Source organism: Peribacillus sp. NPDC096448 (assembly GCF_044762675.1).
In the GTDB taxonomy this organism is placed as follows: Bacteria; Bacillota; Bacilli; order Bacillales; family DSM-1321; genus Peribacillus; species Peribacillus frigoritolerans_B.
Genome location: NZ_JBIWEU010000007.1, coordinates 1 through 57,671, shown reverse-complemented (window position 1 = coordinate 57,671; position 57,671 = coordinate 1). Strand labels below are relative to the sequence as shown.

Annotated in this window: 51 protein-coding genes and 2 pseudogenes (1 of these 53 running past the window's edge); 21 read left to right on the top strand and 32 right to left on the bottom strand. The window is 38.2% G+C overall.

Annotation, left to right across the window (positions count from 1 at the left end; all coding sequences use genetic code 11):
* From ACIQ0C_RS13550 to ACIQ0C_RS13480, 15 genes are all read left to right on the top strand, one after another.
* Positions 1-988, top strand: partial view of an acetoacetate--CoA ligase gene (locus ACIQ0C_RS13550; protein WP_403060670.1) — the end only. It extends 989 nt beyond the left edge of the window; only the last 988 of its 1,977 coding nucleotides appear in the window; the start codon falls outside the window, past its left edge; the stop codon is at positions 986-988.
* A gap of 217 nt (positions 989-1,205) precedes the next feature.
* Positions 1,206-1,799 (top strand): TetR/AcrR family transcriptional regulator, encoded by a 594-nt coding sequence (locus ACIQ0C_RS13545; RefSeq protein WP_403060668.1) that lies wholly within the window; start codon positions 1,206-1,208, stop codon positions 1,797-1,799.
* 110 nt (positions 1,800-1,909) lie between these two features.
* A complete protein-coding gene (locus tag ACIQ0C_RS13540; protein ID WP_402841709.1) occupies positions 1,910-2,233 on the top strand; it encodes an antibiotic biosynthesis monooxygenase family protein in 324 nt (107 codons plus the stop codon).
* 69 nt (positions 2,234-2,302) lie between these two features.
* Positions 2,303-2,845 carry an NADPH-dependent FMN reductase gene (locus ACIQ0C_RS13535; protein ID WP_403060665.1) on the top strand — a complete coding sequence of 181 codons (543 nt, stop codon included), beginning with the start codon at positions 2,303-2,305 and terminating at the stop codon, positions 2,843-2,845.
* Positions 2,846-3,171: 326 nt separating this feature from the next.
* Complete coding sequence (locus tag ACIQ0C_RS13530) at positions 3,172-4,164, top strand: thiamine pyrophosphate-dependent dehydrogenase E1 component subunit alpha (protein ID WP_403060662.1); 993 nt, start codon at positions 3,172-3,174, stop codon at positions 4,162-4,164.
* Positions 4,165-4,185: 21 nt separating this feature from the next.
* On the top strand, positions 4,186-5,220 hold the full coding sequence (locus ACIQ0C_RS13525; protein WP_402841701.1) for an alpha-ketoacid dehydrogenase subunit beta: 1,035 nt from the start codon (positions 4,186-4,188) through the stop codon (positions 5,218-5,220).
* 106 nt (positions 5,221-5,326) lie between these two features.
* A complete protein-coding gene (locus ACIQ0C_RS13520) occupies positions 5,327-6,547 on the top strand; it encodes a dihydrolipoamide acetyltransferase family protein (protein WP_403061084.1) in 1,221 nt (406 codons plus the stop codon).
* Positions 6,548-6,564: 17 nt separating this feature from the next.
* Positions 6,565-7,947, top strand: coding sequence for a dihydrolipoyl dehydrogenase (gene lpdA, locus ACIQ0C_RS13515; RefSeq protein ID WP_403060659.1), 1,383 nt, complete (start codon positions 6,565-6,567; stop codon positions 7,945-7,947).
* Between the two features lie 19 nt (positions 7,948-7,966).
* Entirely contained in the window at positions 7,967-8,743 is a 777-nt protein-coding gene (locus ACIQ0C_RS13510) for an acetoin reductase (RefSeq protein ID WP_403060656.1), read from the top strand.
* Positions 8,744-8,957: 214 nt separating this feature from the next.
* Positions 8,958-10,847: a sigma-54-dependent Fis family transcriptional regulator gene (locus tag ACIQ0C_RS13505; protein WP_403060653.1), complete on the top strand. Its 1,890-nt coding sequence runs from the start codon at positions 8,958-8,960 to the stop codon at positions 10,845-10,847.
* A gap of 72 nt (positions 10,848-10,919) precedes the next feature.
* Complete coding sequence (locus ACIQ0C_RS13500) at positions 10,920-11,897, top strand: NAD(P)H-dependent flavin oxidoreductase (protein ID WP_403060650.1); 978 nt, start codon at positions 10,920-10,922, stop codon at positions 11,895-11,897.
* A gap of 1,187 nt (positions 11,898-13,084) precedes the next feature.
* A complete protein-coding gene (locus ACIQ0C_RS13495) occupies positions 13,085-13,780 on the top strand; it encodes a response regulator transcription factor (RefSeq protein WP_403060647.1) in 696 nt (231 codons plus the stop codon).
* 3 nt (positions 13,781-13,783) lie between these two features.
* Positions 13,784-14,719, top strand: a complete 936-nt coding sequence (locus ACIQ0C_RS13490; protein WP_402841687.1) for a sensor histidine kinase — start codon at positions 13,784-13,786, stop codon at positions 14,717-14,719.
* Positions 14,720-14,895: 176 nt separating this feature from the next.
* On the top strand, positions 14,896-15,819 hold the full coding sequence (locus ACIQ0C_RS13485) for an ABC transporter ATP-binding protein (RefSeq protein WP_403060644.1): 924 nt from the start codon (positions 14,896-14,898) through the stop codon (positions 15,817-15,819).
* The gene (locus ACIQ0C_RS13480; protein WP_403060641.1) at positions 15,812-16,495 is read left to right on the top strand and encodes an ABC transporter permease; all 684 of its coding nucleotides are present in this window, start codon (positions 15,812-15,814) and stop codon (positions 16,493-16,495) included. The genes ACIQ0C_RS13485 and ACIQ0C_RS13480 overlap by 8 nt, the downstream gene beginning before the upstream one ends.
* 721 nt (positions 16,496-17,216) lie before the next feature.
* Here the strand turns inward: ACIQ0C_RS13480 and ACIQ0C_RS13475 are convergent.
* The 4 genes and pseudogenes from ACIQ0C_RS13475 to ACIQ0C_RS13460 all read right to left on the bottom strand — a co-directional run.
* Complete coding sequence (locus ACIQ0C_RS13475; protein WP_403061081.1) at positions 17,217-18,038, bottom strand: NmrA family NAD(P)-binding protein; 822 nt, start codon at positions 18,036-18,038, stop codon at positions 17,217-17,219.
* Complete coding sequence (locus tag ACIQ0C_RS13470; RefSeq protein WP_403060638.1) at positions 18,035-18,352, bottom strand: MerR family transcriptional regulator; 318 nt, start codon at positions 18,350-18,352, stop codon at positions 18,035-18,037. The genes ACIQ0C_RS13475 and ACIQ0C_RS13470 overlap by 4 nt, the downstream gene beginning before the upstream one ends.
* Before the next feature lie 432 nt (positions 18,353-18,784).
* Positions 18,785-19,474, bottom strand: a complete 690-nt coding sequence (locus ACIQ0C_RS13465; protein WP_403060635.1) for an MBL fold metallo-hydrolase — start codon at positions 19,472-19,474, stop codon at positions 18,785-18,787.
* Positions 19,475-20,146: 672 nt separating this feature from the next.
* Positions 20,147-20,431: pseudogene (locus tag ACIQ0C_RS13460) on the bottom strand (recombinase family protein); the annotation flags it as partial.
* Between the two features lie 1,213 nt (positions 20,432-21,644).
* Here ACIQ0C_RS13460 and ACIQ0C_RS13455 point away from each other — a divergent pair.
* Positions 21,645-22,700 (top strand): acyltransferase family protein, encoded by a 1,056-nt coding sequence (locus tag ACIQ0C_RS13455; RefSeq protein WP_403060632.1) that lies wholly within the window; start codon positions 21,645-21,647, stop codon positions 22,698-22,700.
* A gap of 96 nt (positions 22,701-22,796) precedes the next feature.
* Here ACIQ0C_RS13455 and ACIQ0C_RS13450 read toward each other — a convergent pair whose 3' ends face one another.
* Together ACIQ0C_RS13450 and ACIQ0C_RS13445 are read right to left on the bottom strand one after the other, a co-directional pair.
* Positions 22,797-23,771, bottom strand: coding sequence for a bile acid:sodium symporter family protein (locus tag ACIQ0C_RS13450; protein ID WP_403060629.1), 975 nt, complete (start codon positions 23,769-23,771; stop codon positions 22,797-22,799).
* A gap of 4 nt (positions 23,772-23,775) precedes the next feature.
* Positions 23,776-25,164, bottom strand: a complete 1,389-nt coding sequence (locus tag ACIQ0C_RS13445) for an FAD-binding oxidoreductase (protein ID WP_403060626.1) — start codon at positions 25,162-25,164, stop codon at positions 23,776-23,778.
* 451 nt (positions 25,165-25,615) lie between these two features.
* Between ACIQ0C_RS13445 and ACIQ0C_RS13440 the strand changes: the two genes are divergently transcribed.
* Entirely contained in the window at positions 25,616-26,443 is an 828-nt protein-coding gene (locus ACIQ0C_RS13440) for a FadR/GntR family transcriptional regulator (RefSeq protein ID WP_403060623.1), read from the top strand.
* 190 nt (positions 26,444-26,633) lie between these two features.
* Here the strand turns inward: ACIQ0C_RS13440 and ACIQ0C_RS13435 are convergent, their stop codons facing one another.
* Positions 26,634-26,813 carry a hypothetical protein gene (locus tag ACIQ0C_RS13435; RefSeq protein WP_403060620.1) on the bottom strand — a complete coding sequence of 60 codons (180 nt, stop codon included), beginning with the start codon at positions 26,811-26,813 and terminating at the stop codon, positions 26,634-26,636.
* A 365-nt stretch (positions 26,814-27,178) separates the two neighbouring features.
* On the opposite strand from ACIQ0C_RS13435, the gene ACIQ0C_RS13430 reads away from it, so the two are divergent.
* Entirely contained in the window at positions 27,179-27,550 is a 372-nt protein-coding gene (locus ACIQ0C_RS13430; protein WP_402842014.1) for a cyclic-phosphate processing receiver domain-containing protein, read from the top strand.
* A gap of 383 nt (positions 27,551-27,933) precedes the next feature.
* Here the strand turns inward: ACIQ0C_RS13430 and ACIQ0C_RS13425 are convergent, their stop codons facing one another.
* From ACIQ0C_RS13425 to ACIQ0C_RS13405, 5 genes are all read right to left on the bottom strand, one after another.
* Positions 27,934-28,851, bottom strand: coding sequence for a DMT family transporter (locus ACIQ0C_RS13425; protein WP_403060617.1), 918 nt, complete (start codon positions 28,849-28,851; stop codon positions 27,934-27,936).
* On the bottom strand, positions 28,844-29,536 hold the full coding sequence (locus tag ACIQ0C_RS13420; RefSeq protein ID WP_403061078.1) for a GntR family transcriptional regulator: 693 nt from the start codon (positions 29,534-29,536) through the stop codon (positions 28,844-28,846). The genes ACIQ0C_RS13425 and ACIQ0C_RS13420 overlap by 8 nt, the downstream gene beginning before the upstream one ends.
* A 964-nt stretch (positions 29,537-30,500) precedes the next feature.
* Positions 30,501-31,313, bottom strand: a complete 813-nt coding sequence (locus tag ACIQ0C_RS13415) for a methyltransferase domain-containing protein (protein WP_402842019.1) — start codon at positions 31,311-31,313, stop codon at positions 30,501-30,503.
* A 173-nt stretch (positions 31,314-31,486) separates the two neighbouring features.
* Positions 31,487-31,942, bottom strand: a complete 456-nt coding sequence (locus tag ACIQ0C_RS13410; RefSeq protein ID WP_403060614.1) for a HEAT repeat domain-containing protein — start codon at positions 31,940-31,942, stop codon at positions 31,487-31,489.
* A gap of 215 nt (positions 31,943-32,157) precedes the next feature.
* A complete protein-coding gene (locus tag ACIQ0C_RS13405; RefSeq protein ID WP_403060611.1) occupies positions 32,158-32,985 on the bottom strand; it encodes a TrmB family transcriptional regulator in 828 nt (275 codons plus the stop codon).
* A 139-nt stretch (positions 32,986-33,124) separates the two neighbouring features.
* On the opposite strand from ACIQ0C_RS13405, the gene ACIQ0C_RS13400 reads away from it, so the two are divergent.
* Positions 33,125-33,754 carry a homoserine/threonine efflux transporter gene (locus tag ACIQ0C_RS13400; RefSeq protein ID WP_403060608.1) on the top strand — a complete coding sequence of 210 codons (630 nt, stop codon included), beginning with the start codon at positions 33,125-33,127 and terminating at the stop codon, positions 33,752-33,754.
* 239 nt (positions 33,755-33,993) lie between these two features.
* Here ACIQ0C_RS13400 and ACIQ0C_RS13395 read toward each other — a convergent pair whose 3' ends face one another.
* Together ACIQ0C_RS13395 and ACIQ0C_RS13390 are read right to left on the bottom strand one after the other, a co-directional pair.
* Complete coding sequence (locus ACIQ0C_RS13395) at positions 33,994-35,325, bottom strand: (Fe-S)-binding protein (RefSeq protein ID WP_403060605.1); 1,332 nt, start codon at positions 35,323-35,325, stop codon at positions 33,994-33,996.
* The gene (locus ACIQ0C_RS13390) at positions 35,322-36,728 is read right to left on the bottom strand and encodes an FAD-binding oxidoreductase (RefSeq protein ID WP_403060602.1); all 1,407 of its coding nucleotides are present in this window, start codon (positions 36,726-36,728) and stop codon (positions 35,322-35,324) included. Before ACIQ0C_RS13390 ends, ACIQ0C_RS13395 begins: the two co-directional genes overlap by 4 nt.
* Before the next feature lie 113 nt (positions 36,729-36,841).
* Between ACIQ0C_RS13390 and ACIQ0C_RS13385 the strand changes: the two genes are divergently transcribed.
* On the top strand, positions 36,842-37,483 hold the full coding sequence (locus ACIQ0C_RS13385) for a hypothetical protein (protein WP_403060599.1): 642 nt from the start codon (positions 36,842-36,844) through the stop codon (positions 37,481-37,483).
* A gap of 60 nt (positions 37,484-37,543) precedes the next feature.
* Here ACIQ0C_RS13385 and ACIQ0C_RS13380 read toward each other — a convergent pair whose 3' ends face one another.
* The 12 genes from ACIQ0C_RS13380 to ACIQ0C_RS13325 form a co-directional block, all read right to left on the bottom strand.
* Positions 37,544-38,350, bottom strand: coding sequence for an ABC transporter permease (locus tag ACIQ0C_RS13380; protein ID WP_142244692.1), 807 nt, complete (start codon positions 38,348-38,350; stop codon positions 37,544-37,546).
* Positions 38,350-39,294: an ABC transporter permease gene (locus tag ACIQ0C_RS13375; protein WP_403060596.1), complete on the bottom strand. Its 945-nt coding sequence runs from the start codon at positions 39,292-39,294 to the stop codon at positions 38,350-38,352. The genes ACIQ0C_RS13380 and ACIQ0C_RS13375 overlap by 1 nt, the downstream gene beginning before the upstream one ends.
* Positions 39,258-40,418, bottom strand: a complete 1,161-nt coding sequence (locus ACIQ0C_RS13370; protein WP_403060593.1) for an ABC transporter ATP-binding protein — start codon at positions 40,416-40,418, stop codon at positions 39,258-39,260. Before ACIQ0C_RS13370 ends, ACIQ0C_RS13375 begins: the two co-directional genes overlap by 37 nt.
* Before the next feature lie 18 nt (positions 40,419-40,436).
* Positions 40,437-41,537 carry an ABC transporter substrate-binding protein gene (locus ACIQ0C_RS13365; protein WP_403060590.1) on the bottom strand — a complete coding sequence of 367 codons (1,101 nt, stop codon included), beginning with the start codon at positions 41,535-41,537 and terminating at the stop codon, positions 40,437-40,439.
* Between the two features lie 22 nt (positions 41,538-41,559).
* Positions 41,560-42,564, bottom strand: a complete 1,005-nt coding sequence (locus ACIQ0C_RS13360; protein WP_403060587.1) for a TAXI family TRAP transporter solute-binding subunit — start codon at positions 42,562-42,564, stop codon at positions 41,560-41,562.
* Between the two features lie 154 nt (positions 42,565-42,718).
* Positions 42,719-44,095 (bottom strand): sigma-54-dependent transcriptional regulator, encoded by a 1,377-nt coding sequence (locus tag ACIQ0C_RS13355; RefSeq protein WP_403060584.1) that lies wholly within the window; start codon positions 44,093-44,095, stop codon positions 42,719-42,721.
* A gap of 24 nt (positions 44,096-44,119) precedes the next feature.
* Positions 44,120-46,177 carry a transporter substrate-binding domain-containing protein gene (locus ACIQ0C_RS13350; protein WP_403060581.1) on the bottom strand — a complete coding sequence of 686 codons (2,058 nt, stop codon included), beginning with the start codon at positions 46,175-46,177 and terminating at the stop codon, positions 44,120-44,122.
* A 308-nt stretch (positions 46,178-46,485) separates the two neighbouring features.
* The gene (gene vanZ-F, locus ACIQ0C_RS13345) at positions 46,486-47,106 is read right to left on the bottom strand and encodes a glycopeptide resistance protein VanZ-F (protein ID WP_403060578.1); all 621 of its coding nucleotides are present in this window, start codon (positions 47,104-47,106) and stop codon (positions 46,486-46,488) included.
* Between the two features lie 60 nt (positions 47,107-47,166).
* A complete protein-coding gene (gene vanY, locus ACIQ0C_RS13340) occupies positions 47,167-48,030 on the bottom strand; it encodes a VanY-A/VanY-F/VanY-M family D-Ala-D-Ala carboxypeptidase (RefSeq protein WP_403060575.1) in 864 nt (287 codons plus the stop codon).
* Positions 48,031-48,147: 117 nt separating this feature from the next.
* Complete coding sequence (locus tag ACIQ0C_RS13335; RefSeq protein WP_403060572.1) at positions 48,148-49,245, bottom strand: sensor histidine kinase; 1,098 nt, start codon at positions 49,243-49,245, stop codon at positions 48,148-48,150.
* Positions 49,238-49,933, bottom strand: coding sequence for a vancomycin resistance response regulator transcription factor, VanR-F/VanR-M family (vanR, locus tag ACIQ0C_RS13330; protein ID WP_403060569.1), 696 nt, complete (start codon positions 49,931-49,933; stop codon positions 49,238-49,240). The genes ACIQ0C_RS13335 and vanR overlap by 8 nt, the downstream gene beginning before the upstream one ends.
* Positions 49,934-50,142: 209 nt before the next feature.
* Positions 50,143-50,718 carry a recombinase family protein gene (locus ACIQ0C_RS13325; RefSeq protein WP_403060566.1) on the bottom strand — a complete coding sequence of 192 codons (576 nt, stop codon included), beginning with the start codon at positions 50,716-50,718 and terminating at the stop codon, positions 50,143-50,145.
* An 84-nt stretch (positions 50,719-50,802) separates the two neighbouring features.
* Here ACIQ0C_RS13325 and ACIQ0C_RS13320 point away from each other — a divergent pair.
* Positions 50,803-51,627 (top strand): annotated as a pseudogene (locus ACIQ0C_RS13320) (Tn3 family transposase); the annotation flags it as partial.
* A 459-nt stretch (positions 51,628-52,086) separates the two neighbouring features.
* Here the strand turns inward: ACIQ0C_RS13320 and ACIQ0C_RS13315 are convergent.
* From ACIQ0C_RS13315 to ACIQ0C_RS13290, 6 genes are all read right to left on the bottom strand, one after another.
* On the bottom strand, positions 52,087-52,680 hold the full coding sequence (locus ACIQ0C_RS13315) for a YdeI/OmpD-associated family protein (RefSeq protein ID WP_403060563.1): 594 nt from the start codon (positions 52,678-52,680) through the stop codon (positions 52,087-52,089).
* Positions 52,681-52,748: 68 nt separating this feature from the next.
* A complete protein-coding gene (locus ACIQ0C_RS13310) occupies positions 52,749-53,153 on the bottom strand; it encodes an SRPBCC family protein (RefSeq protein WP_403060560.1) in 405 nt (134 codons plus the stop codon).
* Between the two features lie 2 nt (positions 53,154-53,155).
* Positions 53,156-53,479, bottom strand: a complete 324-nt coding sequence (locus ACIQ0C_RS13305; protein WP_402842074.1) for an ArsR/SmtB family transcription factor — start codon at positions 53,477-53,479, stop codon at positions 53,156-53,158.
* 546 nt (positions 53,480-54,025) lie between these two features.
* Positions 54,026-55,321 carry an IS110 family RNA-guided transposase gene (locus ACIQ0C_RS13300; protein WP_403060557.1) on the bottom strand — a complete coding sequence of 432 codons (1,296 nt, stop codon included), beginning with the start codon at positions 55,319-55,321 and terminating at the stop codon, positions 54,026-54,028.
* Positions 55,322-56,219: 898 nt separating this feature from the next.
* The gene (locus tag ACIQ0C_RS13295) at positions 56,220-56,681 is read right to left on the bottom strand and encodes a hypothetical protein (protein WP_402842077.1); all 462 of its coding nucleotides are present in this window, start codon (positions 56,679-56,681) and stop codon (positions 56,220-56,222) included.
* 281 nt (positions 56,682-56,962) lie between these two features.
* Positions 56,963-57,283 (bottom strand): hypothetical protein, encoded by a 321-nt coding sequence (locus ACIQ0C_RS13290; protein ID WP_403060554.1) that lies wholly within the window; start codon positions 57,281-57,283, stop codon positions 56,963-56,965.
* Between the last annotated feature and the right edge of the window lie 388 nt (positions 57,284-57,671).

Here is a 57,671-nt window from a genome sequence, read left to right as displayed (position 1 = left end):
CATCGTCCTCTATGACGGCAGTCCTTCTTTTCCGAATATGGATGTTCTTTGGGAATTGGCGGAAGATACAGGCATGACTTTCTTTGGAACAAGCGCACCATTTCTTACGAATTCCATGAAGTTAGGAAACAAACCTCTGGGAAAATATGATTTATCTAAATTGAAGGCTCTTTTTTCCACTGGAGCTCCATTGTCTGGCGACGGTTATAAATGGGTGTATGAAAATGTCAAGAAGGATATCTGGCTCAGTTCATCCAGTGGCGGAACCGATGTATGTGCCGGGTTTGTAGGCGGTGTTCCAACACTGCCCGTGAGAATCGGAGAGATACAAGGAAGGGCATTGGGTGTTTGTGCGGAAGCCTTTGATGAGCATGGTCAAACATTGATTAATGAAGTCGGTGAATTGGTCATTACCAAACCGATGCCGTCCATGCCGCTGTACTTCTGGAATGATCAAGACGGGACAAGATACTACGAGAGTTATTTCGATACGTATCCTGGCATATGGAAACATGGTGATTGGATAAAGCTCGACGATAAGGGCAGCTGTATCATTTATGGACGTTCCGACTCGACCATCAACCGTTCGGGTGTACGGATGGGAACAAGTGATATCTACCGGGTAGTCGAAGCGATAGACGAGGTGATGGAAAGCCTTGTCATTGATAGGGAAGTGCTTGGCCGCCGTTCCTCACTGCTGCTTTTCGTAGTCCTTAAGCCCGGGGAAAGACTGGATGAATCATTGACGGCAAAAATCAAGGAACAAATCAGAGGGCATGTATCCCCTCGCTTTATCCCTGACCAAATCCATGTCGTTGAACAAATTCCTAAAACGTTGAACGGAAAGAAGATGGAAGTCCCGATACGTAAAGTGTTATTAGGTTTCGAGTTTGATAAGGTAGTGAATGCAGACTCCATGGGAAATCCAGAATCGCTACAGTTTTTTAAAGAACTAGCTCTAGAGTTGAATGAGAAAAAAATATTCTAGAATTCAGGCGGAGCAAAAAAGCTCCGTCTTTTTTTATAATTCTCTTGAATGATCTTGGTGATGAATCGCCAATAAGGTTCAATCTTCTGGAATGGCCTACCATCTTAAAAAGAATATATAAATGATGGAAAAATTTCCTTGACAATTTTAAAACAGATGAATAGAATGAAGTGAGAAGTCAGTGAGTACTGACGGTCTGTTTTTAGGGAGTGAGAACATGAGTAGCAGTAAGAAGCTAAGTACCGATGATAAGCTGCTGTTGGCGGCAATCGATCTAATAGCAGAGAAAGGGTACAATGGTGTTTCTACTCAGGAAATTGCCGGTGCCGCAGGTTTGAGTGAAAAAACACTATTTCGTCGGTTTGGAACCAAGCAAAATCTTCTAGAAACGGCATTTGACCGATATCATTATGCCGAAGAGATGACAAAACTTTTTAAAGAAAAACAAATCGTATGGGATTTGCATTCAGACTTACAACTGATCAGTCGAACATATCATGAAATCATGAATCGCAACCGGAAAATGATTATGATAAGTATCAAGGAGGAAGGTAATTTACCTGGGTTTCGAGAAAAAACACAAGAGCACCCCCGACAGTTACTGGGAATTTTGACAAACTATTTTAACACGATGCATGAAAAAGGAAAGCTTATTCACATAGACCCAGAGCTTCAGGCGTTGTCGTTCATGATGATGAATTTTGGTGCCTTTATGAACAACCTGGATGCCGATGAAAACTATCCAACCGTGTCCCTTGAGGCATTTATAATGGAGAGTGTGCAAACATTTACTAGGGCTTTAACTCCCTAGTTTTTCATGAAGAATAATGACAGTCAGTACTAACACACTTTGATGGTGAAAGGAAATGCCAATTTTTAATGAACTGAAAAAAATAGATTAAATGACAGGAGATTATGAATATGAAATCAAGCAATGCAATAGTATGGATTAATGTATTTACAGCTAAACCAGGCAAACTAGATGAATTGGTTGCTATCCAAACTGAAGAACTACTCAATTTTAAGAAGGGATCTCAAGGTGTTCCAGGTTGGATCAGCAGCCGTTGGCATCGTTCTGTTGATAATAACAAGGCGATTATGGTAACTACCTTTGAGAGTATTGATTTTCATGAAAATTGGTTAGAAAAAAGTGAATTCCGAGAACACCTTAACAAAATAAACCATCTCATTGAAGATACAGAAGGTGGGTACTACACGTTAGTGGAAGAGATTGAAAATTTGTGAATCCATTAAATTATAAGGTTTTTATTTTAAACAAATTATTTGTTTGTTATTAACAAGGAGGAGAAAACATTGGAAAAATTAAAGATTGGAATTATCTTAGGAAGCACACGCAAAGGACGCGTTAGCCCACAAGTGGGAAAGTGGGTAAAAGAAATAGCTGATAAACGAGAAGATGCGAATTACGAAATCGTCGATATTGCAGCCTTTAACTTGCCATTTGTTGGAGAAGGTTCTGGTAAAGAACCAGGAATATTAGCTTGGTCAGAAAAACTCTCTAGCTTGGATGGTTTTGTGTTTATCGTACAAGAATACAATCATAGCATTACAGGGGCATTAAAAAACGCACTTGATTCCGCACGTGATGAATGGAACAACAAAGCTGCAGGCATCGTGAGCTATGGTTCAACTGGCGGAGCTCGTGCAGCCGAACATTTGCGTGGCATCTTAGGGGAATTACTAGTTGCGGATGTTCGGGTAAATCCAACATTATCACTATTTACAGATTTTGAAAACTTCAAGACGTTTAAACCAGCTGATTTACACCTTGATAATATCCATGCAATGTTAGATCAAACGATTGCCTGGAGCGGTGCCTTAAAAAGATTACGATAAGCTTGATAGTTTACTAGCTTTGTCCTTCCCTCTAATTTATTAACAATATTCTTGATAGTTAATACTAACACTCATATTAATGGTGCATAAAGAGCTTTTTCCTTAAGAAAGCTGCTTCCATATTCAAACCATCTTTGAACTTCAGTGATAAGTGAATTGGGATAGTATATTTTAAACAAAACGAGACAAAACGAGACAGCAATCTCATTTTGTCTCGTTTTTTTTCGACTGAAAATAGATAAAGTCCTAATTTTACCGCCTCCCATTTTGGCACGGTAATTGCACTATATAAGATTGACTCGCTATTACTGATTGGGGGCTGAAAAATGGAAACGGTTCAATCGAATGAAATAAAGTTATCACAGGACAAGGCTTATTGGATGTACAAAAAAATGCTGGAGATCAGAAAATTCGAAGACCAAGTTCATGAATCTTTTGCAAAGGGTATTTTACCAGGGTTTGTCCATTTGTATGCTGGGGAAGAAGCGGTGGCTGTAGGTGTATGTGCCCACCTATCCGAAAAGGACAGCATTACAAGCACTCACAGGGGTCATGGCCACTGTATTGCCAAAGAATGCGACCTAAACGGGATGATGGCTGAAATTTATGGGAAAGTGACAGGGCTTTGCAAGGGAAAAGGCGGTTCCATGCATATTGCCGATTTGGATAAAGGGATGTTAGGTGCGAACGGGATAGTCGGTGGAGGCTTTCCGCTGGCATGCGGTGCAGCATTAACTGCCAAATATAAAAAGACCGATCATGTTAGTGTTTGTTTTTTTGGTGATGGAGCCAACAATCATGGGACATTCCATGAAGGGATAAATCTGGCGGCAATCTGGAAGCTACCCGTAATATTCATCGCTGAAAATAATGGGTATGGGGAAGCCACCCCTTTCAACTATGCTTCTAGCTGTAAAACGATAGCCGACCGGGCGATAAGCTACAATATCCCGGGTGTCCGGGTGGATGGGAAAGATGTATTGGCTGTGTATAAGGCTGCTGAAGAAGCCGTTCAGAGGGCTCGCAGGGGAGAAGGCCCATCATTGATCGAATGTGTTACTTATCGTAATTATGGACACTTCGAGGGAGATGCACAGAAATATAAAAAGGAACAAGAAAAAAAGGAGCATAAACAAGAGAAAGATGCGATTGCCCTATTCAGGAGTAACTTACTGAATCAGAATCTGCTGGCGGAAAAAGAACTGATTTCTCTCGAGAATGCCGTTGAGGAATCTATTAAACAAGCAGTTAAGTTCAGTGAAGATAGCCCATATCCAGAAGCGTCCGATTTATTAAACGATGTTTATGTATCCTATTAAACCATAAAAGGAGGAATTGAGATGAGCAGAAAAATCAGTATGTCGCAGGCAATAAATGAAGCAATGGCCATGGCAATGAGAAAAGACGAAAATGTCATCCTTATGGGGGAGGATGTAGCCGGCGGTGCAGAAGTTGATCATTTGCAGGATGACGAAGCATGGGGTGGTGTTTTGGGTGTCACAAAAGGATTGGTTCAAGAGTTTGGCCGGGATAGAATCCTCGATACACCCATTGCGGAAGCAGGATATATGGGAGCGGCCATGGCAGCCGCTTCGACAGGATTACGACCGATTGCCGAGTTAATGTTCAACGATTTCATTGGCAGCTGTTTGGATGAAGTATTGAATCAAGGTGCGAAGTTCCGCTATATGTTCGGGGGAAAAGCACAGGTTCCCGTGACGATCCGTACGATGCATGGTGCAGGGTTCAGGGCTGCAGCTCAGCATTCACAAAGCCTTTATGCCTTGTTCACCAGCATTCCTGGATTGAAGGTGGTCGTTCCCTCATCCCCCTATGACGCAAAAGGGCTTTTACTTTCAGCCATTGAAGATAATGATCCTGTCATCTTTTTTGAAGATAAAACGCTATACAACATGGTGGGAGAGGTTCCGGAAGGCTACTATACAATCCCAATCGGCAAAGCTGAAATGAAAAGGAAAGGCTCGGATTTGACTATCGTTGCCATCGGTAAACAAGTTCACACAGCTATGGAGGCTGCTGAAAAACTCACAGCTAAAGGCATTGAAGTTGAAATTGTCGACCCGCGGAGCTTGTCACCACTGGATGAAGAATCGATTCTCTCCTCTGTGGGAAAAACAAATCGTTTAATTGTGATCGATGAAGCGAACCCAAGATGCAGCATCGCAACGGATATTGCCGCACTGGTGGCGGATAAGGGATTTGACACGCTCGATGCGCCAATTAAGAGGATTACGGCACCGCATACACCTGTACCTTTTTCTCCACCGCTTGAAGATATTTACCTTCCAACATCAGAAAAAGTGATACAAGCCGTTTCAGAATTATTGGGGGAGCCTTCCATTCTTGGGGTGTAATTAAATCGATATGATGCATGCTCCAGCTTTTTCGCAAAGAACTGCAAAAGTTGGAGCAACAAATCCAATGATGGACAAACAAACCAATCTGAAGGGAGAAAAAAATATGGCGGTCGAAGTGGTAATGCCGAAATTGGGCATGGCAATGAAAGAAGGTACTGTATCGATGTGGAGTAAGGCTGTTGGGGATCCAGTCCAAAAAGGTGAAGCAATAGCCAGCATCAATTCAGAGAAAATAGAAATGGATATTGAATCTCCGGCGGAAGGTACGATTCTGAATATAGCTGTTCAAGAAGGACAAGGAGTACCTCCAGGAACCGTTATCTGTCATATCGGTAATCCGAATGAAAAAATAAAGACCGATGAACCTGTTGCTGAAGGAACTCAGTTGAAAATTGATGAACAAGAAAAGCTGAAAACAAAAGAGTCCCACACTTTGCCAATGGGAGACCGTTTAATGATCACCCCGGTTGCACGAAAAATGGCGCAGGCAGCGAATCTTGACATTGAGAAGATTCAAGGCACCGGGCCCGGAGGAAGAATCACTAAAGAAGATGTACAGAAAGTAATTGTGAAAAGGGATTCCATGCAGGTAAATTCAGGAGAAAGTATAGTTCCGCCACAACCTGCTTTAGAGAGTCGGCAGCAGATTCCTGTTACGGGCATGAGGAACATCATCGCTAACCGTATGAAGGAGAGCTTGCAAAGCAGTGCCCAATTAACTCTAACGATGAAAGTTGATGTCACTGATCTAGTCATTTTGCAAAAACAGGCTACAGAAACGCTACAAAAACATGAATCAACTAAATTGACTATAACGGACTTTGTTGCCAAGGCTGTCGTGCTTTCACTTAAAGAGCATCCTAAAATGAATAGTGCCTATATTGAAGATAAAATCATTTTGTATGAGCATATCCATCTTGGATTAGCGGTGGCCTTGGAGAATGGACTCGTTGTTCCCGTCATTAGAAATGCCGAAAATTGTACGCTAACACAGTTATCGAATAAGGGTAAGGAATTGGCCCGGTGTGCACGTGACGGTCAATTGCCTATTGAAGACATGCAAGGATCCACTTTTACAATCAGTAACCTCGGGGCATATGGCGTTGAGCACTTTACACCCATTCTCAATACACCGGAAACGGGGATACTTGGAATTGGCTCTGCTTACGATACCCCAATTTATATTGACGAAGAATTGGAGAGAAGAACGATCTTGCCACTCAGTTTAACTTTTGATCACCGTGTACTGGACGGGGCACCCGCTGCTGCCTTTTTACAAACACTAAAACGGTATTTAGAAGAGCCGATCACCATGATTTTATAGAAAAGGAGGGAAAGTTCTTGAATCGTATAGCTATTATAGGCGGAGGTCCTGCGGGGTATGTAGCGGCAATCACTGCTGCCCAGCAGGATAAGGAGGTCATACTGGTAGTCGATGGACCATTGGGGGGTACCTGTTTAAACGAAGGCTGCATGCCAACGAAGTCATTATTGAATAGTGCCGATACGTATGATTTGGTGAAACATGCCGGGGAAATGGGAATTCGTCTTCATTCCAATTCGATTGAAGTCGATTGGGATACCGTACAGGAACGAAAAAGAGAGGTCATATTTAAACTAGTGAACGGCATTCGATATTTAATGAGTAAGAATAAAATAAAAGTCATTCAGGGCAGAGCTTCCATCCTTTCAAACGATCGACTGCTGATCGAGAACGGAAATGAAAATGAAGTGATTGAAGCAAGTAAGATCATCATTTCAACGGGGTCAGAACCGATTCCATTACCTTTTGCGCCGTTTGATGGTGATTGGATTATCCACAGTGGCCATGCCATGTCACTGCCTTCCATTCCCGATTCGCTGCTAATTGTCGGAGGCGGCGTCATCGGATGTGAATTTGCCAGCATTTATAGCAGGATGGGCACCAAGGTTACCGTTATCGAAATGGGGGAAAAGCTGCTTCCAGGGGAAGATGATGATATCACGAGCATTCTGCATGGCGAATTGAAGAACCAAGGCGTTACAGTCCATATCTCCACAGCTGTCAAAAACATCAATGCAGCCAGTAAGACGGTATTTTTGGAGAATAGCGCTGGCGAATTGGAAGAAATGCATGCTGATTACGTACTCGTATCAATAGGAAGAAAACCAAGATTGAATGAAATGGGCCTTGAAGAAAACGATATTGACTTTTCCCGACTTGGCATCTCGGTGGATGATCGAATGCAAACAAGCAATCCATCGATTTATGCCTGTGGTGATGTGATAGGCGGTATACAACTTGCCCATGTTGCTTTTCATGAAGGACGGGTGGCGGCCCTGAATGCCTGCGGTCAATTTGCACAAGTTAATTACCGGGCAATCCCTCGCTGCATTTATACTTCCCCGGAGATTGCTAGTGTAGGCTTGACCGAAAAAGAAGCGCGTCAAAAATATGGCGAAATTAAAGTTGGTGAATTCGCTTTTTCGGCAAGCGGGAAAGCTGTCCTTTCCAATAAACCGGCAGGAAAGGTCAAAGTCCTAGTGAACCCACAATATAATGAAATTGTAGGTTTTTCCATTGTTGGTCAGCATGCAACAGAATTGATTGGTCAAGGAACGATCATGCTGCATGCAGAAATAACGGCAGATATGATGGAAGATTTAGTTGCGGCGCATCCAACCTTGTCGGAATCCATACATGAAGCTCTTTTAAATTCTGTAGGTCAAGCTGTGCATTGCTAAAATTGAAGGGGGAATTTGTATGGCTAGCGGTCAACGGACGGCGATAGTCACTGGTGCAGGTCGTGGTATCGGACGTGCCATTGCATTAAGATTAGCTCAAGATGGATTGAATGTGGTCATTAATGACGTCAATCTGGATACGGCTGAATCGGTCGTGAATGAGATAAGGGAACTTGGACGTGAAAGCTTTGCCGTTAAAGCGGATGTAAGTAATAGACGGGAAGTATTCGAAATGGTGAATCAAGTTGTGGAAAGTTTTGGACAATTGGATGTTATGGTTTCAAATGCAGGAATTGCTCAAATAAAGCCTATATTGGAAGTAACTCAAGAGGATCTTGAACAGATTTTCAATATAAATGTAAATGGTGTCCTCTTTTGCCTGCAAGCCGCGGCTGAACAAATGAAAAAGCAAGAAGGCGGGAAAATCATAAGTGCTGCCAGCATAGCCAGTTATAAAGGTTTCAGTTTACTAGGTACATACTCGGCCACAAAATTTGCCGTTAGAGGAATTACACAAGCGGCAGCACAGGAATTGGCCCAGTTTGGCATTACGGTGAATGCTTACTGTCCAGGAATTGTCGGGACGCAAATGTGGGATTTGATCGATGAAAAAATGGGCCAATATATGAATCTTGCTAAAGGGGAAACATTTAAAAAGTTCACGGATTCCATAACCTTAGGACGCTCAGAAACCCCAGAAGATGTTGCTAAATTCGTATCTTACCTTGCTTCACCGGATTCGGATTATATGACAGGGCAATCCATCATGATTGATGGAGGGGTTATTTTTTCATAAACTAACGCATTAAATTGTTCGATGGAGAAGCATCATGTGAATGATCACATGATGCTTTTTTTGTAAACTCAATCTATATATTGTAAGCGAATACATAATCTACTATAATTAAAAAGACCTCGATTAACATCCTATTTTTTTTACTCCAAGGTATTTTTCCTCTAGATTGACTGGTCAAATGAAGGTTTAAACCAAATGATTAGAGGAGGATTATATGCTATCCACCAGTTGTTATCTACGTACATGGGAACGCTTTGTCAGTGAAGGGGTTCTCGATTCAAATCGTCTGAACAAGCGAATAATGGAATCCTGGTATCGATGCAAAAAAGATCAAGTCAACCCATACCTTAATAAAGGCAAACACATTTTAACGAATGAATTATTGGACATTCAAAGAGAAAAAAACTCCTTCCTTTTAGAAGTGGCATCACCCCAATTATCCAGAATGAATCAATCGATTAAAGAATCTGGAATGATGGCTTTATTGGTCGATCCGGATGGATATGTCCTTTCACTTTCCGGAAACGAGAAAATCCTCGATGAGGCAGGCAAAATAAATTTTGTGGAGGGCGTATGCTGGACGGAGGGTGAGGTCGGAACGAACGCAATTGGAACAGCTTTGAAAACGGGTGAAGCCGTAATGATCCAAGGTACCGAACACTATTCAATTGCCTCACACAAATGGAGTTGCTCTGCAATGCCCATATTAAATGAAGACGGTAAGATATTGGGAGTTTTGGATATATCATGTCCAGTAGAATATTTCCATCCCTCCATGCTGGGTATGGTAGCCAATTTGGCGTATACGATCGAACAGGAAATGGGAATGCGTTCCTATAAAAAGGAGCTGGCACTGACCCAGCACGCGATAGAACTTGCAGAAACCTATCCAGATTTGCCTTTTATCGTCTGTAATCATAAAGAAATGATAATCTCCGCCAGTAAACAGGTTCGCAAAAAGATTCCTCAATCCATTGGTATGGCGTTGGCCGATCTGTTAAATAATGGATATCGAATCATAAAGGAAAATCCGCTTCTATCCAAAGAGGATAAAAGGGTTTACGGTAAGTGTTTATTCTTATCAGAGAATCGTGGTCATGAAACCAATAGGCTTTTTCCTGCTTCACTGCCTTCAGAAAGATTTGCATTCAAAGGGGAAAGAGGGATTAGTGAATCCTTTCATAACACATTACGTAAAGTAAAGCTTGTTGCACCGACAGAAGCAAATGTGTATATATCCGGTGAAACAGGTGTCGGGAAAGAGCTTATTGCGCATGCCATTCATGAAAATAGCATGCGCAAAAAAGGACCGTTCGTCACGATAAATTGCGGAGCCATACCTAAAGATTTAATGGAAAGTGAATTATTCGGGTATGTAGATGGCGCTTTTACAGGGGCTAAACGGCAAGGGCACAAAGGGAAGTTCGAGCAGGCAAATGGAGGGACCATATTTCTCGATGAAATCGGTGAAATCCCTTCAGCGATGCAAGTCGCCTTACTGCGTGTTCTTCAGGAAAGAAAAATCGTTCCGGTCGGCGGCACAAAAAGCATATCATTGGATATTCGCATTATCACTGCAACACACCGTAATCTTGAAGCGCTTGTCAAAGAGGGGTCCTTTCGTACTGATTTATACTATCGGTTAAACGTTTACCCCATTCATGTACCTCCCTTAAGGGAAAGGATTGAAGACATTCCTTATCTGGTCAACTATCTGTGTTCAAAGAATAATTGGAATATTCCGTTAACAGAAGAGTTATTGATTCGTTTAAAGGATTATAATTGGCCAGGCAATATTAGAGAACTGCAGAACGTACTTCAGCGATTGACCATCTTACTTGCAGAAGGACCTCTGGATTATGGTAAAGTCTTGAATTCCATGCATTCACAACCCGTTTCACGGCATGATGATTTTCCTTCATGGGAGGAACCTGGTGGTAAAAAAGGCATCAAGGGAAATGAACTGACGATCCGCGAAAAAATTCAGCGGGATCTAATGATAGAGGCATTACAAAAATCAAGAGGAAATGTCACTGCTGCAGCAAAATTGATGGATATACCAAGAAGTACATTTTACAAGCGGCTCCATAAGTATGGTATATAGACATGGCGTGTGTACATTATGCAAGAAGAGTAGATTTATGGAAATCGATGAAAAATGAAAGGGGTATGGCAAATGAAAACGAGAATTACTGAATTATTGGGAATTGAATATCCGATCATTTGCGGCGGGATGTTTCAAGTTGGCCGAGCACCGCTTGCAGCTGCTGTTTCGGAAGCGGGGGGACTTGGCATCATCACTTCGAAAACACAGGTGACACCAGAAGGTCTCCGTGATGAAATCCGCAAAGTGAAAACTTTGACCAAGAAACCCTTTGCTGTCAACCTGAACCTGTTTCCAAGTCAAACGGCAACCCCGAATGATCAGTTCATCGATATTTTGATTGACGAAAATGTAAAAATTGTTGAAACGAGTGGCCGAAGCCCGGAAAGTTTAATGCCCAGACTTAAAGAGCACGGCTTTACCGTGATACATAAGGTAGCGAACGTCAAAAACGCAATATCGGCAGAGAAATTAGGAGTCGATGCCATTATTATTGTAGGGAATGAAACAGGCGGACATCCAGGCATGGGGGATGTAGGAACGCTTGTCATGCTCCCTAGAGCCATTGACTCTGTTAATATACCAGTAATAGCAGGCGGGGGATTTTCGGATGGCAGGGGCCTTATCAGTGCCTTGTCACTCGGTGCTGAAGGTATAGTCATGGGGACTCGCTTTATGGCCACGCAAGAAGCACCGATTCATGATAACGTGAAGCAGTGGATGGTATCGGCCAATGAAACGGATACGGTCGTCATCCAACGGAATATAGGCAGTCCGTCGCGTGTAGCATTAAATGCAGTCAGTAAAGAAGTGGACAAACTTGAAAATGAAGGTGCCACTATAGAGGAATTGATACCGCTAATTACGGGACAAAGAAGCAAGAAAGTATACTTTGAAGGAAATTTAGACGGAGGCATCTGGTCATGCGGTCAATCCGTAGGACTCATAAAAGAAGTATTGACCGTCAATGAACTGATAAAACAAATCGTCCAAGAAGCAAAAACCTCGTTCGAATTCATCCAAAGCCGTATCGAATCCATTCGAACTTAAATAACCTACAGGAACATGCAATCAATTGTGATTTCGTGTTCCTTTTTTTATCTATTAGACATAAAGTTCCATAGGTGGTCAAGAATAGGCTTTTTCAAGAATACAATACCGTTATTTAAAACAGAAGGGTGAAGGGAAGACTGGTTTATTCGCAACTTTAACGCGAAGAGCCAATTCAAGACAGAAAAAAAGATACATATCCCATCAATTACTTGTTAACTAACTTTAAGCAACTTCTTAATAAAGACTTTCATATGTAAAAAAACAAAGAAAAAGGAAATTAACATTTCGTGATTAGTGTTTACATAACATTATTATTCCGCTTAATCAAACAAAGCTTTAGATCTTAAAACCATTCTAATGTCATCTGGCATTTTTAATTACTGAAACCTTTCAATCTCTTTTTATAAAATGTAAAAAGCTACTTTACGATTTTACATATAAATGAATTGCACTCAAGATAAACAGAAACTGATTGCTGAAAGTAGGTGTGTTTCTTAACAAATTTGATTTGAAAGTTTGCCTTATAACCCTTGGTAGCTTCCTATTGATTCACTGCATGTTTGTTGCACATTTGAAAGCGGTCAATGCTTGTTATTGTCCATCAATACTCAATCGCGGATTGTGCATCATTAAGGTTTAAACATTTATTAAAGGTTATTCATCCTGTAGCCTGCTATGAGTTTAATTAAGAAGGCTTATAGGAGATTATGTGGCAAAATAGCGGAACTTTCATCTATTTCAGGTAGAAAGCGGAACTTTCATGATAAAAAACTTCTTGAATTGTCATTGGATAAAATTATATTTAAATAATTAATTAGAAGTGTTAACCCGTGATTTTTCTCATTTAGCCATTTAATTCATATATCAGCATAATTAAATTGGTGAATCATGTAAGGTGAGCAGGATTAATTGAGATTACTACAGAATTATTAGATAACGCTTTGAATAGGTCTTTAGGAAAGGAAAGGGGGAAGTAATATGAAGAAAAAGATTAGTGGGGCACTTACCATAGCGGCTTTTTTATAGGTGGGGCAATCATTTGCAAGTAGAGATCCTTAGAGTGAAATGACTAAGGATGATAAATTCTAATTGAATAATCCAACTTATATCATAAAAATGACCGAAAACGAAAATAAAAGAAAATAATTACATTTACAATTCAAAACATTGAAGGATGTGGAAGTATGCAGAAGAGTATTCTGCTAATTGAGGATGACGTAGAAATTAGTCAATTAATAGAAAGTGCCCTTTTGCAGGAGAATTTTACAGTACATGCCGCATTTGACGGGGAAAAGGCACTAGCTCTCTTTCATGATAAAGAAACTGACTTAATCCTCCTTGACTTAATGATTCCTAAATTGAATGGTATGGATTTATTGAAAAAAATAAGAGAAACGAGCATGGTTCCTGTATTAATTATTTCTGCAAAAGGAAGTGATCTCGACAAAGCTCTTGGGCTTGGATTTGGCGCCGATGATTATATAAGCAAGCCATTTTCGATGATTGAATTAACAGCTAGAGTTCATGCTGCTATTCGCAGGGCAACGCAATATCATCCATCCGAAAGCAACTCCACGCAAAATATTCTTCAATATGGAGAGCTCACCCTTGACTTAAATTCATTTTCTGCAAATGTTAGAGGGAGAACTGTTCAACTGACATCAAAGGAGTTTCATATATTAAAGTTGTTTATGACCAATCGAAGCAGAGTATTTACAAAGGAACAAATATATCACTTTATTTGGGAAGATGAGTATTACGGGAATGAAAATGTCATTAACGTACATATAAGAAGACTTCGTGAAAAAATTGAAAAGGATCCATCCAACCCCCATTATATTAGAACGATATGGGGGATAGGTTATAAATTAGGTGTGTAGCTCATGGTAATCTTTCTTTGTGCAATGATTATTTTTTTAGTAATCATTAACATCTTCCAGCATTTGTCTCGAAGAAAACTTAAGCAAAACCTTTATGAAATAAGTGGGAAATTAAGCAATATCATCAAACACGAAACATCCGAAAAAGTATTAATACGAACCGATCAGCAAGCCATTCAGCAATTACTCATTCAAATAAACAGGCTATTGGATTTCAACCAAAAAGTTAGTGCGGATTATGTAAAAACAAAAGATAGCTTAAGGAAATTAATATCCAATATGTCTCATGATTTAAAAACACCACTTACGGTTATTTTAGGTTATGTAGAAAAAGTGAAACTGAATGAAGTGATGACTGAAAATGAAAAGAAGGTATTAATGATAAGGCTGCATGAAAAAGTATTGAACTTGACTGGTTTACTTAATCAGTTTTTTGATCTGGTAAAAATAGAATCAGATGATTATGTGATTCCTTTAAGTAAACTATCACTTAATGAAGTTTGCAGAAAAAATGTATTGGAGTTTTATGATTTACTGCTCGCAAAAGGACTTCACGTAGAAGTTGATATCCCAGATCAGCATCTTTACATCTTAGGTAATGAGGACGCCTTAAATCGTATATTTAATAACCTTATTTCAAATTCTATTCGATATGGCAGTGATGGAGGGGTCTTCGGATTAACACTTCGAGAGGGTGATGGAGCTGTTTCTGTAGAGATTTGGGATAGAGGTAAAGGTATTTCAGAAATCCATCAAGATCGGGTGTTTGACCGGTTATATACATTAGATGATGCCAGAAATCCAAAATTTCAAGGGAGTGGGTTGGGTCTAAGTATATCAAAACGCTTAACAGAAGAAATGAAGGGTACCATCCATTTATACAGTAAACCTTATGAAAAAACGAGCTTTACTTGTATATTTAAACAAATAACATATTAAAACTTCTTTAAGAGATGTTCTAATTGAACAGCTCTTTTTTAGCTTTGAGATTGATATGAGCTCTTACGTCCTACGCCATTTTTCTAAAACTTAAGAAACATGTAAGGATTGAGAAAGAAAAAAGATACTTTCTCTGCTTAAGATAGAAGTAGATAGCAATAAGGGAGGAAAAGATAATGGATTATGTTGTTAAAACACATAGCTTAACGAAAAAGGTCAAAGGAAAATTGCTCGTATCCAATGTGAATCTTCATATAAAAAAGGGTGAAATTTATGGTTTCCTTGGTCAAAATGGTGCGGGGAAAACGACAATCATGAAAATGCTAACAGGAATACTAAGTCCAACTACAGGAGAGGTTGAATTGTTTGGTCAGAAGCTAACAAAAACCGAGAAGTCTGGCTTGAAACGAATCGGTAGTATTATTGAGTATCCAATCTTTTTTGAACATTTAACTGCAATGGAAAATCTTCAGCTTCATTGTGAATACTTAGGGTTTTATGATAAAAAGGCAATTACACAAGCGTTGGAGATGGTTCATCTAACTGGGATTGAAGATAAAATTGTGAGCGACTTTTCGCTTGGGATGAAGCAGCGACTGGGGATTGTAAGAGCAATTATTACGAAGCCTGAACTAATTATATTAGATGAACCTACAAATGGCCTTGATCCAATTGGTATAAAAGATATAAGAGATCTAATTCGAATGTTAAATAGGGAATATGGAATTACTTTTCTTCTATCGAGTCACATCTTGGGGGAAATTGAACAAGTAGCTGACAGAATTGGTGTCATTAAGGATGGAAAGCTCGTGAACGAAGTGACTTTAGCAGATATTAGTAAGCAACGAACAGACTATATTGAAATTGTCACAAAAGATGTGGAGAAGTCAATTTATTTACTTGAGTATGAACTCCAAATTTCCAATATGAAAATTGTGCAGGACAATAGGATTCGTATATATGATCTCACTTTGCCGCAAAGTGAAATATCCAAAAAACTAATTATGCATGATGTAGATATTGAGGAAATACAAAAGCATACAAGTACTTTGGAAGATTATTTTTATCAACAAATTCATGGAGGTGGAAAAGTTGGTTAAATTAATGGAGTTGGAGTGGAGGAAGTTAAGGCGAAAAATGATCCTTAGTGAGATGATTATATATTGGGGTGTTTTGATGTTCTTGCCCATGTTTTTTATTAAAATGGTCAGTGCGGAGTTTGGTCAAAGTTATTCAACCATAATCCAGCTTATGATGCCAATGCAACTGGGCTTTGTCCTTTTCGGAGCTTCTCTTATTAATCAGGTTGTAATCGATGAATATAAAAATAAAACAATATCTCTTTCATTCGGTTATCCGATAAGTCGAAAAAAATTGGTTATGGCAAAGGCTCTTTTTATCTCACTTTTTGTTTTCCTTTGTACGTTAGTATCCTTTTTGTTGTCTGGTATGACAACTTATTTACTTGATCAGGTATTTCATATTATAAACGGGCAACCAACTGTTCAAGATATTACAACATATTTTAGTAAAATGATTGTTCATTCTTTAATTGTTACGCTTATTAGTTTAATACCACTCTTTTTCTTTGGTATTTGGAAAAGAGCAACGATACCAACAGTCATTTGTGCAGTATTTCTAATGCAATTTCAAAATTTCTCTTACCTACTGAATGTCAATCTTAATACTAATATTGTGAACACAGTGCTATGTTTATTAGGAGTGGTCAGCGTTTTTCTCTCGATTAAAATGGTGGACAGAGTGGGGGATATTTAGTTTTGGCAATTCGTAACAAACTGATTGGAGACCGGTACTAATTTATTGCTGGAATATCTATAAGTTAGTTGCTTAAGAAGTAGAATAAAAGGATTGGTTTTTGTTGAAAGTGGATTTTAAAGCTACATTTAAAACACGTAAAGGATAATACATATCGGTAATCATTGATATGTATCATCCCATATTATTTATTAATCAAGCATAGATAGTAAGTAATGAATTAAATCTTAAATCCAAGAAATTCTTTGAGCCAATGTTTAACCCAAACTAATTGATCAAACATTTTTCAATACATAAATGTTACTGTAATTAGATAAAAAGATTATTATTGATAAATAATAGACATGATTAAATATAAAAATTCTCATTTTGTCTCACTAAGTTAAGTATTCTTAAGATATGAGACAAAATGAGAATTAAATATATAACTTCCTATAATATATATTATGTAAACTAGATAAATTGTAAACTAACACCAACACCTGTTTATTTAGTCGCACTCGTTGATTGGATAAAGTATAGTTATCCTGTTTGACTTCCCAGCCACTTTTTGATTGTTCTCTCTGTTTTTTAAAATAATCCTCATTTTATTTCAAACCTAGCAAAAAAGTCGATTTCCTCCTCTACGTAAAGTACGTAAAGGAACCGACTTTTTTTGTGGATTTGTTCAGCTAAGGCACTCATTAGTTCAATCTTTAGTTGCTACCTTGGAACGCCTCATTTATGGTTTTTTAAAATATTGCACGTGTTCAGAGACCCACTGGGCGAAGGTTCGTGCGGGCTGGCCAGTAATCTCTTCGACAGTTGGAATCACCGTATAAGCCGATTTAGGCGGATTAAGGTGCCAACGAATTACGTACTCAATAGCGTCCTCCTGAACCCCCATCTTCCTCATCTGTTCTCGTTCTTCTTCTTCAGAACTCTCAACAAATTGAATGTCACGTCCGATGATTTCACGAATAATCCGAACTCTATCTTGAACGGACAAACTCTCAGGCCCTGTTAATGTATATACTTTACCCGCATGACCGTCCTCAGTCAGTGCAACTGCTGCGACTCTTCCAATATCCGCTTCATGAACAGGAGCAATTCGTGATCCCCCAAAAAGGTCTCGAACTACCCCCTCAGAGCGTATGGAGTCTGCCCATTTCCGCGCATTTGCCATAAACTCAAAGGCTTGAAGTTGGGTCCACTCCAGATCGCTTGCTTCAACTGCCCTCTCGAAAGGACCCTTCTCGCCGTTCCATAAAATAGTAACTCTGCGTACTCCAGCCTTCACAGCAAGTTCTACGATTTCCGGTCCCGTTTCCAACGGGGTATATTCCGCGCCTGTTGTAATCAAATGCATGCCGCTTACGCCAACCAACGTAGAAACTAGCGTACTCGGATCACTTAAATCGCCCGCGACAACCTCCACATCAGCAGGAAGATTGGCTTGACGTGGATTACGTGTCAATGCTCGTACCTTTTGCCCCCTTCGAATCAGTTGGTCCACGACGTGTCGCCCTACTGTCCCCGTTGCGCCTGTCACTAATATGGTCATCCGTTTTCCTCCTCCTCTACGGGTACCCACTTATCCCGGTTTTCCTTCATTAGGTTGATTTGCTTTTCTAAACGGACTTGCGCCTCATCCCATGCCTTTTTTTGTCGTATCACTTCATTCAGCTTGGTTTCATATATTTGCAGCAATGCCTCACAATACTCGTCCTTTTGTCGTACCCTTGATCTACAGGGCAATGCAGAAATCTGGTTGGTTGTTAGACCTAAATTAAGATATAGTTGGATTGTATTAATAGCTTCGCTAATCGAATCATCGAACTCGCTATAATTATTGTCTAGACGAAAAGCAGTTATCAACCCTTTTTTCTCATAATGCCGTAAGGATCGAGAACTAATCCGGTCATTTTAGCTATTTGACTTATTTTCAAAGCTCCACCTCCCTTCCTTAAAATTATTAATTTCATCATAAAATATGACACTAGTGTTAAAGTCAATTTTTTTAGATAATGAAATAACATTTGGTGATAAAGCCTGCGTATCTGGTAAACCAGATGAATTGTTCATCGGAAAAGATTGTGATATTTAAGTCACGTCTTGCGCATAACTGCACCCGTTAGCCATCCATGAAGCGCAAAAGTTCTATAAGGGGTAGCGTCAGGAAAATGCTGATACAACGTTAAGGAAATTTCGATATTAAAAAGCTCAATTTCTCAGCATTAAAATTGAGAAATTGGGCTTTTTTCGTTACTCTATTAAAAGCGCTCGATAGTTGAAGAAGGTTCTAGAAATTTAATATGAAATTACTTTTTGAATCTGATCATTAATATTTCCTTTACTTAATCCTCCGTGGTAACAAACCACTGATTCAATGTCGATGTCTATGTATTTCTTCAAGGAGAGTTGAGCCGCCTTTATATCCAGTGCGGTTGGGGCATGAATTCCCCCAATTATTCCGTTTACACTGTACATCGAATCCCCGGCAACGAGTGTTTTACTTTGTTTTAAATATAGGCTGATATGGCCAGGAGTATGCCCTGGAGTATGGATGACACGAATGCCGCCGCAATACGGCAATTCTTGACCGTCTTTCAAGGTATCGTCTACTTTAACCTTCGGGGGGTTCTCTAGGTGCCCGTCTTTCAAAAGAGGTAAATCCTGACCGTCTCTCAAAGAAGGTAAATCCCCTTGAATATAAGGCTTATCCAGATCGTGAGCATATACTTTAATATTACTTTCACACTCCTGTAATATCTCAGGAAGAATACCTATGTGATCTATATCCTGATGCGTCAAAATCACAACTTTTAGTTTGTCGAACGACACTCCTACCTTATCCATTGCCACGCGTAAATCTTTAATTTGTCCAGGGAATCCAGTGTCTATTAAAACAGCCATTTCTTGATCCCATAAAAGCGTTGGATGAATAATATTCCCATGAAATTCAAGATGGAGCATCTCTACTCCCTTAGAAATTTCCATAACTTGGGGCTCCTTTATAATTAGATTTAGGGGTTTGATTACACAAGAAGGTTGAAAGAATAATGCTAATTTTGTACGTGAAATACTATTATTACGTAGTATCACTTATTCATTAACACACTAATCTGCAAGTTTATTGAATAACACAAGCATGATATTAACTTCGGCTTCCTTCCCAAAAGTTCCTGCTCTTATCCAATAATCTGGACAGATTATTGGATAAGAGAATTGACATTCTTAAATAACTTTATTTGTATTTAACTATCCTACCCCGATAGTTGCAAAAAGAAAAAAAGCTGCCTTAAAGACAGCTCTGAACTTAAACTAACCACCCGTTAGTTCATTAAGGAGCAATTTATCACCCCTTTTTTCTTCCAATGTAAAGTAAGTGTGATGATATTCCAAGGGTATAAGGGTCTGATGCTTTCTCTATAAGTAACTTTATTATTTTATCTACTTCTTGCTCTCCTTTGTCTATCCAGTAACTCCAGTTTTCATCTGTTAAAATAGCACCTGCATTTGATCCTATAAGCTACAAACTTTCCAATCCTTGTGATTCCATAAACGGTCTGATTTCTTCAATATTAAAGTAATATACACCTGTTAAACGCCCTTCATCTGCATGGTTAAAAGAACCTGATTCATCAAATTGAATTATAGTATCCATTTATCGTTTGTTTTGTCCATTGTAAGATTTTCTTGCAGACTATGAAAGTCTAGGCCTCGTTCATTTAAGCTGTTCACAATTTGAATCAAATCTTGCATGTTACGTCCCAATCGGTCCAATCGCCAAACAACAATTATATCGCCTTCACCTGCATACTAAAGTGCTTCCTCTAAACCAGGAAGCTGTCTTTTTGCACCACTCAGTTTATCGCAGAAAATTTTTGAACAACCATACTGCGTTAACGCATTTCGAAATATAATACTTCTAATCAAAGCATCCTCTAAAGAAATAACCCCAACCAGGACTAATATATTTCATACGATCACCTTAATTCCTATCTATCGTTCAATTAACATGCCCCTATAGTTAAAGAAAAAAAGCCTTACTTCTTATTGAAGTAAGGCACCCATTAAGTTAATCAATTTTTGAGAGATAAAGCTTCCACCCCTTAAAAATACCGTCTCTACGATCCAACGAATTTTAAAACTCCTTAAGTATTGAAAGTAGTTACTGTGCTTATTGATATCCTATAATACTTTATTATTTCTCTAATATGAAAGTTGGGGAATCCTTTGACTTTCAACAAATAAAAAAGTGAAAATGGCCTATTAGAGCATTGACTCGTATTAGAATTATGTTTTATTTGTTTTTCTTTTTTCAATTTCTTTTTTCACCAAAGGGACTACCTTTTCTTTTACTGTTTTTTGTACTTTTGGATCATTTATTAGTTTTTTAAATTTGTTTAACACATTCATACCTCCGATTTATTAAATTGGGATTTAACTAATATGGGCTGTGTACTAAAAGGGATAAACGCTTCTTCTTGTCAAACATTTCGCAAAGTTAAAAAAGTGGCAGGCAACTCTTAAAGTAAAACACCCGCAAAAATAAAAAAACCTAAAGAATTCCATATAAATATATAATCCTCTTCTAAGAGCTGTTTTAGTCATTGTATCTACCTTCGTTTAACAACCTTTTTATATACTATATATGCAATTACAATTAGAACTAGAATAAAAATTACTTTCATCGAAATCTACTCCCCATCTACTTTTTCTATCTTCTCTTATATACCCGTAATCTGTATAAAGAAACAATGAGATAAGGAGAGGTTAAAAAAACATAACTGTTTTGGGAGAAATAAAACATAGTTTTCATAATAAATGTCTTTGTTGTAATAACCCCGGTAGAAAATGTATACGGAGCTGAAAAATAATGCGATTAGCACCTTTCTATACTCTTGGTCTTCGAACTGAACAGCAATAATGAGATATCAATTTGCAATTTGTAATCAGGTAGTTCCCACATTTCCTATCGTCAATAGGCATGATTACAGGATTATTTTGTAAGAGCCAATTTAAATCGAACATTGGCATACATATGACTATCCACAAGGTGATGCACTCATCTCCCCTCCTTTAAGTCTCTTACTGTATCTCGTAATTGGGTTCAAAAAGATAAAAATAAATTTTTCTTTGGTGCACATAATATAGGGAATAACCAATGACAGTAAAAGTGGGTGAACAAATGGAAAGAAATAACGCGATTGACTTTATTAAATTTTTTGCAATATTATCTGTTGTAGTCATTCATGTATTCCCTAGGGATAGCCAGATTGGTCTATTTATTCTCGATAACATCTCAAGGTTTGCGGTGCCATTTTTCTTTACTGCATCTGGTTATTTGTTCGGTAAAAAGATGATGCATACAAGGGATTCCTTTGATTATTTTAAAAGGTATATTATTAAGATCTTGAAACTGTATTTATGCTGGCTTTTCTTTTATATGATGTATGATGTTCTTATTCTTTATAAAGATGCTACCGATGCACCAAAGGAATTTGAGCAATACATTAATCATTTTTCATTTCTTGACCTGATTTATTACGGAACTGGGACTAGCGGATACCAATTGTGGTTTTTAACCGCATTAATTTGGAGTGTTATCATTCTCTTCGGTTTTTTAAAGTTAAAAAAAGTAAGGCTTCTTTTAACCATCAGCCTAGTATTAAACTTGTTAGGTCTTTTCGGACAATCGTATTCGGTGTTCTATGATTTTCCTCTAAGTACACGGGATGCTTTATTCATAGGTCTTTTTTATACAACTTTGGGATTCTTCTTTGCGGATGATGAATTCTTTAAAAAGGCAAGAGCAATAACAGCCAAAACCTTCTTATTATTAATTTTTATCTTCTTTATTGTCCAAGTGGTAGAAGGATACTTGTTAGATAAGATATTATCAGGAAGCCATGGTGAATATTTTATTTCCACTATCTTTTTAACTGCATTTCTTTTTTTATTTGCATTAAATAATAAAACATTAGGCAAGGATTTGTTCATTACTAAAGTAGGAGGAAGAGCCCTAGGTATATACATTGTTCATGTAGTCTTCATCGATATTTTTGATTTGATTTTATCGGCAGTAAAAATGGATCATATATCTGACAATTTATTCTTAAAACTATTTGAGACACTCCTTATAATTTCTATGTCGTACCTATCTTATGACCTACTTCAATATTTCAAAAGGCGTTTAAGCAAATTGATAAAAAGCAGTTAGTGAAAAGTCAGAACCCCTTTACTTAAATGATGGGAGTTTATAAGCACCAAAAAAATCCCTGCTGGGAGCATGGGATCTTTTTTAACTTAAATATAATTAAAGCTTGTTCTCCACCGGATGGACTGGCGCTTCCTCTATACTCTCGCCAGCAGACTTTTTAGACCAGTAAGTCGCAAGAATTGGTCCGGATATATTGTGCCATGCAGCAGCCAGGACACTTGGAAGTGCTGCCAGCGGGCCGAAATGTGCAGTGGCAAGCGCAACGCCTAACCCGGAGTTCTGCATGCCCACTTCAATCGAAATCGCTCTTCTATTCACTTCATCAAGTCCAAGAACTTTTGCTGCTAAGTAACCAAACAGTAGCCCAAATCCGTTGTGAAGCATCACGGCAGTAAAAATAAGGAATCCGGAAGCAGCAATGCTAGCTGCGTTGCCTGAGACTACTGCACTTACAATAGTAATAATGGCTGCTACCGAAATAAGTGGTAAAACGGTCAAGCTTTTTTCAACTATTACAGGGAAAAACCGCTTAATGGCCAAACCTAGAACAATTGGAAGAAGGATAACTTGTATAATGGACTTAAACATATCAAAAAAATCAACCGGCATCCATTGTCCTGCCAGCAAAAGCAGAAGCAGTGGTGTCATGATTGGAGCCAGTAAAGTTGATACCGAAGTCATAGCTATCGACAAAGGTACATTCCCTTTAGCCAGATATACCATAACGTTAGAGGCTGTTCCGCCTGGTACACAGCCAAGCAAAACCAGACCTGCAGCTAATTCAGCTGGCAAATTCATGAGTTTCGCAATTAGGAATGCCACAGTTAGCATGATGATAAACTGGGCGCAAACTCCAATTATCACGGGCAGTGGTTTAGTGATGACGATTTTAAAATCAACTGCCTTCAAAGTGAGCCCCATTCCAAACATGACAACGCCAAGCAATATTGTAATATAGCCTCCCAATCCCAAAAATGGCTCAGGAAAAATAAAGGCGATGACGGATATCAAGATAACCCAAACAGCAAAATATTTTCCGGCTAATGCACTGAATGCCTCTAATACTTTCATTCCATCACGCTCTTTCTGGCATAAATATTTTATTTGGATTTAATAAATTATCCGGATCAAGGGCTAATTTGATTTTTTCCATCACAAACAGTGAGTCTCCATGTTCTTTTTTCTGATATTTTTGTTTACCGACCCCAACACCATGTTCGCCTGTGCATGTTCCTTTACGCTCAAGGGCATATAGGACAATTTGTTCGTTTAGCTGTTCAGCTCTTTTAATCTCTTCTTGATTATTGTTATCGATCATTAAGAGTACGTGATAGTTCCCGTCGCCTACATGGCCGACGATCCCACCGGTAAGGCCAAGGAAATCAACAGCTTCCCTTGCGTGGTGAATTGCACCGGACAGCTCTGAAATCGGAAGGCAGACATCAGTCACCATCAGTTTTTTTCCAGGGTTGCCATGAATATAAGCATAGGCAAGATTATGGCGAGCTTCCCATAGGCGGTTCCTGGCAGCATTATCTGTTTCAAATTCAATATCGAGACAATTATGTTCAGCTACTATTTCCTTAGTGAACTCTACGTCTTGCTTCAACCCGGCTTCATTTCCATGGAATTCCAAAAATAGTGTGGGCGCTTCGTTATAGCTTGTATCACTATAAAGGTTAACATGCTTCATTGATGGTTCATCGACAAGTTCCACCCTTGCTATTGGAACACCTGACTGCAAAATGGATACAACAGCTTCTACCGCATGGGTCAATGCCGGAAATGATGCTCTTGCCGCCATAACGTGCTCAGGAATTCCGTAAACTCTTAACGTCAATTCCGTAAAGCAGCCAAGGGTTCCCTCTGAACCAACAAAAAGGCCGTTTAGATGGTAGCCTGATGATGATTTAGCGGCTAAACTGCCAGTATGTATAATCGAACCATCTGCAAGCACCACTTCAAGATCACGGACTTGGTCACGCATCACACCATATTTAACTGATGTCGTTCCACTTGCATTTGTTGCCGCCATTCCGCCTAGAGTGGCATCAGCTCCCGGATCCACGGAAAAAAACAAACCGTATTTTTTCAATTCTTTGTTTAGTTGCGAACGCGTTACGCCTGGCTGAACCTTTACGAGAAAATCGTTTTCACGCACTTCCAGGATTTTATTCATTAGTGAAAAATCAATAGTTATGCCATGGTTGTACGGTATGACATGTCCCTCGAGGCTTGATCCCAACCCAAAAGGAACCATTGGAATTTTGTACTTATTCCCCAATTTCACAACTTCACTAACTTGCTGTGCGGTTTCTGGGAATACAACAATATCAGGAAGACTTACAGCATGATATGATTCATCCCTGCCATGTAATTCTCTTACTGTCTGGTTTTCCGTTACTTGACTTTCCGAAAGAATTTCCTTTAAATCGTTGATTAAATTTACACTAGCCGCTTCCATTCCATTCTCCTTCTTTCTGCTATATCATCCTTTTTTCGTTATATCAAAAACTTTGGTCGAACCTATACCGAGATTTAGTTTCTCCTTCATTTCTTCAACTATAGTATCGAGAGATGGTTTACCCTCCTTAATGGCTTTAAATGATATCGCTACCGAATAATTGGTCTAACCAATTTTCATTATACTAAATTTTTTGACTTTTTCAACAATTATCCCGTTTATGCTTTTCTCCATAAATAAATGCTTACTTGTCAGTGTTTATTGTTGATTTTCCATCCTAACAAAACTTAAATGGCCTTTAATACCCAAATGAACGGGATTTGACTGAATCTGGACAATTATCTATTTACCATATTGGTCTAACCGATTGAAATGTCTTTTATATTGCGATTATCCCCTTGCTTCATAAATGAATGCTTGTTAGAATGATTTCACTAATGGTCGTACCAACATGTTTTTAGAGCTGTTATGGAAGGATGTGAAGGAAGTAATGGATTCTATACCAGTTAAATCCCCCAAAGTGTACGAAATCATCTTCAATCAAATTAAGGAATCTTTTATTAGCGGGGAATTGAAACCTGGAGATAAATTACCCCCTGAACGGGAGTTGTCCAATCGTTTTAAAGTGAGTCGAACATCTATCAGAGAAGCCCTTCGAGTATTGGAAATTAACGGAGTCATTGAGGTCAGACCAGGTGATGGGACATTTATCAGACAATCTGATGTTCAGTCACTGATCGAACAGCTAACCAATTCAATCATCAAAGCTGAGGACAACATGGTCTATGAAATGCTTGAAGTCCGCCGAGTAATTGAAACGGAGTGTGCTTTTCTTGCTGCGCAGAGAGCTAACTCTCTTGATTTACAAAATATCCTTAAAGCTCTAGAAGAAATGGCACGTTCGGAACATGATGAAGAATTAGGCTTGCAAGCAGATCTGCTGTTTCACCATAGTATTGCACAAGCCACAAACAATTCCATATTTGCTGGGTTGGTCCATACTCTAAGTGATCAAATGAAAAATACGATTCGTGCCACCAGACGGCATCGTTTCGCAAAACCAGGTCATTTTCAAGAAACGCTTCAAGAACATAAAGAAATCTACTATTCTATCGCATTAAAGGACGCGGACAAAGCCAAGCAACTAATGAATGCCCATATCATCCGCATTAGAGAACAGATGGCTACGGCAACACTTGAAAGCATTGGAGATGCTGCTAAAATTGCTGCTTATAAAAATGAAAAAGACCATCATCACAATGCTGTAGGTGATAAATAAGGTCCCGCTTGCTATATAACTAACCAGAACATGGAGTTATGCCCCTGAAATTATCAGTGAATTGATTTTTTAACCGAGGCCTATTAATTGACACTGCTTTGCCCATTAAAAAAGCGCCTTTCTCAGAGGGCGCTAAGCTGGTTTATTATAGTTTTAAAAAATTGATCCCCTATATAAGTAAATGTTGGTTTTATCCTTTTGACATAGTGAAGGATTCAACGTTACATACTTTTAGAGCATTATCAATCAATGAAAGCTGATCATTAATCATTGATAAGTAGGAAATATGATAGTCATTAATTTGTTCCTTTAACTCCAACAGCAGCGTTTTGTCCCTAAGTATAAGGTAAATCTCGTCTTGATGTAACATATCACTTCTCCTTTTAGTCAAGATATTACCTTTTACCCAAATTATTACAATCGTTAACTTATAAGTGGATGTTTTGTACCATATTTCACAATGAGTTGGACGATATGTTTTTTTTTACAAACCATGCAACATAGTTTAAGGGGATTGGCTCCGTAACAGTTCCTCCTTATAGTAAAGATCCGTTAGTTGAAGCAGACAACGATAAGTATATAGAATATTATTAAAAAAGGCTGTCGTATATTAGTATTAAACGTCGAATATGCCCCCTTCTTACTTTGTTGTGTTAGACTTAATAGATAAACCATATTTTCTTGGGGTTATTTGACTTTTCTTAGTCACACTTGCAAAAGGAAAGGAGTGTAGAAATGGAGAAAATTAGCGTTTTTCTGGATGACTATCGGAAAGCACCCGATGGCTATGTGTTAGTCGAGACTATTGACGAATGTATAGAGCTATTGCAAAACTTTGATATAGAACATCTTTCCTTGGACCATGATTTATTAAATAAAACCAGGAATGGTTTTATGCTTGTACAAAAAATGGTCAAAGAAAAACTATTTGCTAATCGAATTACTATTCACTCTGCCAATTCAGTTGGCGGTAAAGCTATGTACAACTGCTTAAAACAAGCTCAACGGAATTTAATAATGCCCCCTGCCATTATTGTATCTTTAAGGCCACTGCCCCTCAAATTCTTCCCGTCAAAGGTTCTGAAACATTATTTGGAAATACGGTAAACTCTACTAAATCTCAATTACATTTAGTTAAAAAAGGTAATATTGGATTCAGACTCATATACCTTTTTTTCTTTAGTTTCCAATATACAGGTAAGACCCAAGGGCAACCAGGGTTGCCCTTTTGCATTTTAAAGAGCTGAAAATAAATAAATATAGGCATTCAAGTAAACGACATAGTTTTAAGGTTGCTAATAATACAAAAAAAAGCAATTCACATGCAGTGTAATTGCTTTTTTTAGAAGTGTATGGATATAACTCATGTAAAATAAGCTTTCGTTAATGTTCAAGCTTATCCCCCTACAGGGCAGGCTATTGGCTTTTATCGCCAAGTAAAAATAAACTACAGCAGAGAATCCATTATTTTGCCGGGTTTACTAATGATATTACTTGTTTTTTACGATTGATAGTATCGTAATGGTGCTTATAATACAGAGTGTGCCGATCCACTCGGCAAAACCGAATGTTACATTCAGCCAGAAAACGGATATCAAGGTTGCGGATAATGGCTCAACTGAAGCCAATAAACTTACCTCTGAAGCAGAGATGAATTTTGTACTTTCCAAATAAAAATAAAAAGCAATGATCGTACCGAAAATAATGATGAATAAAACAGCTGAAAATGAAGATAACGTCCATTTGCCTTCAAATGCCCATGGGGGGTGGATCACGCTAAAGCATATGCCTCCAATCAACATGCCCCAACCCACCACAATCATTGAACCCCATCTTGAAAGGAGTTTATAAGGCTGCAATGTATAGAATGCCAAGGCAAAGGCTGATGTTACTCCCCAAAATACTGCCCACCCGGAAATGGAGAGTGTGCGTATGCTTCCTCCCGTCACAAGTAAAAAAGTGCCTAAAATCGCTATGATCACAGCTACACTTACGGTAATGCCTGGAAAACGTTTGGAACGAATGGCTAAATAACAAGTGATCATTGCCGGTGCCAAGTATTGAAGGACTGTGGCAGTGGCTGCGTTACCATGTTCAATTGCTGCAAAATATGTGTATTGAACAGCGAGCATTCCGAGAATTGCAAAAAGGATAATTTGAAGCGCATCTTGTTTAGTTTTCCAAATCTCAAAAACTTTCAGTCTTTCATTCTTATAAGCGGCCCCCAATAAGATGATTCCAGAAAGCAACAAGCGTATAACAGTGAGCCACTCAGGACTGAAACCTTGCTGCTGGAATAGATATTGAGCTGCCGTTCCTGACACTCCCCATAACGCAGCGCCAGTCAGTACTAGTGCAATCCCTTTATTTCTTGAAGGTGATATAGCAACTAAAGTATCATTATTCATTTTTTTCTTCCCCACTTTTTACACGTTCCGTATGGGCTTGAATTCTATAGTAACTTTCTTTCCAATTCTTTTCTATCCCCTTTAGGACCATAGTGATATTTCCATTCCTAATTGCCTGTATGATCTGATCATGCTCATCAACGGAAAGGTTAACATCACTTACCTGATTGAAATAAAACAGTTCCATTCGTATAAGTTTTTGTTTGAGTCCCGATAGAATCCGCTTCAATTCATCATTTGTAGATAGATTGATGTAAATGGAATGAAAGTCATTATCTTTCTGGACGGCCACTATTTGATTTCCCTCGTCGATTGCGTTTTTCACTTCATGATTAATGGCTTCCATCTCAATTAAGTGTCTTTCTTCAATGAAATCAAAAGCCTGTTCCATAGCCAGCTTTTCCAGTGTCCAAACAATGGAATAAATGTTTAATACCCCTTCGAATCGAATAGGGGAAACAATAGTTGAACGGCTTGGCTTGGTCTCTACAAATCCCTCATCCTCAAGCCTTAAAAGTGCTTCTCTAATAGGGGTTCTGCTTACTCCCAATTGTTCGGCTAATTCTTTGTCGCGTAATTGTTGGCCTGGCGCCAGGATTCCTTGGACAATCCAATCCCGCAATATCATATATGCTTCTTCACGTACAGAAGTACGTTTAATTTTTTGTGATGAATTTGAATGCACCAACAGCTATACCTCCTTAAAATATCAATATACAATATGCAATATATCACATATTGTAAATCGTTGAAATGGAAATTAGAAAATTTTACTTCTGTTGTATATTTTTTTAGGATTTTATAATTGCTCCGTCACATGCGTAAGACTCCCCCAGTTTGCTGTCTTTAAAACGACTATTTAAGTATTTTTTTGAATGCTGGAAATGTCATTTCTGTTTTGATCAACCAACAATTGAAAAATAATTCCATGACCGGAAGTTGATTTTTCAATGTTGTTCCTGTTTGATAAAGATAGGCTATGAATTCTCAACAAAGGCCACCCCGGCTTTAGTAACAAGGCGAATGTCTGTAAGGGTTTATTAAAACGTAGATCATTCCACAGACCTGTTCAGGAAAAAAAGGAATTGGGTCAGCGATCTTTGAAGTTGGAGGCCAAACTCAGTGGCGGCAAGCGGGTAAAAGCCTATTCCACTAGAATAGTTCCGCTTGTTTTGGCAGGCTTTAAACTATTCAGCTGGATTTCGCTCCGCTCTAAATAAGGGGATATGCAAAAAAATCAAAAATGGGAGTGATTCCCTTAGGGGGAGGTCATTTCCAAATACCAAAGAAAGATGACCATAGTCGAAATACTTACCTTGCAACAAAATTTCGATTGAAATTCAAATTGGTTCGAATATTTTCTAAAAAAATGTCTTGAAAATGTCTTGATGCTGACCGCACTCATTACATGAATATTCTATTTCCAATGCATCTTCAGTTACTGTATGAACTGTCTCTTTTTTACAAGTTTCACAAAATCTCTTTTCGGATATTTCTTTCATTTATCATTCACACTCCGTTTTATCATCATTGTTTTGTAGCCTTGTTAATATTATTTTGCGAATATGCAACAGAAAAAATACCTTTTTCCTGAAGGACCTCAAAAAGAAGCTAAAGAACTCAGAGAAAAAGGTACTTTAATATTTAATTCACCTTGGGTTCCAGTACATCAAAGCTGCATGAAACGGATATTCGTATTCGAAGCTTCCTTGATTTTCCACCACATATTTATTAAGGATCGTTTTTACTTCATCATAGGAAAAATCTTCATCGAGAATTTTTGTTGTATTATCGCGAAGCATTTCTTCATAGGTCGAATAGATTTTTTTACTTTTCAATTTAACGATCTTACAGTCTGCCAGTATTCCAAGTTGATACAAAACATTCAAGATGTGTATGTAATCCCGCTTTCTTAAATTGATCGTATATCCTCTTTGCTTCAATTCCATATAATGTGGTTTTTCCGGTCCGGTTGTCATCCCTACTATCACTAAACGGGCTGCAGACTCATTCATTTTCAATAAGGTTTGACCGATTTCTGTCATACGGTAATAACAATTAAAACCAAACACTACATCATATTTGTCACTTATGGTCTCACTTTCCCACTTATCATGAATCAACTCCATGTTACCGAAACCTTTTTCGTTCGCCTGGGATTCCAAAAAACTGATAATGCTTTTGGAACTATCTATACAAGTTAGCTTCCTGACTTCTTTTGCGATATCAAATGTATAATTGCCCCATCCAGGGCCGATTTCCAATACATGATCATCCTGTTTTAATAATGCCAATAACTCTTGCTGCACAATTTTTGCATAAGGGTCCGCTTTATGTTGTTTTTTCCCAGCAACCTTGGAAGCCCAAAAAGCTTCTTCAGCACCATCATCTTTTAGTCTGTTAGGTATTTTTCCTGTATGATCTGCCATTGCCTGTTTCCAAAGTTCAATATAATCTGTCATCTTTTCTCCCCTGAATTCGTATGTATTTATCGGTTTTCAAATTAAAGCAAACAACCAAATACTTCCTCTTTTAAATATATTAGCATACCATAGTCAAAACTTTTGTTTAGCCATTAGAAAAAGGAGCAAAAACTTTGCTCCTGCATAAATATTGCTTATTTTTCTATAAACTTTTATCTTTTCGATAAAGCTGACCACGTATTTTCAAGCCATTTATCAAAGTCTGCTCCTTTTTCACCTTCATAGGTATCATAAATATCCATTCTCATCTTCTGGAGTTTGTCTTTGAAATCAGTATATGTGTGATTTTCTGGTAGGCTTTTCTTGATCCTGACTAGTATTTTGGTCAACCCTTTAATCAACTCGCCTTTTTTCCTTGCTGGCAATTGAACATCTTCGCCTAAACTTTTCAATTGACGGTAGGCGGCCTCTTGCACTTTATATACAGAATCATTATTCATGATATGTGTGAGGATGTCGATTACTTGTTTATTTTTTGACTGACCTAATTCTTCGATTGCATCTAAACGTTCTCTCCAATTAGATTTCCGATTGGCAGATTTTTTTAATTCTTCATAGTTGGCAGGTAAATCGATACTCTTTGTTCCCTTGTTATTCAAATGAATCATTTCTCCTTCTGCTTAGTGATCCGGATATCAAAAATGTTAATCCGATACTATAATCCCATTACCAAAAATGGCTTATTTCCATTCTTTATTATACCCTTTTCCATATTTTAATATAGTTAAATTTATCTCGTATCTTCAATCAGTCGGGTGCCGGGGGCGAGTTGCTTTGTTTTTCTTCAAACTTACCCGCACATATACCTAAAAAAGCACCAAATCTAGTCCACGTAATGTTTTTTATTATCTGGATGAATAGAAAATTTTTTACGTAAATTGACGAGGTTTACACCAAAACTTTCTTCTAAAAGTTCTCTATGTTTCTCCATGATTTCCATGAGATACAAATCATGAATCATGACTTCTGTAATGGGCATCACTAAACCTACATGCATGGTCCATGCTGCACGGCTATCTTTACCAAGCGAGACTATACCTGCTACTACTTCAGAATCATCTCCACTGATAACAAGCCATCGTCCACCATACTCTTCTGTAATTCCATAACCCATATAATGGAGGTATACATTTGCAAAATCACAGACGATTTCCCCGTAGGCAATAATTGTTACATTGACCCCACTATTTGCTGCCTGTCTTAGTTCAGGTTCTAATTCTTCGAATTCGTCTTTCCAAATTTCCAAGAGTATTCTTTTTTCAGCAGATAATATACAAGCTTTTACCTTATCGAGTATTTCATTGCGTCCCATGATATTCCAGATATTTTCACGATCATTTGCAGACCGTTCAAACTCCGCTAATGATTTTTCTGCCAGTTCAAAATTCTCTTCTGCTTTCATCCGACGGTTTTTTATTAGCTCCTTTGCAGGAACAGGGGTATACTGTGGTGTGTTTCCAGGACTAACCAGAATATCTCCCCGTATGGCGAGACTATCCAAGATTTCATATATTCTTGAACGTGGTACACCGGAGTTTTTTGCTACTGCATAGCCTGTTAATGGCGATTCTTCCAATAAGGCAAGATATGCTTTCGCTTCATATTCGGTAAAATTTAGATTTTTTAATGTTTCTAAAATGTTTTCTTTCATAAACCCTCCAACACAACCGTAGTTGCTACCTTTGTAACTAATATTTTAGCAAAAGCTGTTGACGTTTTCCATTTTCATCTAATATACTTAATAAGTAGTTACTTTAGTAGCCACTATAAAAGCGGGAGGGAGAAATAGTATGGATAGCTTACTTACATACATATCAATAGTGGCAATGATGGTTATTATACCGGGAGCAGATACAATGCTCTTAGTGAAAAACACGCTTAGCCATGGTCCGAAAGCGGGACGTTATACCGTTCTCGGAATGGCAACGGGGCTTTCTTTTTGGACGCTTATTGCTATTCTTGGACTATCTGTTGTCATTGCAAAGTCCGTGATTCTTTTCAGTACAATCAAATATTTGGGAGCCGCCTACTTAATTTACTTAGGGATAAAAAGTTTCTTTGCAAAAAGCGGTTTTTCCTTAAAAGCAATTCAAGCACAAGCAAATACCCCTGCGAAGTATTCAAAACGGCACAATAAAGATTCCTTTATGCAAGCATTACTTAATAATATTCTTAATCCAAAGACCGTTTTAGTTTATATAACAATCATGCCGCAATTTATCAATTTGGACGGAAATGTAAACCAGCAATTGATTATATTAGCTTTCATCTTAACCTTGCTCGCTGTACTATGGTTTCTATTTCTTGTTTATCTAATTGATTACGCAAAAAAATGGATGAACAACTCCAAATTCCAAAAAGCATTCCAAAAATCAACTGGCTTAATTTTAATCGGTTTTGGGATAAAAACAGGAATTTAAATTCATTTACTAACACATCTAATTTGATTCCATCCGTTCAGATAATTGAACGGTTTTTTTCATTTGCGAACCGGCGCCGATAATTGCATATAATCAATTTTTTCATTCGTACATATGGCACTGCATTATTGACTGCAAGTTTTATCCGCCTTCATCATTAAAAAAACGTCAGTATTTTCCCATAAGAGCAGGAAATACTGACGGGTAATGTCCTATGAAGTTTGAAGTATCCCTTTTTTTCAATCCAAGCCGCAAGCTTTGGCGAGTATTTCAACAAGGTGCATACTTTTCATTTGGTTTGCCGCTCCCTCCCTTTGGATGCCAATGCTCATTTGCATTTGGCATCCAGGGTTAACCGTAACTATGGTTGTTGCATTCGTTTCTTTAAGATTCTTCATTTTCTCATCAAGAATTTTCATGGATTCATCAAAGTGAAGAAGATTGTAAATGCCTCCAGATGCACAGCAACGGTCAAACCCTTCCATTTCAACATAGGAAACACCTGGTATGGATTGCAATAATAAACGAGGTTCCTTTTGGACCTTTTGAACATTGCGTAAATGACATGAATCTTGATAGGAAACGATGCCTTGCCATTCTTCAGTGAAGGGAAGCGGCCCCAATTGATGAAGAATTTGACTGATATCTTTTGATTTTTCCGAGAAAGCCCTTGCCGCCGCAGCCCATTCGTGATCCTCTGCCAATAGATGTCCATATTCAAGAAGCGAAGCACCGCAGCCTCCTGCGTTATTAACTATTACATCAGCATCCGTTTGCATGAAGGCTTGGATATTCCTCTTTGCCAATTCTTTCGCTTGTTTTGTTTCACCTTGATGGGAATGCAGTGCACCGCAGCAATTCTGATTTTCAGGGAGAATGACTTCACACCCTGCTATGGTAAGCAGTTCAATGGAAAGACGGTTTATTCGTGACATCATGGAATCCATGATACACCCAGCAAAAAATGCCACTTTTAATTTCGTTTCCCCTTTTGCCGGCATAATCGTACCTGTCCGGATGCGTTTGGAGGAAGACTCGATGGTTGGAAGTGCTTGTTCTAAATGTGCAAGGGCAGGAGAAACCTTTTGCAGTACATTAGATGATCGGATAAGCTTGGATAAGCCTGTTTTTTGATAGAGCTGTACCGCACTTCCAATCCTGTTCATTCGTTTTGGATATGGAAAAAGATGAACCAATGCCAGTTTTTTGATCTTTGTCATTTTATTTTTTTTGTTTGCTGATACGGAGTTTTCAACGGCTTCTTTTGCCGCTTCCAGTATATGTCCGTATGGCACACCAACAGGACATGCTGTTTCACAAGCACGACAGCCTAAGCATAAGTCGATCGGTTCAGCTAAATCTTTTTGGAAATCTATTTTTCCTTCGGCTGCCATTTTCACTAGATTGATTCGACCGCGTGGAGAGGCGGATTCAACACCCATTGATTCATATGTAGGGCATGCCGGTAAACAGTATCCGCATTTTACGCATTGGTTTGTCCAATCATAGGCATCTGAATATAAATTTTGGACCGCAGCATTCGTCTCGTTCGGTTTGGCGGGTAGATTCATGTAACCAACACGACCCTTGTCTGTCCCTTATCAGGAAAAATCTTCCCTGGATTCAGGATATTATTGGGATCCCATGCTTCTTTAATTTTTTTCATCATATTCACCCCGGATATTCCTAATTCCATTTCCATATATGGTGACTTTAAAGTACCGATTCCATGTTCCCCGGAAAGTGTTCCGCCTAGGTCGATTGCTGCTTCAAAAATTTCACTGACAGCAAACTCCACTTTTTTCATTTCCGTAATATTTCGTTTATCGGTAATGATGTTCGGATGTAAGTTCCCATCCCCTGCATGACCGAATACAACCAAGTTCAACCCGTATTTCTCCCGGATTTCGTTTAATCTCTCCATCATCGCCGGTATTTGACTGCGTGGAACGGTCGCGTCTTCAGAAATTTTTGTAGGGCCCATTTGTGTAATGGCCGGGGAAACCAATTTACGCGCACTCCAAATGGTTTGGCGTTCTTCCTCTGTCTCCGCTATCTTGACGTAGGAAGCGCCCTCAGCCCTGCATATATCGGCACATTTATTGATTTCTTCCTCAATCGCCAATGGGTGACCATCTATTTCTATGATCAGAATGGCTTCTGCCTGAAGAGGCAAACCGGAAGGCCGATAGCTTTCAACAGCTCGGATGCATGCATTATCCATCAATTCCAGGGCAGATGGTAGAATTCCTGACGATAAAATGCTGGTAATGGCATGGCCAGAGTCTATCAATTGATTGAAGTGGGCGACAAATGTTTGTTTAGATTGAGGTTTTGGTATTAAGCGGATGATTGCCTCAGTTACGATGCCTAGAGTACCTTCCGATCCTACGATCAATCGGGTCAAATCATACCCTGTTACATTTTTTACGGTCTTTCCGCCAGTACGAATGATTTCTCCTGTCGGGGTGACTACCTCCAGACCTATCACATATTCTTTTGTCGTTCCATATTTCAATCCCTTTGGCCCGCTGGAGTTTTCCAATAGATTCCCGCCTATTGTGGCTACATTGGAACTGCTTGGATCCGGCGGATAGAATAAGCCGGCTTCTTCAGCCTTTTTATGAATATCTGCCGTAATCACACCTGGAGAGACAATGGCAAGCATATTTTCCCGATCAATGATCAATTTATCCCGCAAAAGGGTCATATCGAGAACCATCCCCCCTTTAACAGGTAAAGGGCCGCCGCTTAGCGAAGTTCCTGACCCTCTAGGGTAAACAGGTATTTTGTGAGTATTAGCCAATTTAACCACTTCACTGATTTCCTCCGCGTTTTTTGGCTGTATAACGATTTCAGGTAAATATTCCCCAAAAGAAGCGTCATAGCTATAACAATACCTTTCTGCCAAATCAAGAAACATTCTGTCACCTGGAATCACCTGACTAAGATCGACCAGGGCTTCTTTCTCCATGCTTCTCACTTCCTTTTTTTTAATAGAAATTTGGAAAAGGTCTATTCGTATGTAATATAATGGCATTTTAAGATTCTGCTAGATATAATGATGAAAGAAAAGGAGGTTTTTTTTTGAAAATCGCACTGATTCATGCAACCACAACCGCACTAAAACCAATTGAAACTGCCTTTCAGACTGTTGCACCGAACATTGAACTCCTTCATTTCATGGACACGGGTCTTCTCGCCTTGATGGAAAAGAGCGGCAAGTTAACTCCTGAAATCATCCGCCGCTTTTCTGCATTAGTGAATATAGCCTATGATTCTGATGTTTCATGCATCCAACTTACTTGCTCTGCCTTTAATGACATCACCGCAATTTTACAACCTCTTTACTCTGTAAAGTTATTTCGTTCAGATGAAGCCATGCTTGATGAAGCGCTTCGCTATACTAGCATCGGCCTGGTATCTACCGTAAAAGAAACGCCGATCGCCCTTCAAAATTACTTATTAAATAAGAATCCGGACTGTATGATCGAGTCATTGGTGGATCCCGGAATCATCCATTTATTATCACAAGGAAAAAGAAAGGAACATGACGATCGGGTTAAAAAGATGGTGGAACAATTGGATGGAAAGACAGAAGTGATTTTGCTTTCACAATATAGTATGGAACATATCGCAAAGCAGGTTAATCCTTCTGTCCCTGTCCTAACGGCGCCGCTACTGGCTGCCAAAAGGTGTTTGGCTCATTTGAATGGAGCGTATACATGAGTTTCTTAGAAAAATCAGAACTTTGCCAGCATGATCGTTTACTACGTCAAATATAAGTTTTTAACCGTTTGTATGATGCGAACCGCCAAAAACTTTCCCGACACCTTGAATTTTTTCAAGTATGACGATCAGAAGGACTGATATGAAAATAACCACACTTGACACGGATGCAACGATTGGATTGTAGGCATCCTGCATTTGCGAGAAAATCTCGATCGGGAGCGTTCTCATTTCAGGTGATACCATAAAAAGAGAGACCGTTACATTATCAAATGATGTCAAAAATGCGAATAATCCCCCTGAGATGGCCGCGGATCCAATAAGCGGCAGTGTCACTTTCATGAATACTGTTAGTGGATTCGCTCCAAGTATGGCCGCTGCCCGTTCGAGATTATAATCAAATCCACTTAAGCCGGTTAATACGAGCCGCATGACATATGGTATGCAAATCACGATATGGGCAATTAAAAACCCTGTAGACGTACCGGCAAGCATCATTGGTGTAAAGTACATCAAGAGTGCAATCCCTAAGACTAATTGCGGCACACTTAATGGAGAAGTTAAAAGGGCCGTTATATACGATTTTCCCGGTATATCATACTTTGCGATTCCAAGCGCACCCAAAGTTCCGAATATGACGGAGAAAAGGGCAGCTAATGCTGCGAACTTCGCACTGTTCAAAAATGCTTCCAAAAATTCAGGACGCTCCAAAATCTTGGAATACCATTGCAGTGAAAAGCCTTCAGCCGGAAAACTTGGATAATTGGCACTTGTAAAAGAAGCGGGAATAACGACAATGAGCGGGATCAAGATATAGATAATGGCCAACACGGCTACTGCAATCCTAAGGCCGCCAAACGTTTTCATCATCGGAATACCTCCTTGAATTTCCCTTTTTCAAATGCTCTGGTAAAGACGGCTACCGATATGACAGTGGTTGCTAATAAAATATAAGAAAGAGCAGATCCGAATGTCCAATGCAGCAGGTTATTAATTTGATCATAGATGACAACAGGCATCACGGGCACGTTGGCTCCCCCCATTAGTGCAGGCGTAACATAAGCACTCATTGACAAACTGAATACGAGAATGCAGCCAGATACGATACCTGGGATACTTAGCGGCAATGTAATGGAAAAGAACCTTCTGAATGGGCTTGCCCCAAGTATGGCTCCTGCCTTATCAAGAGAAGGATCAATATTATAAAGACTTGCAACGATGGATAAGATCATGAAAGGAAGATATGCATTGGAAAGCCCAATCACAACTCCGATTTCCGAAAACAATAGTTTCAATGGTGCATTTATTATGCCAAGGGCCATCAAGGTTTGATTAATCGTTCCATTAGGCAATAGTAAGAGGTACCAGCCAAAATTACGGACAACTATACTTACCAAGAGCGGTGACACGATCAAGAGAGTGATATACCCTCTGATCCGCGCTGAACTTTTGGCCATTGTCAAAGCTACCGGATATCCAAGAAATAAAGCAACCAAGACCGAATATAAACTGATCTTCACTGTCAGCCATAATGAAGATAAGTAATAACTATCGGAAAATAATTGTGTATAGTTTTTTAGGCTATAAACTGCCTCCGCTCCTCCAAGATTATCTGTCGATATGAAGCTTAAATATAAAATGTATAACATCGGTATGACAAAGAAACCAAATATGAAAAGCAGAATCGGCGTTAAAAGGAGCAATCCCGGCACCCAGACTTTCCTTTTCTTGATTTTAGGTTTCTTTTGCGGCTCAATAGGACTCGTTTGCTGTTCTATTTCTTGACTAGCATAACTTCTGCTGGGCTCCATCCAATCAACACCTCACTTCCATTTTGCCATGTTGGATCGAAAGCGGAAGTCAATACTTGAATACTTTTCCCCTGTAAAAGAACATTGATTTCCCATGAGGTACCAAGATAATTAATTTGGCTGATCTTGGCACGATGGAAATCCAATGGTGATGAAGGCTTTTCATCAAGAGAAACAATCTGCAGTTTTTCTGGTCTAATATAAAGCTTCACCTCATCCCCGGTTTTCAAATCACGATCATTACCCATGATGTTATTTGTATCGACATGAGTGATATCAGAACCGATCTTGACTGCAACTTTCCGCTTATCCACAGCAGACACATTCCCTTCAAAACAATTCGATTTCCCGATGAATTGAAAGACGAATTCTGTCTTCGGATGATTGTAAATCTCAGTCGGAGTACTGATTTGTTCAATTTTCCCTGCATTCATGACCACGACTCGATCAGACATGGAAAGAGCTTCTTCTTGATCATGAGTCACAAAAATGGTCGTTACGCCAATTTCCTTTTGTAATCGCTTTATCTCGGCCCTGAGTTCATGCCGCAACTTTGCATCAAGGTTTGATAGCGGTTCGTCAAGCAAAAGGAGCTCCGGTTCAACAACAAGTGCCCTGGAAATGGCAACACGCTGACGCTGACCTCCTGATAATTCCCTTGGATAACGATTCTCCAATCCTGACATTTTCACTAATTCAAGCGCTTTACTAATCTTCTTTTTTTGCTCAGCTTTACCGACCTTGCGCAGTTTCAAGCCAAAACTGAGATTTTCATAGACTGTCATATGGGGAAAAAGCGAATAAGTTTGAAAAACCATTCCTAAATCTCGCTTATAAGGCGGAACCTTCGTAACATTATTGCCTTTAATATGGACCTCGCCCCGATCTGGATCGAGGAACCCAGCAATGAGGTTCAAGGTTGTGGACTTTCCGCACCCGGAAGGACCAAGAAGAGTGAGTAACTCTCCTTGTTTCACCTCCAGGTCAATGCCATTCAGGACAACATTCGCTCCAAATTGTTTAAACGCGCCTTTTATCTCTACATCATTTTTATTTGACCCAGCCCCCTGAACTGCCTCCAAGTGTTGCCTATTAATTTCCACTTCTTTTTTTAATACTTCCATGTGATCAACACGCTCCTTTTATTTAAGTTTTTTCCCTAATTCAGGAGTAACCTCTTTCGCCCATCTGTCTGACACCTCGGCACGGATCTCGGCAAACTTGGCGAAATCAGGTTTGAATGTTTTATCACTTGCTTTAAGCCCGATTGACTCTTCATATTTCTCTGGAATTTTCATGCCTTCCACTGTCGGATAAAATCCTTTTTCGGAAATTAATGCTTGCGCTTCTTCACTGATTACATAGTTGATGAATTCTAGGGCTTCTTTGCTATTAGGCGTATTTTTCACGAGACCGGCGCTGAATGCTTGAAGCGGTACACCTTCTTTTGGCACGGCCATCTTAATGGGAATACCTGAAACGGCTAGTTCACCTATGGAATAGCTTCCCATGACAGTTACGTCTGCAGCTCCTTGTTGGATCGCTGGCATCATTTGCGTTGAGTTTTTATAAAATGTATTGGAATACGCTGCAAGATCTTTTGCTTTTTCGAGACCTGGTTCCATATCTTCCGTACTGCCGCCGTTTGAAATCGCCAGACCATTAAGGGTATTGAAACCCCAGTCATTTGTAATATCTGAAAATGCCGTTTTACCCTCGTAATCAGGTGAGACAAGGTCATTCCATGATTCAATTGATTTTAAGCCTTCCTTTTTGAAGGTTTCCGTATTATAAGCTGGTGCAATGACTAAGCCAAATGCTGGAGCAGCCGCATTTTCAACCGGAATGAACCGTGGATCCACCGATTTCATATTGGGAACATTGGACTCATCAATTGGTTCGATCAGTTCCTTCTCCTTAGCACGTATTACATCAACCGGTACAAAAAGGGCAACATCTATTTGCGGGGCGTTCTTCTGTAATTCCACTTTGGATAGGATTTCACCTGATAAACCGGAAATGTAATTAACCGTGATTCCCGTTTCTTCTTTGAATTTTGGGGCAATCACATCTCGGATGGCACTTTCGATGACACCGCCATTACCGGCTATCGTTATTTTTTTCTCTCCTTTTTCACCTGCACTCGTTTGTACGGATTCCCCCGGTTTTTGCGGAGTAGGATTACCACATCCCGCAAGAGCGATCAATACTATTATTGATAATAGACTCATCAGCTTTTTCATAGTCATTACCTCCCGTTTTTCATTAATTTCCAATAATACCTTGTTCAGTAAAATAATTCATGGCCCCTGGATGAAAATCCAGCGGAACTTGTTTAGTTGCTTCAGTTATTGAAATATCTGAAGCGGCTGGATGTGTATGCTGCAGTTCAGGCAGATGTTCATATAATGTTTTCACAAGATTGTAAGCATGAGGATCAGACATTTCCTTGTAGGTTACCAGGACATTTTTAATTGAAATCGTTTGGACATTTTTTTTCATCCCCCTGTATGTATCTCTGGGAATGTTATTATGAGTATAAACTCCATATTGTTTTTGAAGGCGTTCAATGATGTCTCCCGGTATTGGGATGAAAGTTAGTTCCGTCTGCTTGGATATGAAAGCGATTTCATTATTGGGAATTCCCGATGAAAAGAAAGCTGCATCAATGGTACCATTTCGTAATGCTTCTGCAGATTGAGAAAAAGAAAGATAGGATAAATTCAATTGATCAGTCGGTAAATCAGATTCTAACAGAATCCGCTCTGCAATAAGCCTTGTACCGCTTCCTGCCGTTCCTAAACTAATGCGTTTATCCACTAAATCTTCCAAGGAATCAATATCATTTTGCTTAGTAGAAACAATTTGTACATAATTGGAATATAGGGCCGTTAAAGCTCTTAACCTGGATTTATCCGTTTCAGGCAAATCCAGTACATCCACTGTGGTAAAACCAATTTCTGCCCGATGGAGGCTAACCAATTCAGTATTTTCGATGGAAGCATCGGTGACCTGGGTACCTGACACAGCTCCATTATATTTTTCATACATATTTGATAATCTTTGTCCTAATGAAAAATAAACACCTGTCATATCTCCGGTTCCGATGATTAACATCCTATTATTTAAATCCTGTCCTTCAGAAGTTAGTTGCCTCTGAATCAACGTAGTAGCAGGTTTAGATATTTCCTGCTGCTCATTCATAAAAGAACAACCTGTCATGAAACAAAATAACAAAGCGACTTTTATAAAGAGTGCTCCATTCTTCATTGTGGCCCTCCTTTCTTAATGAATTTAGATGCAAATACCATGCCAAGTCGATTTTTCACTTTAAACCACAAATTCTGCCGATTTCTTGAAAGTTATATAAGGATAAACCGGCATTTTTTTCCGGTTATCCAGAAAAAATTGCCGGTTAACACGTTTATTCTCCTTTTGAAATGAGCTTGATTTTATCACGAAGGCTTCTTTCAGAAATTTTTAGGATTTGGGCAGTTTTTTGCCGGTGATTCTTACAATATTGAAGAGTGGCTGTTATCACTTTTTCTTCTATCTCTTTCATGGAAATACCAATGGGAATCCTGAAACTGTTAAAATCGCCGTCATTGCCATCCGGCTGGAGAATGAACTTCTGTTCTTGAACATATTGCGGCAAGTCGGTCTCTTCCATTCTTTTCGAGTTTGATAGGGCAACTGCATATTCTATAATGTTTCCAAGCTCACGGACATTCCCAGGGTAATGATAATCCAGTAAAATCCGACGTGCGGTTGCCGAGAATGTCTTTTCTTCACGATTCATATCCCTAGCGTGTTTTTTTATAAAATAATCCATAAGCATCGGTAAATCTTCTTTTCTATCTCTTAAAGGCGGCATCGAGATGGGAATGACATTTAGCCTGAAAAACAAATCCTCCCTAAATTCACCTTCGATCACCATTTGTTCCAGGTTTTTATTGGCTGCACTTATGATACGGACGTCCAATGAGATTTTTGTATTGGATCCCAGAGGCGTCACTTCCCGTTCCTGCAATACCCTTAATAACTTGGCTTGAAGTGGAAGGGGCATTTCACTAATCTCATCCAGAAAAAGGATGCCTCCATTAGCAGCAACGAATTTCCCTTCCTTCCTTTGAGTTGCACCGGAAAATGCTCCCTTCTCATAACCAAACAATTCAGATTCCAACAGCATCTCAGGAATTGCTGCACAATTGACGATCTGGATGGGATTGTTTTTCCTTCTTCCCAGCGTATGGATATTTCGGGCTACAAGCTCCTTTCCAGTACCACTTTCACCCGTGATAAGAACACTGGAATCAATATCTTTCACTCTTTCGATCATTGAGAAAATACGCTGCATCGCTTTGCTGTTACCAAGGAAGTTACCAAATCCCTTTTGAATCTCTAATTCTTCATGTAATGTCTCCAATTGATTGGACATCTGTTTGAATTCGGCTGCCCTCATCAAGAGCAAAGAAAGTTCTTCTATATTAATTGGCTTTTCAATATAGTAGTAGGCTCCTTTTTTTATGGCCTCGATGGAAGTTTCAATGGATGAATAGGCAGTCATCATGATGACTGTTACGTTAGGTGCTATTTGTTTGATTTTCTGTAGGACATCAAGTCCACTTTTATTTCCTATTCTCAAATCAAGTAACACAATATCAAAGTGCTGATTGTCGATCTTCCGTAGACCCTCATCCGGGTCAGTAGTTGTCACGACTACATAAGAATCTTCCAATGCAAAGCTAAGAGCGGTGCAAATAGCAGGTTCATCATCAATTACCAATACATTCATTTTCATATTACTCCTCCTCTTTCCAGACTATTATTCGATATATAAAGGTAGTAAAATGGTGAATTTCGTACCTGAATTAGGATAACTTTTCACATGGATATCTCCGTTATTTTCTTTAATCAACCTATACGATAACGTAAGCCCCAAACCGACGCCCTTTTCTTTTTTTGTGAAAAAAGGTTCGAAAATATGATTCAGTTCCTCTTGCTTCATCCCTTTTCCCGTATCGGATATGGTAATCCGCCCTGTCTTTTCGTTCTCTTTGTCAATGGTGACTTTAATGGTCTTTTCCTTTGTTTCTTCAACGGCATCAATCGAATTCAACACAAAGTTAAGAAGTACTTGTTGAATTTGTTGCAAATCTATATAAAAAATAAGGTCGTCCTCGATCGTCTGCTCGAAATTTATGTGATTTTTTTCCATTGTCACCTTATGAAAAGCAAGTAATGAAATAAGTTCATGAGCGTGGCAATTTGTAATATTTGGCGGCCGCGGACGTGCATATTCAATTAAATCGGTAACAATCCCATTCAAACGGTTAATTTCAGTAGGCAAGTGTTCCATTAGAACTTGTCGGAATTGAGGATTATCATATTTACTTGGAAGTAAATCAATGAATGTTTTAATCGATGTTAAAGGATTCCTTATTTCATGTGCGACACCTGCAACTAGTTGACCAAGAGCGTGCAGCTTTTCTTGTGTGATCAATTTTTTCTCCAATGTTTTCTTTTCCGTCTCATCACTCATGGAAAGTAAGTATCCGGTTTGTATATCTTCTGAATTGAACATCCTATGCATCGAATATGAAATCACCTTCTGTTCATTTTCCTCATTTAATACCAAGATTCGAAATGATCCCGTCCGATCATTCCCATTTCGTTCTTGATGTAAATCTTCGAAATTCTTCATTAATTGCGAATGATTCATAAGATTCAGAATCATTTCCTTGGAAATGTTGAGAATGTCAGAGGCCTTTGCATTGCAGCTGGTAATCATGAAATCGAGATCGAATGTTATGATGCCATTATTGATATTGTTTAAGATTTGATCTTTGAACGCTTCGGCATTAACGATGTTTTGCCGTTGTTTCTCTAAGTCCTTATTTAATAAATGTAATTTCAAAGTCTGGTTATGTACGGATTTTTTCAGCTTTTGATTCCATATGTAAATGATTAGAAGGATAAGGGCCACGGCAGTTAAGATTATGATCAACCAAAATATGAATTGTTCCAGCCTGGCAATTTTTTGATTGGATTGTGGCATTACCCATTTATCGATTATCTCATTGATATTTCGGTTGGCTTTAAGTTCTGTGAGTGCATGGTCCATCATGAGAAGGAGCGATTGATTCCCTTTTTTTACTGCAATCGTATAATCCGCGGGTTCAATGACTTCATCGAGAATGATGTAATTCTTTTCTTGGCGGAACTTTTTCAAATAGAAGTCTGCAGTCCATTTGTTTCCGATGAACACATCTGCTCGGTTGTTCAATAATGTTAAAATCCCCGAGTATTGATTCGAAACGGTCGTTAAGTTTGTATTCCTCATATTGAGAAATGTACTGATTACTGGAGTGTTATGGTCAAGGACAACATGTGAATCGCGTAGATCCGTTAACGTATGAATATCCTGTTTCCTTTTACTAGGAATGATTATGGATTGGGACATTGTAAAATAAGATTGAGTGAAATCAAATTGGTTATCTTTTTCAGTATTATAAGTACTTCCAACAATTGCATCAATTGTTCCGTTACTTAAGGCTTTTTCGGCTTCTTCCATCCTCATCGGTATATATTTGAAATCTACGCCATTATATTTTGCTATTTCCTCCATTAAATCAATATTGATGCCTGTCAGCTCACCAGCTTCATTTTCAAATGAAAATGGAGGAAGAGCACTTTCTCCAGCAATTATAAATGTTTTTTGTTCAGCAAAAACAGCGGGAGACCAAAGCGATTGAACAAAGACTATCAAGCAAAATATACTTAATTTAAACAGCTGCTTTTTAATTAAGAGCCCTCCTTCTGTGTCAAAATCCTTGCAGTCAGTGTTTCTCGGCTTAAACACCATGATAATATACTTCTCCAATCAGGGCTTGAACCCTTTAAAATGCTAAGAATTCTTGACACAATCTAACAATTTCCTACAAAAAGGTGTGTAATTCTATCAAACGAAATAAATAGAAACCCAGCAACCTTTGCTGGGTTTTAGGTTTGCCGAAAAAAAGAGCCAGTTGATTTCAGAAATTCGGCAGGAAAATGCAGATTTACAACAATTCCTCAACACTATTAGAATTGAGCTTACTTCGTTACTATAGCGATAGGTAAGCCTTTGACGTAATCGCCGGTTTTTCCTTCACTTCACACCGTACAGGCGAGTTTCCCCACGATGTTCATTTAGATAATTTTTCTAAATAAAAATGGATAATAAAGTAATATCATACCTATAAACGAGCAAACTAAATAAAAAATAACCTCGTATTGTATTACTAGAGAAGATGTATTATCAAGCTTTTTTTCACCTCTTTTATATATCATTTTAAATAAAGCCCTACATAATAAATACCCAATAATCGCCCCTAGGGTGTTCATAAGTAAATCATCAATATCCGTAATCCTATGATTTAGCAATTGACTTAGCTCAATTGCCAATGAAAAAAAGAACCCAGTACATGCAGTATTTTTAATTGTTCTAAACTGCGGCCAAATAGTTGGCAATAAAAAACCTAACGGCATAAACAGAATAATGTTTAAAATATACGTAGTAATACCTTCAGAAGAAAATGGAAGTAAGTTGATTTCACTTATACGAATTAATGTTCCATATTTTCCCGATACCCATTTATTTCCTATCCCCGTCACCATATACACTAGCGCAAGGTAGAAAAGAAAAACATACACCCATAGAAAATGCTTAATAGATAAATTTTTTTGCGCCTTTAATAAAAATCCAATTTGAAACACAATACAAAAAATAATAGTACAAAAATAAGTATACAAAACTGTAAGTGTAAGCATATAGAATACGTCTCCTAACTTTACATTTAAACCTATGACTTTATCATTTTAGAACCTCATTCAAGAAAATGTGGTCACAATGACTCCATCAATATTATTACCAGATATTTTATACTGTTCATTCGCTGGTACTTCAAATTCAATTGACTCGTTTTGAGAAATGGGATAATATGAAATTGTATATTTTTTCCCTTCAACACTAACAGAAATGCTCTTTTCTTCTTTTAAATAATCCAAATATTCTTCCAAAGCTAAATTCATTTCCTGCATAATCGCACTGTGAGGCAAGCCGACATAGCGAATATGCCATGGTTCATATTGAATTCCTGTAATATCCGTTTTATTCTCGGGATAGCGTAAGATAAAGCCGTATTTCCAAGAACTTTCTTCTACCCACTTTCCTTCAGGTGCTTCTTCCATCTTCATTTGAGTAGACCCTACATCAAGTGCTAATCCTAAATTGTGTTCGCTATGACCAGCTGGCAAAGCATAGTCAGCCCCCATCTCCTCGTACAGTCTGTTTTGCACATCAAAGTCTCGATAACCACTGCTAATTAAGAAATTACTAACCCCATCCTCTTCAGCCGTAGCTATCATCTCCGAAAATTTTTCAGCTATTTCTTCTGATAATTTTATTTCACTATTAAGTAACTGGTATCCGGTTGTTAATTCTTTGTGTGTAAATAAATTTATGATTTCCGATTTTATACCAGCTTGTTGAACAGCATATTCACTGTTAACCAAGAGCAGATTCCCTTGATAGATCTGCTCTTCTGTAATCTCAATCTTTTGGGTATTTTGAGTAGCTGTATTATCATTTTGTTCATATATTTGATCCGCTACTTTATTTTCGGATATCGGTAATATATTAAAAATAAAAACTAGAAATAATGCAAAAACCAATAAAAATCCCCACTTTTTCATTTTTAGTCTCCTCCTTGATGTAACTTGTTTATAGGATAGGAAAAACTTTTAAAATAAAAAGTGGGGTAAATATTAAATTTTTCTTAAATTTTTACCTGGATTTTATTATTAATCTTCTTAGGAATCCGCCATTGGTAATCGGACTTCAAATATAGTGCGTATTAAATCACTTTCGGCAGTTATTGTCCCATTGTGTTGCTCTAAAATATTCTTCGCAATGAATAAACCGAGACCTGTACTATTTTCTTGATGAGTTCGTGCTTTGTCACCAGTATAAAGCATATCAAAAATATGAGGCAGTTCATCTGGAGGAATGGCATCCCCATAATTGATAACTTGAATAACTATTTCCTCTGAATCAATATAACCGTTGATATCTACATACTGCCCCTCATGCCCATAGCGATTTGCATTAATCAGAAGATTTTCAAATACACGTGCCAATAACTCTCCATCTCCCATAATAGATAAAGGGGAAGTAATATTCATTCTTGCTATCAAATCGTTTTTCTCGAAGACAGGATACAACTCTTCTTTCAATTGAATAAGCAGCTCGCTTAAATCGATTTGTTTCTTTTCTATTGGTAACATGCCATAATTCATCCTAGTTATTTCGAATAATTCATCAATTAACCTTTCTAAGCGTTGAGATTTGGTAAAGGCAATCGTTAAATAATGCCTGATCTGATTTTCAGTCAAGCTATCATCCTTAAGGATTAAATCTAAATAACCTAAAACAGAGGTAAGAGGTGTGCGCAAATCATGAGCCAAATTTACTACTAACTGCTCTTTACTACTTTCCGAGAAGTCACCCCTTTCTATGGCTTGTTCCAATTTTTCGCTTGCCAGATTAATGCTTTGTGCAATATCACTAAATTCATCATTTGACAATATTTGAACTCGATGCTTAAAGTCACCCTGAGCGAGATAATGAATTCCTTTTGAAATCTCATTGAAATAGGCAGAATAGGGTTTTGTAAGTATTAAGAAAAATAATATCGAAAGCGTGATAAATAAAAGTAAAAAGACGTTAAGGTCTCCAATATTTTCCATGATTTTGCGAAAATAAGCTAGTGTATCTCCATGACTAACATTTGTATAATAATACAATTGAAGTACTTTAAAGAGTAGATATGTTATGGTGCTAGACAACAACATGCTTAAACCTAACAATATTATCATTTTTGAACGAAAGCCTCGTAGTTTTTTACCCATTGAATTTATAACCTACCCCCCATACAGTTTTTATCAATTTGTTTTTTCGTTTATCCTCTTCAAGTTTTTTCCGCAAAGTACGAATATGAACCATAACAGTATTCCCACCTTCATAGTATGCATCCCTCCATACCTTTTGAAAAATATCTTCTGCACTATAAACTTTATTTGGATTACTGGCTAATAAATATAAAATTTCAAACTCTTTCGGTGTTAACTCAATATTTTTACCATATAGAGTAACTGTACGTTGTTCAGGAGAAATCGTTAATCCTCCAAATTCCAAGTTTGAGTTCTGTTTGGTTTTAGGTTGATTCAACTTCATAAAGCGTCGCAGCTGTGCATTTACCCGAGCTACCAATTCAATGGGTATAAATGGTTTCGTCATATAATCGTCTGCTCCAATCACGAGTCCCTGCACTTTATCAAAATCAGACGTTTTAGCGCTCAAAAAAATAATGGGCATATTATGTTTTTCGCGAATGCGACGTGTAACTTCATATCCATCCATTTTCGGCATCATAATATCCAAAATCAGTAAATAAATTGGTTGAGTCTGGATAACATCAATGGTTTCTTGCCCATCCGATACCTTAATGACACGATACCCTTCTTTCTCTAAATGTATAGCAACCAAATCAGCAATTTCAACATCATCATCAGCTATTAATATTGTTATATTTTTCATTTATTCCACTCCTAGACAAAGTTATCATTAATCGTCAATAAGCCATACGAAGTTGTATCATAAAAAAACATCAGTTTTTGATAGTTAGTTCCGCAAAGTTAGTTTTTTAACAGTGTGACAGTTGTTGAATATTTTTAGAGTTTTTATTTATATTCTATTGTTTCCTTTTCTTCTTTAAAAATATTGCCCATTATCGGAATATAGAGCGGCTAATTATTCACTTCTGATAATTTTCTGTATAATGAAGCCCTAGATACATTAGTAATTTCACAAATTTGATTTACAGTCATATTTCCTTCGTTATATAGCTTTACCGCATAATTCATTCCTGTGTGATTTTTATGGTACTTCTTTAATCGACCTTTAAACTTTCCTTCTTTCTTAGCCAATTCAATCCCTTCACGTTGTCGCATCCTAAAAAGATCTCGCTCTAATTGGTTAACGCCAGCCATTACAGTAATTAAGAATTGGCTGTATGGGTTATCTTCTGATAAATCAAGCCATGTATCTTTTAGTGATTTTAAGCCTGCCTTTTTAACTCGTATGTTATGGATTAATTCGAATAGATCTTGTGTACTACGAGTGATTCGAGTTAATTCTGTCACATAAATGATGTCATCTTCCTGTAAATCCTCTAACATTTTTTGAAGTTGCTCGCGATCCTTTGTTGCTCCTGAAGCTTTCTCTTCATATATAATATCCATTCCGATCTCGTTCAGCTGCTGAAATTGTCTTGAAGGATTCTGGCTAGTCGAACTGACACGAATATAACCGATTTTCCGCAAAACATCACCTCATTTTTGAGACAAGTCTTATGAGACGCTCTAATCTTTGATTTTATCAGTCTACTACACTTGCATCAATAGAGTATGTATGAAGATGCAATGAATAAAGCCCAAGCCGTATTAGTAAATTTTTATCATAAATTACAATTGTCTTCTATTGGGGCGACGGTACAACATCCTCATCAGATGATATGAGAATGCAAATAGGTGTTTCATCATTACATGCAGATGCAAACCCACATTATGGAGGAGCGACCATCTACCATTTTACTAGTGATCAATTCACTTCTTACTACACAAAGATTATTCATACTAAATCAAGGGATGCGATTCATGTTTTGGATGGTTTATTGCACCATGAGACGGATCTATACATAGAAGAGCATTACAGACACTGCTAGTAACACAGACCAAATTTTCGGACTGACTCATTTATTACGATTTAAATTTGCTCCAATAATAAGGGATTTATCGGACACGAAATTATTTACGATTAAAAGCCGTTTTACGTGGACAAATAAATACAAAGGTCATTAAGGAAAATTATGAGGATGTTTTGAGATTAGCTCATTCTATAAGGAAAGGAACAGTTTCACATCCCTTTATGGGGAAACTAGGTTCTTATTCAAGACAAAACAGCTTTACAGGAGAAGGACCGAATAGAAAAAACGATCTTTATTTTGAATTATATTTCAGATGAATCATTAAGAAGAAAAATACAAAAAGGATTGAATAAAGGAGATAACTAAAGCAGTTGAATATCAAAAACGGGCGGGTAGCTTTAATGAAGACTTATTGCATCATATGTCACCTTTAGGCTGGGAACATATCAATTTATTAGGAGAATATCATTTTAATTCAGAGAAAGTGGTCTCATTAGATTCTCTAAGATCACTGAAACTTTCTTAGCGTTCAGCTTTTCCCTGACGGTACCCGATGCCAATGTATTTTCAATTTCAAGGCTTTTTATCATTTGCCGTAACGCTCCAAGATGATAAGCCGAGTTGGCAATTATGCATTTACATTGCCAGCCATTTTCATAGATCGAAACTCCAGAATAAAAAGCCCAATTTCTCTGTATTAAAATTGAGAAATCGGGCTTTATTGTTACTCCATTAAAGTACCTATAATGGAATAACACTTTTAAGGTGGTTTTGATGAAGTACATTACCTAAACCTTATTCAAGATAAGCACCTATTAGTTTAAGAAAAACGGACCTTTCCGCAAAAAGCTAAAGGGTACACTTTTGGTGTTTTCCATTTTAGATGAGTTGTTTGAGTGGATACTGCGATCCTAAAGGGAGATCGAGAGTACGTAAATTGAGGTAATATTTTAAAACTTGATACATTTATTTTCTCATCGATATACTAATCTTTTAATCCCTTTCCATCGAGAATTTTTTGCATACTTTTTTCGACTCTTGACTCTCGAGTTTTGGATTGTTTGGGTTGTGAAAAATAAAGGATGTATGCTCTTTGGCGTCCCGGGGTCAATGCTTCAAAAGCAGTTTTCAAGGCAGGGATTTCATCGAATTTGTTGTGAAGTTCTTCAGGAATTATGAATTCTTCGTTCTTTTTAAAATTCACTTCCAAACCGGCTTTTTCAACTTCAATGGCTTCATGAATATAGGCTTTCAGAATGGATTCCGTTGCAACTATTTCTTGAACATTGGTGAACCGAATCTGGCGCGCTCCCTGTACATTCTCCGTTTGTTGGATTAGAATCCCGTGGGTATCCTGTAACAAGGCACCTTTGTGAAACAGAAGCGCACAATATTCTTTAAATCCGTGTATTAAAACTATGTTTTTTTTCTCAAACGTGTAACAAGGATGCATCCACTTGAATTCTTCGTTCAGCTCACAGTCAAGAACGATATTTCTTAACGTTTCATATTCTTCCTTCCACTTTTTTGCTTTACCTAAAAATTCATCAACCTTAGGATTCATTCTACTATTTGTCATCACGGTACACTCCCCTTTCCGAGCAGTTTGATTTTTCCTATACGTTAGCTAAATACTAAAAAACAGGATCAGAGGTTTGGTCTTACATCCTCTAACACTTTATTAAGTTCTTCGCCCATTTTCGCCCAACCATATTTAGCACCATTGAACGCTTGATCTTCTTTTTCGAATCCTTTTTGTTCGAGATTTAAGTAGGTTGTTCCATCCTCGTGCTTTAATGTCCATGTGACTGTTGTGTTTATTCCGCCACCTACCCAAGTGTAAGATAACTTATAAGGCTCCTCCACTTCAAGAACTTCGGAATCAATAATTAAATTCCACTGTTCATTCCGAAACTGAAATTTATGTCCGACGACAGGTTTAATATCATTAGCCATTACCCATTTCGCAAGAGTGTTTGCATCCGTTAAGGCAAGCCATACCTTCTCGATCGGGCTCTTAAAATTAAAATCTTGTGATACTGTTAAACTCATTTTTATTCCTCCTCTAATATTTGGTTTAAAAGTGATATTCTTTCACTCCAGAATCTCCTGTAAAACGATACCCAATCCTCAATTTCTCTCAACGGGGCAGCATTCAGACGATAACGCGTTTCCCTGCCGACCTTTCTGCTGATTACAAGACCAGCCTCTTTAAGGATTGCCAAATGCTTTGAAACCGCAGTACGGCCCATTTCAAAATGTACGGTCAACTCATTGAGTGGCAATTCTTCCACGTCTGCCAACAAACGTAGCAATTTACGTCTTGTTGGGTCAGCGATGGCTACATAAATATCACGCTCTTGATTTTTCTCGTTCAAAATCACCCCCCCTTTAATTGGACACCAATTGGTGTCTTTTATTATATGACACTGATTGGTGTCCTGTCAATTTTATTATTGACACACGGTATTTGTTTTATTCTCCTATCATCAAGTATATTTTTAAATCCCTTTACAACTAACTCCCTCAATTAACTAAACACAATCTCACGATTGCTCTAGAATTCACCGGATTTCATAGTCATATCATTAACCATTATCATTGTAAGCTTGGCATCACTCCTCAAGGGTAGGGATTTATCGAAAAAAGTGTATACTAAACTAGCCAATCATAGGAAAAAATTGGTTTAAGCAATGTTATAATCGCACTTTAGGATATCCACATGTCTCATGGAGGTCAACCCTCCCATGTCTCACAGAGTCGATGCTCCTACATTCCTTCGTTCAACCTTTCCATGAGGTGGATGTCGGTCATGCTGCCCCACAGGATCTAAGCCCTCACGTTAGTTGCTTTGCCGACTAATCCGTGCTTCACTTTTAATGAGTGTTAATTAAATGACCCTGTAACCTTAAAAATTCGATGAACTATGCGACTGTTTGATGTACCATAAATGTTGCCATATGAGGGATATCCATTAACATCTTGTCTTCTTGAAACGTAAATTGTTTTTTACCGATTGAAAACAGAATTCGAATAAGCTTGTTACACAAGGCTATCAGAGATTGCATTTTCTTTAAGGGATTGTGAGAACGTGTTGTGTAATATATATGAAGAGCTTTAAAAGCCTTGTTCTTTGCCACCAGTATCATGGCTGCCCGGAATAAGAGAGCCCTCAATTTCTTTCGTCCCCGTTTGGTAATCTTGGTCTGACCTTTGTGCTTTCCGGAAGTGTTTTCTTTTAAACTTAAACCTGCTAATTTTACGATTTGGCGAGGATGTTGATAGTCTCTGAGGTCGCCGACCTCTGCGAAAAACCCAGCTACAGTATCTCGACCAATCCCTGACACCTCTAACATCTGTGTGACACCTGGGATATGGTCTAATAACTGATCTAATTGATAATCTAATTCTTCGAATTTCATTTGAATAAAATCATACTTCTCTAATAAAGCTCTTAACTCTAACTTCGCCATAGCTGCCCCTTGACGAATACCAATCGAACGATTGGCTGCTTCTTTAAGTGCTCGTATCTTCTTTAAGCCTATACTGCGTTTTACCACTTGTCTTAAGGAAAGTAAGAGCTCTTCATCCGTATACTTAACAAGTTCATATGGCAAGGCTTCAAGCTTTAGAAAATGAATAGCTGCCTTGCCTTCCCAACTTTTGAACACCGTCAAAAATTCGGGAAAGTAACGATCAAGCCAGTTATGAACTTGACCCTGAACGATCTGTAAGTCAACGTTGAGAAGGTCGCGAAGTTTTTTTGCCACTCGGAGTTCTGCATAAATTCCTTGTGGAATTGTTGGTTCGGCGTATCTTCCGTCCTTGACTAACTGTGCGATGACTTTTGCATCTTTCACATCATTCTTTGTAGGTGAATTATCGTCTAATTCTTTACTTCGTTTTACATGTAGTGGATTGACAGATACGAACTTAATATTATTCTCTTTTAGAAGGTGAGCTAGATTTAACCAGTAATGACCAGTTGGCTCCATGCCTACAATCACTTGATTTAGCTTACACTCTTTAACAAGTTGGGTAATCCAATCTAGAAACGAATGAAATCCTGCTTTCGTATTTTCAAAGAAACACGTTTTACCCAGTTCCAATCCTCTAAAATCTTGTGCTCTTGCGACATGATTGTGCTTGGCGATGTCAACTCCGACAATTAAGGTTTCAGAAGTAATTTGAGTGATTTTATGATTTTGGTTATAATTCATTGTGAGGCCTCCGATAGATGTTTTTGTCCTTTTTAGCTGGCCAGCTCAGGACACATTCATCTTATCAAGAGGTCTTTTTTCGTTCAAACCTCATTTTCAGTTATTACAGGAATGCTGCCCCTGTTAGTTAAAGTGCATTCCAATATTATTAATTGCTATTTTTGAATATTGGATATGCTAGTGTTTCAGCAAAAGATCAAAATCCAGAACGGCAACTTAGAGTATTTTGGAATTGAACAAAAATAGATCTTCATTGATAGCTAAGTGGAAAAGAGTTTTACTGGTCTTCGTATCAGGGGATGTTCTTTAATCATTCGCGAAGGCGATTATTATTTCTTGATTAACTAGACGGATTGGGTAGGATAATGATGGTTTCATTCGAGAATGGAAGTGTATTAATCGAAATCTGAACTCAGATAATATGGTACTTGGAAATGAGACACTTTTTGATAGCGGAAATTCAGAGGTATGGGCGTTACTGGGGATTTTAAGGTGGTCCAATTATTAACTCTGCTTTCATATGGGCTGAGCAAGAAAGTAAAAAAATAACCCAAACGACAGGCAAAAGGAATTGAAGTGGAAAAGAATTACCGCGTGAGATTCGGACGAATTAAGTATGAATCAATAATGACTTCATTCAAGTATATAAAATGGAAATAAACAATCAGATTTTATAAACCCTCAACTTAGGGATGAGATTATTCGAACCCCTCTTGCCGACTAAGACTAAAAGTTTTTAACTGAATTTTTCAAACAAAGTGGATCGGATCGCGTGTACCAGACTCCCGCGGGAAAGGCGTATCGTAAGAAGAACAGAGGCACAAAGAGCGCCCGAGGGCGGACTGCCCTCGGAAAAAGAGTGCCTTACGTTCCAATCAATTTTAAACCCTCAGTTATATTATTTTTCTATTTCAAGGCTTTTTATCATTTGCCGTAACGCTCCAAGATGATATGCCGAGTGGGCAATGGTCGCATTTACATTTGTCAGCCATTTTCCTAAATCGATTGTATCGATTTCTCTGAAAAGAGATACATATTCTTTATGTAATTCCTCTCTGATTTCTGCCCATTTCACCTCATCAACAGTAGCAATGGTCCAGCTTGCGTCCCAATCTTTTTCAAAGTCTGTGCCACTGATCATCGTTCGGATCACCCATAAATAATACCGTATGTGGTCAGAGTGAGCCGCAATTGTCGATCCGTTTATGGAACGTGAAGCATCTTCTGCGGTTAAACCATCAAGTGTACCAAAAACCCCGGTATTCGGTTTTGATTCAGTATAATAGCTCCCTTCATTCCCAGGGCCTTCAAATGTTTCTTTCAAAAGCGTTTTTATTGAACTTGCCAACGTCTCGCTCATCTCAATTCCCCCCATATGTTTAATCGCCTTCACTACTCTATAATACACTAAGACAAATCAATAATCGTTTATTTTTTGTTAAATTAATCCAAAAATATCGCAGTTTAGGAGAATTACTCGCTCAACTGGCATAAGATAAGGGTTTCTATTACTTTCGAGTACAGTTAACAACCTTATGATGATGCACTTAACGTGATGAAATAAATAAAAATACCTTAAAAAGGCCATTCCTAACTGAACAGGAACGGCCTTAATTATTTATCTGAAAATATGATTCAATTTTAGTAGCTTTTCAAACGATCTTCCAGGGATACAATTCTAAACTTTAACTCTTGATTCGAGTCTAAGCCTCCTATTACAATTTGATTATCTTCCGTAATGGTGACATATCTGAAGGTTTCATCTCCGTGGATCTTGATTTTTGTCTCCAATGTCGTTTCCATTTTTGCAAAAACTTGATCTGTGTATGTAAGTGGAAGAAAATCATCTAAACCTTCTTCTGGGCTGCCGAGCCACTTAAACATGAAATCTTTTAATGAATATTGTTCGATCATCGATAAATGATCTTTAAAAATTAATTTGTCAATTGTTATCTCTTTCAACTTAACCACTCCTCAATAGTATCTAAAGTTTATATGGATAAACTCCTAACATCAAGGGCATTACAATGACAAACCATTACATTTTGATTACTTGCTTACTATATAAACCCTTTCCTTCCGTAAAATGGAATTCTGTAACCTAGAAAACAAATTTTTGGTTGATTTTTTTTTTTTTTTTTAGAATACCCTTGGATTAACATGATAGGTGTTATTTTCCTAGGTTTACAGTCTTTGGTATAGATGATTATCCTTGAAACGAGGATTTTCATTTCAGTCAAAACAGCCTCCATTTTCATAAGAAACTCCTATGGCGGCGCTCCTCGCCGCCACCATCTACTACGAAAATCTAAACTCAAAAATAGAGTCTAACCCATTAACCCCTTGACGA

What these genes read in the sequence shown, in the direction of transcription:
- ACIQ0C_RS13465 (WP_403060635.1), bottom strand. Translation starts at nt 19,474, where the DNA reads ATGGAAATTTCTAAGGGAGTAGAGATGCTCCATCTTGAATTTCATGGG.
- ACIQ0C_RS13475 (WP_403061081.1), bottom strand. Translation starts at nt 18,038, where the DNA reads ATGACCATATTAGTGACAGGCGCAACGGGGACAGTAGGGCGACACGTC.
- ACIQ0C_RS13445 (WP_403060626.1), bottom strand. Translation starts at nt 25,164, where the DNA reads ATGGAAGCGGCTAGTGTAAATTTAATCAACGATTTAAAGGAAATTCTT.
- ACIQ0C_RS13440 (WP_403060623.1), top strand. Translation starts at nt 25,616, where the DNA reads ATGTTTTTAGAGCTGTTATGGAAGGATGTGAAGGAAGTAATGGATTCT.
- ACIQ0C_RS13405 (WP_403060611.1), bottom strand. Translation starts at nt 32,985, where the DNA reads ATGAAAGAAAACATTTTAGAAACATTAAAAAATCTAAATTTTACCGAA.
- ACIQ0C_RS13545 (WP_403060668.1), top strand. Translation starts at nt 1,206, where the DNA reads ATGAGTAGCAGTAAGAAGCTAAGTACCGATGATAAGCTGCTGTTGGCG.
- ACIQ0C_RS13530 (WP_403060662.1), top strand. Translation starts at nt 3,172, where the DNA reads ATGGAAACGGTTCAATCGAATGAAATAAAGTTATCACAGGACAAGGCT.
- ACIQ0C_RS13520 (WP_403061084.1), top strand. Translation starts at nt 5,327, where the DNA reads ATGGCGGTCGAAGTGGTAATGCCGAAATTGGGCATGGCAATGAAAGAA.
- ACIQ0C_RS13315 (WP_403060563.1), bottom strand. Translation starts at nt 52,680, where the DNA reads ATGACAAATAGTAGAATGAATCCTAAGGTTGATGAATTTTTAGGTAAA.
- ACIQ0C_RS13450 (WP_403060629.1), bottom strand. Translation starts at nt 23,771, where the DNA reads ATGAAAGTATTAGAGGCATTCAGTGCATTAGCCGGAAAATATTTTGCT.
- ACIQ0C_RS13310 (WP_403060560.1), bottom strand. Translation starts at nt 53,153, where the DNA reads ATGAGTTTAACAGTATCACAAGATTTTAATTTTAAGAGCCCGATCGAG.
- ACIQ0C_RS13505 (WP_403060653.1), top strand. Translation starts at nt 8,958, where the DNA reads ATGCTATCCACCAGTTGTTATCTACGTACATGGGAACGCTTTGTCAGT.
- ACIQ0C_RS13390 (WP_403060602.1), bottom strand. Translation starts at nt 36,728, where the DNA reads ATGGAGAAAGAAGCCCTGGTCGATCTTAGTCAGGTGATTCCAGGTGAC.
- ACIQ0C_RS13500 (WP_403060650.1), top strand. Translation starts at nt 10,920, where the DNA reads ATGAAAACGAGAATTACTGAATTATTGGGAATTGAATATCCGATCATT.
- ACIQ0C_RS13455 (WP_403060632.1), top strand. Translation starts at nt 21,645, where the DNA reads ATGACAGTAAAAGTGGGTGAACAAATGGAAAGAAATAACGCGATTGAC.
- vanY (WP_403060575.1), bottom strand. Translation starts at nt 48,030, where the DNA reads ATGAAAAAGTGGGGATTTTTATTGGTTTTTGCATTATTTCTAGTTTTT.
- ACIQ0C_RS13375 (WP_403060596.1), bottom strand. Translation starts at nt 39,294, where the DNA reads ATGGAGCCCAGCAGAAGTTATGCTAGTCAAGAAATAGAACAGCAAACG.
- ACIQ0C_RS13430 (WP_402842014.1), top strand. Translation starts at nt 27,179, where the DNA reads ATGGAGAAAATTAGCGTTTTTCTGGATGACTATCGGAAAGCACCCGAT.
- ACIQ0C_RS13435 (WP_403060620.1), bottom strand. Translation starts at nt 26,813, where the DNA reads ATGTTACATCAAGACGAGATTTACCTTATACTTAGGGACAAAACGCTG.
- ACIQ0C_RS13540 (WP_402841709.1), top strand. Translation starts at nt 1,910, where the DNA reads ATGAAATCAAGCAATGCAATAGTATGGATTAATGTATTTACAGCTAAA.
- ACIQ0C_RS13300 (WP_403060557.1), bottom strand. Translation starts at nt 55,321, where the DNA reads ATGAATTATAACCAAAATCATAAAATCACTCAAATTACTTCTGAAACC.
- ACIQ0C_RS13510 (WP_403060656.1), top strand. Translation starts at nt 7,967, where the DNA reads ATGGCTAGCGGTCAACGGACGGCGATAGTCACTGGTGCAGGTCGTGGT.
- ACIQ0C_RS13335 (WP_403060572.1), bottom strand. Translation starts at nt 49,245, where the DNA reads ATGGGTAAAAAACTACGAGGCTTTCGTTCAAAAATGATAATATTGTTA.
- ACIQ0C_RS13415 (WP_402842019.1), bottom strand. Translation starts at nt 31,313, where the DNA reads ATGACAGATTATATTGAACTTTGGAAACAGGCAATGGCAGATCATACA.
- ACIQ0C_RS13400 (WP_403060608.1), top strand. Translation starts at nt 33,125, where the DNA reads ATGGATAGCTTACTTACATACATATCAATAGTGGCAATGATGGTTATT.
- ACIQ0C_RS13380 (WP_142244692.1), bottom strand. Translation starts at nt 38,350, where the DNA reads ATGAAAACGTTTGGCGGCCTTAGGATTGCAGTAGCCGTGTTGGCCATT.
- ACIQ0C_RS13490 (WP_402841687.1), top strand. Translation starts at nt 13,784, where the DNA reads ATGGTAATCTTTCTTTGTGCAATGATTATTTTTTTAGTAATCATTAAC.
- vanR (WP_403060569.1), bottom strand. Translation starts at nt 49,933, where the DNA reads ATGAAAAATATAACAATATTAATAGCTGATGATGATGTTGAAATTGCT.
- ACIQ0C_RS13395 (WP_403060605.1), bottom strand. Translation starts at nt 35,325, where the DNA reads ATGAATCTACCCGCCAAACCGAACGAGACGAATGCTGCGGTCCAAAAT.
- ACIQ0C_RS13365 (WP_403060590.1), bottom strand. Translation starts at nt 41,537, where the DNA reads ATGAAAAAGCTGATGAGTCTATTATCAATAATAGTATTGATCGCTCTT.
- ACIQ0C_RS13410 (WP_403060614.1), bottom strand. Translation starts at nt 31,942, where the DNA reads ATGATTCATTTGAATAACAAGGGAACAAAGAGTATCGATTTACCTGCC.
- ACIQ0C_RS13495 (WP_403060647.1), top strand. Translation starts at nt 13,085, where the DNA reads ATGCAGAAGAGTATTCTGCTAATTGAGGATGACGTAGAAATTAGTCAA.
- ACIQ0C_RS13525 (WP_402841701.1), top strand. Translation starts at nt 4,186, where the DNA reads ATGAGCAGAAAAATCAGTATGTCGCAGGCAATAAATGAAGCAATGGCC.
- ACIQ0C_RS13355 (WP_403060584.1), bottom strand. Translation starts at nt 44,095, where the DNA reads ATGAAAATGAATGTATTGGTAATTGATGATGAACCTGCTATTTGCACC.
- ACIQ0C_RS13425 (WP_403060617.1), bottom strand. Translation starts at nt 28,851, where the DNA reads ATGAATAATGATACTTTAGTTGCTATATCACCTTCAAGAAATAAAGGG.
- ACIQ0C_RS13370 (WP_403060593.1), bottom strand. Translation starts at nt 40,418, where the DNA reads ATGGAAGTATTAAAAAAAGAAGTGGAAATTAATAGGCAACACTTGGAG.
- ACIQ0C_RS13360 (WP_403060587.1), bottom strand. Translation starts at nt 42,564, where the DNA reads ATGAAGAATGGAGCACTCTTTATAAAAGTCGCTTTGTTATTTTGTTTC.
- ACIQ0C_RS13485 (WP_403060644.1), top strand. Translation starts at nt 14,896, where the DNA reads ATGGATTATGTTGTTAAAACACATAGCTTAACGAAAAAGGTCAAAGGA.
- vanZ-F (WP_403060578.1), bottom strand. Translation starts at nt 47,106, where the DNA reads ATGCTTACACTTACAGTTTTGTATACTTATTTTTGTACTATTATTTTT.
- ACIQ0C_RS13295 (WP_402842077.1), bottom strand. Translation starts at nt 56,681, where the DNA reads ATGAGCGAGACGTTGGCAAGTTCAATAAAAACGCTTTTGAAAGAAACA.